A 56,942-nucleotide genomic window follows, 5' to 3' on the forward strand; every position below is an offset into this window, starting at 1 on the left:
TGCCGACGACGAGGACGCGGTAGCCGGCGGTGCCCGCGCCGCCCGCGCAGAGGACGACGACACCGGCGGCGGCGACGGCGCCGAGGGGGCCGAGCCACCAGTCGCCGACCATACCGGTGGTCGATCCGGCCGCGGCGGCGACGACCGCGGCGGTGGCGCCCTCGTTGACGCCGATCAGGTCGGGGGTGGCGAGGCGGTTGCCGGCGAGGGTCTGGGTGAGGCAGCCGGAGACGCCGAGCGCGGCGCCCACCATGAGGCCCACCAGGACGCGCGGCAGCCGGAAGTCCCGGACGACCATGACCGTCCCGGCGTCGCCGGTGCCGAGCAGCCCGCCGAGCGTCCGCGGCAGGCTCATCCCCGTCGAACTCGCCGTCACCGACAGGGCGATGAGCACGGCGAGCAGCGGGACGAGGAGCGCCGCCGCCAGCGCGCCGCGGCGCGGGAAGAGCCAGGAGAGGGTGCCGGTGCGCAGCACGGTGGTGTCCGGCAGCTCGATCCCGGGGCGCGGGGCTCCGGTGTGCGGGGCGCTCATGCGGACGCTCCGTCGGTGCTCAGGCGGGAGGAGCGGGCGATCCAGATGAGCAGCGGGCCGCCGACGAAGGCGAGCAGCACGCTGACCGGCGTCTCCCAGGGGCGGATGAGCACGCGGGCGAGGATGTCGGCGAGGAGCATGACGACGGCGGCGACCAGTGCGGAGAGGGCGAGTTGGGCGGCCAGGCGGGGCCCGGCGACGGCGCGCGCGGCGTACGGCGCGAGCAGCCCGAGGAAGGCGATCGGTCCGGCGACGGCGACCGCGCAGCCGACGAGGAGGGAGACGGCGGCGGCCACCGCGAGGCGGATGCGGCCCGGGTGGTGACCGAGCGAGCGGGCGCTGTCGTCGCCGAGGCCGAGCGCCGACAGCGGGCGGGCGCAACCGAACGCGACGAGCAGCCCGACGCCCGCCGGGGCGAGCAGCGGCAGCAGGTCGGCGCTCTCCACCCCGGCGAGCGAGCCGATCGTCCAGTAGCGGTAGGTGTCGAACGTCGCCTGGGTACCGAGCAGGACGTACGAGGTCAGGCCGTGGAAGGTGGCGCCGATGGCGGTGCCGGTGAGGACGAGGCGGAGCGGGGAGCCGGCGGTGCGGCCGGACGCGGCGAGCAGCAGCACCACGGCGCTGGCGGCCAGTCCGCCGGCGAGGGCCCAGCCCATCAGGGCGGTGGGTGAGGCGGCGCCGAAGAAGGTGAGGCCGAGGACGACGGCGAAGGCGGCGCCGGAGTTGACGCCCAGCAGTCCGGTTTCGGCCAGTGGGTTGCGGGTGACCGCCTGGAGCAGACAGCCGGAGACGCCGAGGCAGCCGCCGACGAAGACGGCGGCGAGGGTCCGCGGCAGCCGTACGTCCAGCACCGCCAGCCGGAGTTGGGCGTCGGCGCGGGCGGACGGGTCGCCGGTGAGGAAGTGCCAGGCGCCGGCGGCGGAGCTGTTGCCGGTGCCGATGACCAGGGAGAGGACGGCCAGGACCAGCAGGGCCGCGGTGAGGGCGAGTGCGGTGCGGCGAACGGGGCGGCGGTCCGGCTCCAGGGTCCGCCCCGGGCGGTTCCCGGTGCCGTCCGGCGGCCCCTCTTGCACGATCAACATAAGGTTAGCCTAACCTAAATAAGCCGCTCCGGGTTCTTTGCGGGGCGGTCCGCCGCATGCCCGAAAGCGGACGAACGTGCCGTACCCGTACGCCGCGTACCGCTCGGACCCAGCGCTTTTCCGCCACTGACGCACCCTTACGGAGACCCCAGGCCATGGCGCCCACCCCCACCCGCAGACCCCTCTCCGGCCCCGGCCGCACCACCGCCGCCGTCGCCGCGCTCGCCGCCTGTGCGCTCACCCTGACCGCCTGCGGCTCCTCGGACGCCAAGTCCGGCGCCGGTAAGGGCCGCAGCGTCGAGGTGACCGACGCGACCGGCACCGCCGTCTCCGTACCCGCCGCGCCGAAGCGCGTGGTGGCGCTCAGCGAGATGGACCTGGACGCGGCCCTCACCCTCGGCGCCCGGCCCGTCGGCCTGACCGCGGGCCGCGGCCAGCAGGGCGCCCCCGCCTACCTCGCCGCCAAGGCGAAGGGGATACCCGTCGTCGGCGCCGTGACCGGGCCCGACATCGAGAAGGTCGTCCAGGCGAAGCCGGACGTCATCCTCGCCGGGCAACTCGCCGACAAGCAGGTCCTGGGGCAACTGCGCACCATCGCCCCGACCGTCGTGACCATCGGCGCCGACAAGAACTGGCGCAAGGCACTGGAGCTGACCGGCAAGACCCTGGGCCGGACCAACCAGGCGGAGAAGTTCCTCGACGACTACGACGGCAAGGCGGCCGCCCTCAAGAAGGACCTCGGCGACCGCGCCGGCGCCTCCGTCTCGGTGGCCCGCTACTCCGCCAAGGGCACCGCCGTCATGCAGCAGGGCGTCTTCATCGGCGACGTCCTGAACGACCTCGGCTTCAAGCGGCCGGGCATCCAGGCGCAGCCGGGCAAGGGCCACTCCACCCCGCTCAGCGAGGAGAACCTCAAGGAGATCGACGCCGACTGGCTGTTCATCGGCACCCTGGACCCGGGCAGCTCCCAGGCGTCGCTGCTGACGAAGCTGACCGGCAAGCCCGCCTACCGCCAACTGAACGCGGTCCGCGACCACCACGCCACCGTCATCGACGGCTCCAAGTGGACCAGCCTGGGCGGACCGCAGGCCGCCGTCTCCGTCCTCGACGACATCCGCAAGGCGATGGTGAAGTGAGCCCCGCACCCGAAGCCCCCGCACCCGAACTCGACGGCCGCCTCGCCCTCGTGACGGGCGCCGGCCGGGGCATCGGCGCCGCCGTCACCACCGCCCTCGCGGCCCGCGGCGCCCGCGTCGTCGCCACCGACCTGACGCCCGGCGAACTCCCCGAGGAGGCCCGGCCGTACGCGGAGCGGATCATCCGCCGCGCGCTGGACGTCACCGACTCCGCCGCCGTCGACGCGCTGGTCGGCGAGGTCGAGGAGACCGTGGGGCCGCTCGACATCGCCGTCAACGTCGCGGGCGTGCTGCGCACCGCGCCCGTCACCTCGCTGACCGACGCGGAGTGGGCGGCGACGTTCGCCGTCAACACCGACGGCGTCCTGCACGTCTCGCGGGCCGCCGCCCGCCGGATGACCGTCCGTGGCCGCGGCAGCGTCGTCACCGTCGCCTCCAACGCGGCGGGCATCCCGCGCGCCGGGATGGCCGCGTACGCCGCGTCGAAGGCGGCCGCGGTGATGTTCACCAAGTGCCTGGGCCTGGAGGTCGCCGCGCACGGCGTGCGCTGCAACACCGTCTCCCCCGGCTCGACCCTCACCGATATGCAGCGCGCCATGTGGTCCGCGTCCGGTCAGGACGCCGAGACCGCCGCCCGCCACGTCATCGAGGGCGATCTCGCCGCGCACCGCACCGGTATCCCGCTGGGCCGGATCGCCGACCCGTCCGACATCGCCGAGGCCGTCGCCTTCCTGGTGTCCGACCGCGCCCGCCACATCACCCTGCACGACCTGTACGTGGACGGCGGCGCCACGCTCCGCGCCTGACCGCCGGGCCGGGGCCACCGCCGTCCCGGCCCGCGCCCCCTTCTCCTCCCCCTCCCCTCCTGGAGTCCGCCATGCCCGCTTCCCTGAGCGCGCCCCTCACCTCGCCCGTGGTCACCCCGGGCGAGGCCACCGCCCTGCTCGACGCCTACCGCGCCGGTACGGACCGCTTCCTCGGCACGCCCCGCCACACCCTGCTGGGGCGCGGCACCCTCGCCCACGTCCCCGACGGCTCCGGACCGGTGTATCTGCGGGTCCGCGAGACGTTGCGGGAGCGGCGGGCCGCGGGCGACGCGGCGCCGGTCGTCGTGGGCGCGCTGCCGTTCGCGCCGGACGGGCCGCCCGCGCTGGCCGTGCCCGCGTCCGTGGCGTGGGCGCCGCCGCTGCGCGAGGACCCGCTGATCGCACTGCCCGCACCCGACGCGGAGGAGGCCGGCGGCTGGGAGATACGGGAGGTGCCGGAGCCCGGGGCGTACGGCGCGGCCGTCGCCGCGGCGGTGGCGCGGATGCGGGCCGGGGAGTTCGACAAGGTCGTCCTGGCCCGGACCCTGGAGTTGACGTCCCGACAGCCCCTGGAGCTGCCCGCGATGGTGCGGCGGCTGGCGCGGCGCGACCCGTCGGGCTACACCTTCGCCGTCCCCAGCGGCCCCGGCCGCACCCTCGTCGGCGCCAGCCCCGAACTCCTCCTCGCCCGCACCGGCGGCCGGCTGACCGCCAACCCGCTGGCCGGGTCCGCACCGCGCAGCACCGACCTCGCCGAGGATGTGCAGCGCGCCGCCGCCTTGCTGGAATCCCCCAAGGACCTGCACGAACACGCCGTCGTGGTGGACGCGGTCCGCGCCGCGCTGGCGCCGTTCTGCACCCGCCTGGAGGTGCCCGAGCGGCCGACCCTGGTGCGGACGGCGGCGATGTGGCACCTGTCGACGACCGTCACCGGCGACCTCGCCGATCCGGAGGTGTGCGCTCTGGAGCTGGCGTCCGCGCTCCACCCGACGCCCGCGGTGTGCGGCACCCCGACACCGGTGGCGCGCGAGGTGATCGCCGCCTTCGAACCGTTCGACCGGGGTCCGTACACCGGCATGGTCGGCTGGCAGGACGCGGACGGTGACGGCGAGTGGGTGGTGACGATCCGCTGCGCGGAGGCCGAGGGCCGCGGCCTGCGGCTCTTCGCGGGCGCGGGCGTGGTCGCCGGCTCCTGCCCGGAGGCGGAGACCGCCGAGACCGGCGCGAAGTTCGCCACCTTCCTCAGCGCCGTGGGAGCCGCCCTGTGACCGCCCCGCTCGCCACCACCCCCGGACTCGACGCGCCGACCTGGCCGGAGGAGTTCGCGGCCCGCTACCGCGCGGCCGGCCACTGGCGCGGGGAGACCTTCGGCGCCGTGCTGCGTGAGCGCGCCGCCGCCCACCCGGACCGCACCGCGCTGATCGACCCGGCGCCCGAGCGCCGCATCTGGACCTACCGCGAACTGGACCAGGCCGCCGACCGGATGGCCGCCGGCTTCGCCGCCCGCGGCATCACCAAGGGCGACCGGGTCGTCGTCCAGCTCCCGAACACCGGGGAGTTCCTGGAGGTCGTCTTCGCGCTGTTCCGCATCGGCGCACTGCCGGTGTACGCGCTCCCGGCGCACCGGGACACCGAGATCGCCTACTTCTGCACTTTCACGGAAGCGGTCGCGTACGTCGTCCCCGACCGGCACGCGGGCTACGACCACCGGGCGCTCGCCTCGCGGGTCAAGGCGCAGGCGCCGGCGCTGCGGCACGTCTTCGTCGCCGGGGAGCCGGGCGAGCACACCGCGCTCGCCGACGTGCCGTGCGACCCGTCCGGTCCGCTCGACGGGCCCGAGCCGCACGAGCTGGCCTTCCTCCAGCTCTCCGGCGGCACCACCGGCGTCCCCAAGCTCATCCCGCGCACCCACGACGACTACGCCTACTCGCTGCGGGGCTCCAACGAGATCTGCGGCGTCGACGCGGACACCCGCTTCCTCGTCACGCTGCCCGCCGCGCACAACTTCCCGATGTCGTCGCCCGGTTGGCTGGGCGTGCTGTACGCGGGCGGCACGGTGGTGCTCTGCCCGCGGCCCGATCCGGCGACCGCGTTCCCGCTCATCGCGCGGGAGCGGATCACCATGACGGGGCTGGTACCGCCGCTGGCGCTGGTGTGGACGGAGGCGGGCCCGGAATCGGCGCACGATCTGTCCAGCCTGGAGCTGGTGCTGGTCGGCGGCGCGAAGTTCTCGGTGGCCGCCGCCCGGCGCCTGACGCCGGCGCTCGGCTGCCGGCTGATGCAGGTCTTCGGGATGGCCGAGGGGCTGGTCAACTACACCCGGCTGGACGACGACCCGGAGACCGTCGTCACCACCCAGGGCCGGCCGATCTCCCCGGACGACGAGATCCGGGTGGTGGACGACGCCGACGCGCCCGTCCCCGACGGCGGGTTCGGCCATCTGCTGACCCGCGGCCCGTACACCATCCGCGGCTACTGGCGCGCCCCGCAGCACAACGCGCGGGCCTTCACCGCGGACGGTTTCTACCGCACCGGCGACATCGTGCGCCGTACCCCGACCGGGCATCTCGTCGTCGAGGGCCGGGCGAAGGACCAGATCAACCGGGGCGGCGAGAAGATCGCGCCGGAGGAGATCGAGAACATCGTCCTGGGCCACCCGGACGTCCACGACGTGTCCGTGGTCGCCGTCCCCGACGCCTATCTCGGCGAGCGGACGCTGGCGTACGTGATCCCCCGCGCGGGCGCCGGGCCGCTGAAGCCGGTCGCGATCAAGCGGCACGTCCGGCAGGCGGGCGTCGCCGACCACAAGGTTCCCGACCTCGTGGAGTTCGTGGACGCCTTCCCGCAGACCGGCGTCGGCAAGGTCAGCAAGAACGGTCTGCGCTCCGCCGCGGCCCCCACCGAGCAGCACTGAAAGGCCCGCCCGCCATGGCACTTCCCGCCCTCTCCCCCTATCCGCTCCCGACCCCGGACGAGCTGCCCGAAAACCGCGTCGCCTGGCGCGTCGACCCGGCGCGCGCCGTGGTCCTCGTCCACGACCTCCAGCAGCACTTCCTCGGCGCGTACCCGGCCGGGCAGCAGCCGCTGACCGGGATGCTCGCCAACACCGCGCGGCTGCTGCCCGCCTTCCGCGAGCGCGGCGTGCCCGTCGTCTACTCCACCCAGCGCGGCGGGCAGACGCCCGAGGAGCGCGGGCTCCAACTGGACTTCTGGGGGCCGGGCGTCGCCGACGACCCGGCGAAGCTCGCCGTCCCGGACGAGGTCGCGCCCGAGCCCGGCGACACCGTTCTGACCAAGTGGAAGTACAGCGCCTTCGTCCGCACCGACCTGGAGCGGCTGCTGCGCGACTCCGGGCGCGATCAGTTGGTGATCGTCGGGGTGTACGCGCACATCGGCGTGGTGATGACGGCGTGCGACGCGTGGATGCGCGACATCCGGGCGTTCGTCGTCGCCGACGCCGTCGCGGACTTCTCCCGCGCCGACCACGACGCGGCCCTGCGCTGGGCCGCCGGCCGCTGCGCGGTCGTGACCCGCACCGACGCCCTTCTCGAGGAGATCTGAGCATGGCCCTGACCCTGGAAACACTCCGCGCCGACGTCGCCGACGCGCTCGGCGAGGACGTGGCGGACATCCCCGTCGACGAGAACCTTCTCGACTTCGGCCTCGACTCCGTCCGCATCATGGCGCTGCTGGAGCGCTGGCGCCGCGACCACGGTGTGGACGCGGGCTTCGCCGACCTCGCCGAAGCGCCCGCCATCGAGGCGTGGGCACCGCTGCTGGGGGTCGGATGACCACCCCGCCGACCGCCGCCGTGCCGCCGGACGCCGCCGAAGGGACCGGGCTGCCGCTGACCGCCGCCCAGTCGGGCATGTGGTACGCGCAGGCCCTCGACCCGCTCAGCCCGGCGCAGAACACCGCGGAGTGCCTGGAGATCGCCGGACCGCTCGACCCGGAGGTGTTCGCAGCCGCGCTGCGCCACGTCACCGCCGAGACCGACGCCCTGCGCGTCCGCGTCACCGACACCCCGGACGGGCCGCGCCAGCGCCTGCTGCCGCGGGTCGAACCGCCGCTGTCCGTCCACGATCTGCGCCAGGTGCCCGACGCCGACGCGGCGGCCGGGGCATGGATGCGCGCCGATCTGGCCGAGCCGTGCGATCTGGCGGCCGGACCGCCGTTCCGGCACGCCCTCTTCCGCACCGGCGAGGAGCGGTGGCTGTGGTACCAGCGCATCCACCATCTCGTCATGGACGGCTACGGCTACTCGCTGCTGGTGCGCCGCACCGCCGAGGTGTACTCCGCGCTGGCCCGGGGCGCGGAGCCGGGCCCGCGCGCCTTCGGGTCGCTCGCCGATCTCGTCGCGCAGGACGCGGAGTACCGCGCGTCCGAGGCGTACGCCGCCGACCGCGACCACTGGCTGACCGCGTTCGCCGACCGCCCGGAGGCGCCCCGGCTCGCCGGGCGCGGCGCGCTGCCCTCCCGCACCTTCCTGCGCACCACCGCGCACCTCTCCCCCGGGGCGACCGAGCGGCTGCGGGAGCTGGCCGCCGGGCTCCGCGCGACCTGGCCGGACGTGCTCGTCGCCGCACAGGCGCTGTACACCGCCCGCGCCTGCGACCGCACCGACGTGATCCTCGGTCTGCCGATGATGGGCCGCCTGGGCTCGGTGGCGCTGCGGGTGCCGGGCATGGTGATGAACGTGCTGCCGCTGCGGCTGACCGTCACCCCCGGGGCGACGTTCGCGCAGTTGGTGCGGCAGGTGGTCCTCGCCGTCCGCGAGGCCCGCCGCCACCAGCGCTACCGCTACGAGGACATCCGCCGCGACCTGGGGCTGCTCGGTGAGGCGCGGGGCCTGGTCGGGCCGCTGGTCAACGTCATGCCGTTCGACTACGGCGCCGAGTTCGCGGGTGCCCCGGCGCGGGCCCGGAACCTCTGTGCCGGTCCCGTCGACGATCTGACGGTCAACATCTACGACCGCGCCGACGGCCGTGGCCTGCGCATCGACCACGACGGCAACCCGGCGCTGTACGACGCCGACGCGCTCGCCGTCCATCAGGAACGCTTCCTGAAACTTCTGGAACGGCTCACCGCCACCGATCCGCACCGGCCGCTCGCCGCCCACACCATCGCCACGCCCGCCGAACACGCGCTGGTGACCGACGAGTTCAACCGCACGGACCACCCGGTGCCGCCGACCACCCTGATCGGGCCGATCGAGGCGCAGGCGGCCCGCACCCCGGACGCCACCGCGCTGCTCTTCGGCGGCACGGCCCTCACGTACGGACAGCTCGACGCCCGCGCCAACCGGCTCGCCCACCACCTCCAGAGCCTCGGCGCGGGCCCCGGGAAGCTGGTCGCGGTCTCCGTGCCGCGCTCGGCGGAGCTGGTGGTGGCGCTGCTCGCGGTCCTCAAGGCGGGCGCCGCGTATCTGCCGCTCGACCCGGACTACCCGCAGGAGCGGCTGGCGTACATGCTCCAGGACGCGGCGCCGGTGTGCGCCGTCACCGACCGCGCCGGGCGGCTGCCGTCCGGCGCCGGAACGCCGCCGGTCACCCTCGACACCCTCGACGTCTCCGGGTATCCGCCGGTCAACCCGGCGCGGGCGCTCACCCCGGCGCACCCGGCGTACGTCATCTACACCTCCGGCTCCACCGGCCGCCCCAAGGGCGTGGTGGTGTCGCACGGGGCGATCGACAACCGGCTGCGGTGGATGCAGCACGCCTGTCCGCTCGGCGCCGCCGACCGCGTCCTGCAGAAGACCCCGTCCTCCTTCGACGTGTCCGTCTGGGAGTTCTTCTGGCCGCTGCGCCAGGGCGCGGCGCTGGTCGTCGCGGAGCCCGGCGTGCACAAGGACCCGGTCCGGCTGGCCCGGCTGATCACCGAACGGTCCGTCACCACCTGCCATTTCGTCCCGTCGATGCTCCAGGTCTTCCTGGCGGCGCCGCGGGCGGCCGGCTGCGCGTCGCTGCGGCAGGTCTTCGCCAGCGGCGAGGCGCTGCCCCGCGAGACGGCGACGCTCTTCGCCCGCACCCTGCCGGGCGCCGCGCTCCACAACCTCTACGGGCCGACGGAGGCGGCGGTCGACGTCTCGTACCACGCGTGCGCGGCGGACGGGGACGGGCCGGTGCCGATCGGGCGGCCGGTGTGGAACACCCGGCTGTACGTCCTGGACGCGGCCCGGCAGCCCTGCCCGCCCGGCGTGCCCGGCGAACTCTTCCTCGCCGGACGGCAGTTGGCCGACGGCTATCTGCACCGTCCGGAGCTGACCGCGGAGCGCTTCGTCCCCGATCCGTTCGGGGCGCCCGGCGAGCGGATGTACCGCACCGGCGATCTGGCGCGCTGGAGCGCGGCGGGCGAGGTGGAGTACCTGGGCCGCACCGACCACCAGGTCAAGCTGCGCGGCCAGCGCATCGAACTGGGCGAGATCGAGGCGGCGCTGACGGCCCGCCCGGGGGTGGACGGCGCCTGTGCGCTGGTCCACCAGGACGCGGCGGGCGAGCAGCGGCTCATCGGCTACGTGACGGGCGCCGCGGACCCGGCGGCCGTCCGCGCGGAGCTGGCCGCGGCGCTGCCCGAGCACATGGTCCCGGCGGCGGTCGTCGCGCTCGACGCGTTCCCGCTGACCCCGAACGGCAAGCTGGACCGGACGGCGCTGCCCGCGCCGGTCTTCGGCGGCGGCACGGCGGCCCGCCGCCCGGCGAACGCCCGGGAGGCCACGGTGACCCGGCTGTTCGCCGAGGTCCTGGGCGTCCCGGACACCGGCCCCGACGACGCCTTCTTCGACCTCGGCGGCACCTCGCTGCTCGCGGTACGGCTGGTCACGCGGATCCGCGAGGAGTGCGGCACGGAGCTGACCATCGGCTCGCTCTTCGAGGCACCGACCCCGGCGGCCCTCGCCGCGCGGCTCGCGACGGCGGCGCCCGCCGCCGGGGACGCGCTCGGCACCGTCCTGCCGCTGCGCACCGAGGGCGACCGGCCGCCGCTCTTCGCCTTCCACCCGGCGGGCGGCCTGTCCTGGTGCTACGCGGGCCTGTCCGCGCGGCTCGGCCCCGGCCAGCCGCTGTACGGCGTCCAGGCCCCCGGGCTGCTGGACGACGGGCCGCTCCCGCCGGACCTGGAGACGCAGGCCGCCGGCTACGTCACCCGGCTGCGGGCGGTCCGGCCGCACGGCCCGTACCGGCTGCTGGGCTGGTCGGTCGGCGGGATCCTGGCGCACACCGTGGCGGTGCTGCTCCAGGAGGCGGGCGAGGAGGTCGAACTGCTGGCGCTGCTCGACGCGTTCCCGGCCGAGCAGTGGCGCGAGCGGCCCGCGCCGGAGGAGGGCGACGCGCTCACCGCCGTCCTGCGGATGGCCGGCTTCGACCGGACCGGCGAACGGAACCGCGAGGACGTGCTGGCCACGCTCCGCGAGGCGGGCAGCCCGCTGGCCGGGCTGGGCGACCGCACCCTGTCGCGGATCGTCGACATCGTGCCGCACCACGCCCGGCTGATGCGCGCCCACCGGCACCGCCGCTTCGACGGCGACGTGCTGTTCTTCACCGCGGCGGCGCCGCGCGCGGAGGACTGGCTGACCCGCGAGGCATGGCGCCCGCACGTCTCGGGCCGGATCGTCAACCACGATCTGGACTGCACCCACCCGCAGTTGATGCGGGACGAGCAGTTGGGCGCCGTCGCCGCCGCCCTCGCGCCGTATCTGACGGGCGCCGCCGGATGACAGCCGCCGGCCCCGCGCGGGATCTCGCACGCGGCGGGCCCGGCCCGGCGCGGGATCTCGTACACGGCGGGCCCGGCCCGGCGCCCGACCCGGTGGACGGCGGGCCCGGCCCGGCGCCCGGTCCCGTCCGCGGTCGGCCCGGCCCGGCGCCGGATCCCGTGCGCGGCGGGCCCGCCCCCGCCGCCGCGGATCTCGCGCGGGGCCCGTGGCTGCGCCTCGTCACGGCGGACGGCGACGACGGCACACCGCTCCTGGACGCCCGGGAGCGGCACCGGGCCGCGGCGCTGCGCCGCCCCGCCGACCGTGCGCTGTACATCGCCGTCCACGCGGAGCTGCGCCGGGCGCTGGGCGCGGTGCTGGGCACGGCGCCTCATGCGGTGGAGCTGGTCCGGCTGGCGTGCCCGGGGTGCGGCGGACCGCACGGGCGTCCGGCGGTGGCGGGCCCGGCCGGTGCGGCGGTGCACTTCTCCCTCTCCCACGGCGACGGCCTGGCGCTGCTGGCGCTGGCGTCCGCGCCCGTCGGGGTGGACATCGAACGCGTCCCCGCCGCCCGGACCGCCGCCGACGCGGCCGAAGCGCTCCACCCGGCCGAACGCGCGGAACTGGCACGGCTCCCCGCCGACGGCCGCCCGGCCGCCTTCGCACGGTGCTGGACCCGCAAGGAGGCGTACCTGAAGGCGACGGGCGAGGGCCTGTCCGGCACCGCGCTCCACGCCCGCTACCTGGGATGCGGACCGCGCCCGGCCCCCGTCGCGGGCTGGACGCTCACCGACGTACCCGCCCCCCTCGGCTGGGCGGCGGCGTGCGCGGTACGGGGCCCGGGGGCGGGGGCGGGCGTTATCCGAGGGGGAGGTGCGTCCTGTGCTCGTCCCCCGGGGCCGGGGACCACATACCGAACCACTGCTCGGCGCCGTACGCGTGGAACCGCTCCACCTCGGTGAATCCCAGCTTCGCCGCGAGGCGCATCGAGCGGGCGTTGGCGGTCCGGGTGGCGAGGACGACCGGTTCGCCGGGGAACGCGCCCGCGAACCAGCCGAGCACCGCCGCGCACGCCTCGGCGGCGTATCCGTACCCCCATGCCTGCGGCAGGAACAGGTAGCCGAGTTCGGCCCTCCCGGCGGCCTGAGGCAGATGGCCCGTCGCCTTGGTGAGCGTGACCTGGCCGATCATCGCCCCATCGTGCTCAACCACGAAGAGACCGGGTCGCCCTACGGGCACTTCGTGCTCCAGCTCAGCACGCGGCCGGGGGCCGCCGAGATAGGTGTGCACCTGCGGTGAGGCCAGCAGCTCGATGAAGGCCGTACGGTCCCGGGCCTCGGGCTCGCGGAGCACGAGGCGCTCGGTTCCGATCGGGGCGGGCGGCCAGGCGACGGGCCCGAGTGCAGTCATGGCGGGCAACTTATCTCACGCCCATGAGAACGGCCCGGGAGAGGGGTTTCTCACCCCTCACCCAGCAACTCCACGATCCCCCCACCGAGTTCGCTCCGCCAGCACAGGTAGTCGTGACCGCCGTTGAACTCCCGGTAGGTGGCGTCGTCGTACCCGGCGGTGGTGAGCGCGTCGCGCAGGCGGCGGGCGGCGGGCAGGGCCACCCACTCCTGTTCGCCGGAGGAGAGCCGGAAGCGCACCGGGAGCCGGGGGGCGGCGGCGAGGCGGGCGGTGAGCCACTCCGCGTCCGGGCCGACCGGCCACCAGAACGAGCCGGACTGGGCGAGGACGTTGCCGAACCGGTGCGGTGCGGTGAGCGCCGCGTACGCAGCGGTCAGCCCGCCCAGGCTCTGCCCGGCGATCACCGTACGGGCCGGATCGGCGGTGAGCGGCAGGTGCCCGGCGGCCCACGGCAGCAGCTCCTCCGTCAGGAAGGCGACGAACTCCGGGCGGCAGGTCAGCTCCCGCCAGCGGGTGGCCGCGTCGACGGATTCGGGGAGGAGGGCGGCGACCGGCGGGATGCGGCCGTCGGCGATGAGGTTGTCCAGGAGGTGCGCGAGGCCGAGGCGGGGCTGCCAGTGCTCACCGTCGAGCAGTACCAGCACGGGAAGTTCCGCGTCCGGCGCGGTGTGCGGGGGCCGGTAGAGCCGGACCCGGCGGGCGCCGCCGAGGCGGGCGCTCGGTACGTCGTGCGTGGTGACGGTGCCCCGGGCGACGCCAGGCCGCACCTCCCACTCCGTGTCGCGCGGCGCGCCGGGCAGCCGCGCGCAGGAGACCCCGGGGCCGCCCCAACGGCCGGGCAGCGTATGGGAGTTGAACGGATCGGGGTGGCCTCGGGTGCGGAGCCGGGCCGGGTATCCGTCATCGTCCGGTGCGGGCCCGTCACCCTCGTCGACGCGGAAGTCGTAGGTGCCGTACCAGTCGCGGCGCAACCGGAGCGTCCAGTGCCATACGTCGGTGCCGGGCAGATGCTCCATCAGGTTCGCGCCGGGGTCGCGGGGGTCGGTGAGTTTGTTGGGCAGTACCTGGACGGCGCGGGTGGCGGGGGTGCCGCGCCACAGGAAGGTGACGGCGGCGTGGTCCGGGTCGCCCTCCGGATCGGGTGCGACGAGCGGGGTGCCGGTGCGGGCGACCTCGTCCCAGAACTTTGCGGTGCGGTCGGGCGCGGGCAGGACGGGGCCGGTCGCGATCCGCGGGAGGGGGTGCGGGCGGGCCGTGCGGGGCGGGTGAGGGGCGGCGCCCTCGGGCGGCGCGGACGCGAGCATGCGGCGGGACTCCGGTGACGGGGGCGGGCGGTCGCGCGGACCGCGCACCCGGACGGCCTTCCGGGGCGCCTGACGACACCCCCGGAAACTTAGGGTCACCTTACCTTTGCAGCTCAAGCGCGCCCAAGAGAGGCCACCTCCACCTCACCTGTGACGGGAGCCACACGGTTTCCGGATCGAACTTAGGTAAGCCTAAGCTAACTTATTGCCAGCTCGCTTCTCCGCGAACACCCCAAAAGGCATCCCCGCCAAGGAGACTGACGCCGCATGTCCGCACTGACCCTCCGCATCCGACGGCTCGCCGCCACCGCCGTGGCCCTCGCCGCGGGCGGCACGCTCACCCTCACCGGCGCCGCCCACGCCGCCCCGGCGACGCCCGCCGCCCGCCCGGCGGCCGCCGAAGCCGCGCCCGCCACGTCGGCGCCGCTGGTCAAGGGCCTCTACCAGTCCGCGTACTCCGAGCGGAACCACGTCCTGTGGGCCACCTCCGCGGTGGGCCGCCCGCCGGTCACCCGATCCGCACTGGTGAAGGTCGACCCGCGGACGATGACCATCCGCGCCTCCTACACCCCGCCGGTCACCGACCGGGCCACCGGCACCGTCGAGGCGGTCTACGGCATCGACGTCGACGACCGGCACAACACCGTCTGGACCACCAACACCCGCGACAACTCCGTCGCCGTCTACAGCCAGCGCACCGGCAAACACCTCGCCACGCTGCCCGGCGTCGCCCACGCCCGCGAGGTCGTCGTCGACGAGCGCCACCGCACCGCGTGGGCCACCGGCTTCGGCGACGGCTCGCTCGTCGCGTTCGACACCCGTACGTACAAGGAGAAGAAGCGCGTCACCGTCGAGGGCGCCGGTCCCACCGGGCTCGCCGTCGACGAGCGCACCGGCACCGCCTACGCCGCCGATCTGAACGGCAACCAGATCATCGAGGCGGCCCCCGGCGCCGCGAAGCCCCGGCTGATCCCCACCGGCCAGGGCCCCATCTCGCTCGCCCTCTCGCGCGACGGCCGCACCGCCTACACCGCCGACCAGAAGGCCGGCACGGTCTCCGTCGTCGACCTGCGCAAGGGCTCCGTCGTCAAGACCGTGGCGACCGGCGAGGGCACCCTCGCCGTCGCGAGCGACCCGCGCACCGGCGCCGTCGCGGTCGCCGACCGCACCGCGGCCACCGTCTCCTTCCTCGACCCCCGCCAGGGCACCGTCGTCAAGACCGTCACCACCGGCGCCAACCCCAACCACATCGAGATCGCCCGCGGCACCGCCTACATCGTCGACAAGTCGGGCACCGGCCCGCAGGGCGAGGACCGGCTCAACCGGATCCGCGTCACCCGCTGAACCCGCTCCACTCCCCCATGCGCCGCGGCCCCGGTGCCCGCCCCTGAAGGGCGGGTGCCGGGGCCGCGGCGCTCCTCCCGCTACTCCCCGCCGCCCAGCGTCTCCTGGAGCAGCGGTGACAGATCGTCCAGCGCCGCCGCGCCCAGCTCCTCGAACGCGCCGGAGCGGCGGCCCAGCATGATGCCGATGACCGCGGCGACCACGATCTCGGCGCGCAACCGGGGCCGTGCCCGCCCCTCCTGGGTGAACCGGCGGTGCAGCGGCTCCACGAGCCGGGCGTGCAGCGCGGCGCGGGCCGCCTCGTCCGCCGCGGGATCGCTCAGCGGCTGGACACCCACCTGGAGGATGGGGACGAGACCCCGCAGGTCGGCGCGTTCGAGGATCTGCCGCAGCCGGTCCGGCGCGAGGAGGTCGCTGACCTGCGCTTCGCTCCGCTCGGCCTCCACCGTGGCGAGGTAGAGCTGCGTCTTGCCGCCGAAGTACCGGGCGATGAGCGCCGGATCGACGCCCGCGCGGCGGCCGATGTCCCGGGTCGTGGTGCGGTCGAAGCCGCGCTCCGAGAAGAGTTCGCCCGCCGCGCGCAGCAGCGCCTCGCGGCTGCGCGCGGAATCCCTGCGACGCGCCTCCTGAGTGCCGGTCACCGCCGTGCCTCCACATCCTCCCGCCCCGCGGGCTCACCCTCCGTCGCCGTCACCTTATGTGCCGAAGGGGCCGCCGCCGTCGCCGGGGAGCCGGGTGCCGTCCGCCCCGACCGGCCGCGTACCAGCAGATATCCGACGAGGGCGGTGAGCACCCAGACCGCGCACCCGGCGAGTCCGGCCGTCCGGTAGCCGCTCTCGGCGGGCAGGGAACCGGTCCCGGGGTGGGCGGCGAGCACCGCCGCGGTGAACGCGCTGCCGGAGGAGTAACCGATGTACTTCACCACCTGGTTGAAGCTCAGCGCGCTGCTGGTCTCGTGCGCCGGGACCGCGCCCACGATGAGCGCCGGCATCACGGACACGGTCACCCCGGCGCCCAGCCCGATGAGCCCCATGGCGACGAACGCCTCCCACAGTCCGCCCCGTACCCAGGTGAACAGCGCCGTACCGGCCAGGCAGACCAGACAGCCCAACGGCAGCATCCGGCCCGGGGAGACGGAGCGGGAGGCCAGCCGGACCAGCCGCCCGGACACCATGCTGGCCACCGAGAACGGCGTGAGGATCAGCCCGGCGATGACCACCGAGGCGCCGAAGCCGTACCCCGCCGACGGCGGCGTCTGCACGTACTGCGGCACCATCGACAACATCACGTACATCCCGATGCCGGAGAGCACCGCGGTGAGGTCGGCGGCGAGCACCGGCCGGTCCCGGACCAGGCGGATGTCGACGAGCGGGTGCGGGGTGCGCAGTTCGTGCACCGCCCACCAGGCGAGCAGCACCACGGATGTCCCGGCCAGCGCGATCAGCTTCGGCGAGGTCCAGCCCCAGCGCCCGCCCGCGGTGGTGGTCAGCAGCAGTCCGGCCATTCCGGCGGCGAGCAGCAGCGCCCCGGTGACGTCCAGCGGGTGCGCGGGTCTGCGTGGTGAGGCCGGGAGGACCACGGCGAGGGCCACCAGCGCCAGCGCCGAGGCGAGCGCGGCGAACCAGAATCCGGCGTGCAGCCCCAGGTAACGGGCGAGGACGCCGGTGAGCGGATAGCCGAGTCCGACCCCGGCGGCGGCGGTCAGGGAGAGCGTCGCCACCGTGTGCCGGGCCCGCTCGGGCGGCAGCGCGTCACGGGCGGTGGCCATGGTCAGCGGGGTCAGCGCGATGCCGACGCCCTGGAGCGCCCGCCCGGTCAGCAGTCCGGCGAAGCCCGTCGGCAGCGCCGCCAGCAGACTGCCGGTGAGCGTCAGCGCCAGTCCGCCGAGGATCACCCGGCGCCGGTGCGGCCCGTCCCCCAGCCGCCCCATGAGCGGGGTGACGACCGCGCCGACCAGCATCGTCACCGTCAGGGACCACTGGGCCACCTCCAGGGAGACGTGGTCGACGCGCGCGATGGTCGGGATCAGCGGCGCACCCAGGCTGCTGATGATCGCCACCAGCATCCCGACCGACAGCAGCACGGGCACCAGCGCCCGCTCCTTCCACGAGGGCATCCTCTCGGCGGCTTCCACGCGGCCCCTCCCGTCAACGACGTCATCAGACGATGACATCATACGGTGACAAGGCGGATTCCAGCCGCCGCGGACCCGCGGCGAGCGCCGGTGGACGGCCCGCGGAACGCGAAAAAGGGCGGAGGCGCACGGTGAGGAACCGTGCGCCTCCGCCCTCCCGACGAGCGGCCCGCCGCTACTCGGGCCGGATCGCCTGGATGTCCAGCTCCACGCGGATCGTCGCGCCGATCGCGGCGATGCCCTTGGCCAGCATCTTGCGCCAGTCCAGGGTGAAGTCCTCGCGGTGCAGCTCGGTGACCGCCTGGCAGGCGGTACGGGTCTCGCCCGCGATGCCGGTACCGATGCCGAGGTAGCGGGTGTCGAGCTGCACGGTGCGGCTGACGCCGTGCAGATGCAGGACGCCCTGCACCGCCCAGCGGCTGCCGCCCTTGTGCACGAACCGCTCCCCGGCGAACTGCAGATACGGGAAGCGCGCCACGTCCAGGAACTCCGCCGAGCGCAGATGCTCGTCACGCATCCGCACCCCGGTGTCGATACTGGCCGCCTCGATGGTCACCTCGACCCGCGAGTCCTCCATCCGTTCGCCGATCCACAGCCCGCCCTCGAAGCGGTTGAACCGGCCGTGGATCTCGGCCAGCCCGATGTGCCGGGCGGTGAAGCGGATGGCGCTGTGGTCGGGGTCGAGCCGCCACTGCCCGGCTTCGGGCAGCGGCAGCGCCGGGGCCAGTTCCAGGGCGATCGGGGACGGCGCGGTCCGCTCGCCCGCCACCACCTCGGCGTCGCACCGCACCGGCCGGAAACCGTCGGACGTCACCATGAGCCGGTAGGGGCCGGGGCGCAGCGTCACCGTGAGCCGGCCGTTGGGATCGGTCCGCCCCTGCGTCACCTCCTGGCCCCCGAGGTTGCGGACCGAGACGGCCACCCCCGCCATCGGCAGTCCGACGGGATCGTCCACCCGCAGATCCAACGCGCCCGCCCCGCCGGGCAGCGGCGAGGGAGGGCTGTGCGGCATTCGGTCACGCAGGCGGCTGAGGAAGGCGAGCGGCATGGCAGGACGGGCCTATCGGTAATGCGGTCCGGCGAGGACGGAAGCGGAAAGCGGGCAGGAACGCACAGAATTGGTGCGGATTCCCTGCGATTGCCCTTCTATCCTGTCATTGACGCTCCGGCGAAATGATCCTCAGCCGTCATGACCCACCCAAAGGTGACCTTTCTCGCACCTTGCCCCGGACGGGATCCCGATACGCCGTTCCACCGTCCCGTTCACCCGCCGACACACCCCGATGCACATGCCGGGCGCTTCCGCAAGACCCCCGCTCGGCCAGGTACTACACGATCATGCAGAGCGGTGGCGGCGCGCGCGGCGGGCAGCGGCGAGGCTGGGGAGGACCGCTGGAACCGCTCCCCGCGGACGGTTCCGGGCTCCTCTGCTTCACGGAAGGCGGTTCGTCCCATGTCCGCGCCAGCGCTCCCCCCGCACACCGACGGCCCCGGCGGCATCCCCGTCGTCGACGTCTCCCGCACCCCGGCCCGCACCCCGCTGCTGCGGAGCATGGCGCTGGCCCGGCGGCACGGTCCGGCCTTCATCCAGCGCCAGCACGGCCAGGACACGCTCTTCGTCAGCAGTCTGGAACTGGTCACCGAACTGTCCGACGAGCGGCGCTTCGGCAAGGCGATCGGACCGGCGCTGACGAACGTCCGGGAGTTCACCCACGACGGCCTGTTCACCGCCTACAACGACGAGCCCAACTGGGCCAAGGCGCACGACATCCTGATGCCCGCCTTCGCGCTCGGCTCGATGCGGACGTACCACCCGGTGATGCTGCGGGTCGCCCGCCGGCTGATCGAAGCCTGGGACCGGCGGTGCGCGGACGGCTCCCCCGTCGACGTGCCCGACGACATGACCCGGATGACCCTGGACACCATCGGGCTGGCCGGATTCGGCTTCGACTTCGGCTCCTTCGACCGGGACGAACTGCACCCCTTCGTCGGGGCGCTGGTGCGCTGCCTGCACTGGGCGATGACGAAGCTCAGCCGCGACCCGGCCCTCGACCACACCCGGACCGACGAGGCGTTCCGCGCCGACGCCGACTACCTCGCCTCCGTGGTGGACGAGGTCATCGCGGCACGCACCGCCCCCGGCGCGCCGGCGCCCGACGACGAGGACCTGCTCGGGCTGATGCTCGGCGCCACCCACCCCGCGGACGGCACCACCCTCGACCTGGCCAACATCCGCGACCAGGTCATCACCTTCCTCATCGCCGGCCACGAAACCACCTCGGGCACCCTGTCCTTCGCCCTGTACAACCTGCTCAAGCACCCGTCCGCGCTGCGTCTGATGCAGCGTGAGGTGGACGAGCTGTGGGGCGACACGCCCGACCCGGAGCCGACGTTCGAGGACATCGGCCGGCTGCACTTCACCCGGCAGGTGCTCAACGAGACGCTGCGGATGTACCCGCCCGCCCCCGGCTTCTCCCGCGAGGCGCTCACCGACACCGAACTGGGCGGCGTCCCGCTGCGGGCCGGACAGTGGGCGACGGTCCTGACGCCGATGCTGCACCTGGACCCGGTCTGGGGCGACAACCCCGAGCTGTTCGACCCCGCGCGGTTCTCCCCCGAGGCGGAGGCGGCCCGCTCCCCGCACGCCTTCAAACCGTTCGGCACCGGTGAACGCGCCTGCATCGGGCGGCAGTTCGCCCTGCACGAGGCCACCATGCTGCTCGCCATGCTGGTCCACCGCTACCGGCTGCTCGACCACGCCGGCTACACGATGGACCTCAAGCAGGCGCTCACCATCAAGCCCGACGGCTTCACCCTCTCGCTCGCCCCGCGCACCCCCGCCGACCGCGCCGCCAACCGCACCGCCCTGCCCGCCGGCGATACCGCGCACGAGGAGGCGGCATCCGCCGAATCCGGCGCCCTGTCCACCCGGGTACGGCAGGGCACCGGTGTCCTGCTGCTGCACGGCACCAACTACGGGACCTGCCGCGACTTCGCCACCCGGCTCGCGGACACCGCCGCCGGGACCGGCTGCGACACGGCGATCGCCCCGCTCGACGACCACACCGGCGCGCTCCCCACCGACCGGCCCGTCATCATCACCGCCGCCTCGTACAACGGCCGGCCCACGGACGACGCGGCGAAGTTCGTCCACTGGTTGGAGACCGCCGGGCCGGGCGCCGCCGACGGCGTCACGTACGCCGTCCTCGGCGTCGGCGACCGCAACTGGTCCGCCACCTACCAGCGCGTCCCCACCCTGATCGACGACCGGCTGGCCGCTCTCGGCGGCACCCGCCTCCTGGAGCGCGCCGCCGCCGACGCCGCCGGGGATCTCTCCGGCACGGTCACCGCGTTCACCGGCGCCCTGCGCACCGCCCTGCTCACCGGGTACGGCGACCCCGCCAGCGCCGGTGCCCCCGCCACCGCTCCGGAGGGCCCCGCCTACACCGTCACCGAGGTCACCGGCGGACCGCTGGACGCGCTGGCCGCCCGGCACGAGATGACCGCGATGACGGTCACCGAGACCGGCAGCCTCACCGACCCCGGCCACCCGCGCGCCAAGCGCTTCGTCCGCCTCGCCCTGCCCGAGGGGCGGTCGTACCGCACCGCGGACCATGTGGCGGTGCTCCCGGCCAACGCCCCGGAGCTGGTCGAACGCGCCCTCGGGATCCTGCGGGCCGACCCGGACACCGTCCTGCAGATCGCCGCCCACCGCCCGCGCCGCGACGGCATCGCGCTCGACCGGCCGGTCACCGTGCGCCACCTCCTCACCCACCACGTCGAGTTGCAGGGCCGCCCGACCGCCGCGCAACTGACGCTCCTCGCCGGGCTCAACCCCTGCCCGCCCGAGCGGCAGGCGCTGGAGGCGCTGGCGGCGGACGCCGAGGCGCGCGCCGCCGACCACCGCGGGCTGCTCGACGTCATCGAGGACAACCCGGCGCTGGCGGCGGAGCTGAGCTGGCCGGTCCTGCTGGAACTGCTGGAGCCGATCCGGCCGCGGCACTACTCCGTCTCGTCCTCCCCCGCCGTCGACCCGCACCACGTCGACCTGATGGTCTCGCTGCTCGAAGCGCCCGCGCGCTCGGGCCGGGGCACCTACCGCGGCACCGGCTCGGGCCATCTGCACACCGTGCGCCCCGGCGACACCGTGTACGCCCGGATCCAGCCGTGCCGGGAGGTCTTCCGGATCCGGCACGACGCGGACACCCCGCTGATCATGATCGCGGCCGGTACCGGCCTCGCGCCGTTCCGCGGCGCCGTCGCCGACCGGCTCGCCCTCGCGGCGGACGGCGCCGCGCTCGCCCCGGCGCTCTGCTACTTCGGCTGCGACGCCCCCGACGCCGACTATCTGCACGCCCGGGAACTGCGCGCCGCCGAACTGGCCGGCGTGGTCGACATGCGCCCGGCCTTCAGCGAGGCACCCGTCGACGGCCGGCGCTTCGTCCAGCACCGGATAGCCGCCGAGTCCGACGAGGTGTGGCGGCTCCTCGGCGCCGGGGCCCGGGTCTACGTCTGCGGCGACGGCGCCCGGATGGCCCCCGGCGTCCGCGACGCCTTCCGCGCCCTCCACCTCGCGCACACCCCCGGCGCGGCCGACGCGGACGCCACCGCCTGGCTCGACACACTGATCGCCGACGGCCGCTACGTCGAAGACGTCTACGCCGCCTCCTGACCACCGCCGGGCCACCGGCCACCACCCGGAAACCCGCCCACCGAACCCGGAGGTTCCCCATGAACACGATGCTCGCCGGACGTCTGCACGTCCCCAGCACGACGTTCCGCGTCGAGGAGGTTCCCGTGCCCGAACCCGGGCCGGGAGAGGTACTGATCGAGGTCAAGGCCGCCGGCGTCTGCCTGTCCGACGTGCACCTCATCGACGGCAGCCTGAAGCCGTTCGTCCCCGTCGACACCGTCACCCTCGGCCACGAGGTCGCCGGGGTGATCCACACCCTGGGCCCCGGCCTCCTCGGCGACTGGACGCCCGGCACCCGGGTCGCGCTCCAGGCGGGCCAGAGCTGCGGCCGGTGCGCGAGCTGCGCCATGCGCCGCACCCCGTGTCTGAGCCCGCAGACCCGCGGCGTCGACTACGACGGCGGCTGGGCCACCTACGCCCTCGCCCGCGAGGACACCCTCGTCCCGATCCCCGACCACCTCCCCTTCGACCAGGCGGCGATCATCCCCGACGCCGTCTCCACCCCGTACGCCGCGATCGTGGACACCGGCGCGGTCCGCCCCGCGCAGGCCGTGGGCATCTGGGGCGCGGGCGGTCTGGGCGCCCACGGCATCCGCCTCGCCCGGCTGGCCGGAGCCGCGCCGGTGCTCGCCGTCGACCCGCTGCCCAGCGCCCGCGAACGCGCCCTCGCCTTCGGCGCCGACCTCGCGCTGGACCCGGCCGACGCCGGTTTCGCCGCCGCCGTCCGGGAGGCGACCGGGGGCCGCGGACTGGACGTCGCGTACGACTTCGCCGGCGTCCCGGCCGTCCGTGAGCAGGCCGCGACCGTACTGCGCCGCGGCGGGGCCCTGGTCCTCGCCGGGCTCACCCCGCACCCGCTCACCGTCACCGACGGCACCCGCTTCAGTTGGAACCGCAACCAGATCCGCGGCCACTACGGTTCCTCGCCCGAGCACGTCGAACAGCTCGTCCGCCTGGCCGCCACCGGCCGCCTCGACCTGGCGCCCTCCATCACCGACCACCTCCCCCTGGCCGACGCCGCGGAGGCCGTGCACCGCCTGGAGCAGAAGATCGGCGACCCGATCCGGCTGATCCTGGTGCCGTAGGGGCGGGGAGCAGGGGCGTTCCCCCGGGCCCGGCTTTCAGGGGCCGGGGCCGGGCCACGGGGCCGGGCCCACGAGGTCCGGCTTCGAGGGGGGTGCCGGTTCCCCGGGCCCGGCCCGGCTCAGGGAAGCTCGTTCCCCGGGGCCGGGTCCCGGGACCGGCCCCGGCTCCCCTTCAGTCTTCGTCGGCCGCCGCGTCCCGTGCGGCGGCCGACGCGGCGTTCCGCCTCCGCCGCCGGTACACCACCACACCGAGCACCACGGCGAGCAGCGCCACCACCGCGGCCACCCCGAGCGCCGGCCGCTCGGCGAACAGCCGCGACAGCACCTCCAGCACCCCGATCCCGACCGTCGCGTAGACCAGCGCCCAGCACGCCCCGCCCACGAACAGCGCGGGCAGATAGCGGGGCAGCGGCATCCGCATGGTGCCCGCGAGGAAGTTGGCGGCCGTCTGGAAGCCGACGGTCAGGAAGGAGAGGGCCACCACCGGCGCGCCCCACCGCTGGATCGCCTGTTCCGTCCGCACGAACGGCGCCGACGACATCCGTTCCGCCAGCCGGCTGCGCCGCACCCCGGCACCGGCCAGCCACCCGACGGCGAAGGTCCCGCCGGCCCGCAGCAGGACGATGACGTACAGACCGGCGGCCGTGAGCACGACCTTCTCCACGACGCTCCGCCCTCACCGCCGGCTTCGTCCCGCATCCTGCCGCGGCGCCACCGGCTCCCGGCCCGACGCGGCGACCGCCACATCCGGGACTTCCCGATACGGCCCTGACCAGGGCCATCCGACACGCCCAGGGTACCGATCCGCCCCCACCGCTCCCCCCTCGCCTCGGCTACATCACGTCACCGGCCGCCAGAGCCCGCTCGGCGCTGTCGATCAGCTCCTTGTACGTGAGGATCTCGACGCGGTTCAGATGCGAGGTGTGAAGACGCAGCGCGTCGTTGATCTCCCTTTCGTCGATCTCCGGCTGGCTCAGCGGATGCCCGATGAGAACGAGGGCGTTCGCCCGGCGGGTGTCGATACCGAACTCCGCGGAAATACGCTCACGGTTCTCGTCGAGCCCCACCAGATAATTGATGGCCTGTCCCACGGCGTCGTGGACTTCCCGCCGCGGAACCCAGGCTCCCCGGTGCCCCTTGACCAATTTCACCGCCGCCGCCTGTTTCAACTCGACTATCTGGAGCGAGCCGTCCCCGCGGATCAACGGGATGTCGACCTCGTCCCCGGGGACCAGCCTGCGCCGCTGCGCCTCACCGATGAAACGTCCGCCGAACACCCAGTACATCCCCTTCAGCGCCTGCTGCAAGGCGTGCTCGGACGCGTGCGCGTCCTCGGCCACCCGGCGCAGTTCCCGCAGGTGAACGGCTCTGCGCTGCAATTCCGCCGCGCGCAGGACCGTCCGCCCGTCCTCATCGGCCGCCAGTACGGAGAGGGCTTCCGGCGAGGACACGATGCGGCGGGCGGCCTCCGCCGGATCCACGATCTCCACGCGGTTGCTCAGCACCCGCTCCGTCCACGCCGAGAGTTCGGCGGCACCGCGAGGAATGCGGTAGCGCGCCGGATCCTCCACCGGAGCCTGCGTGAACCGGGCGTCCTGTCCTATCCGGCGCATATGCGCCATGACCTCTTCGAAAGCGGCGCCGGGATGTTGAGCCAGATGGCTCTCGGCTTCCTGGCACCAGAATTCATTCATCGCGACCATGGTCCTCGCGAGGTAATCAAGCCCCGACCTGTCGCGCGGGGCGTGGTCCAGATGACGCAGCCGGTACTTCTCCTCGTAATCAGGTCTCAGCAGCCGCCCTTCCGTGTAGTGCAGGACGTCCTGCACGGACCGCACCACTTCCCATTCCTCCGCCCGCGCGGCCGATGCCCGCGCGGCGCCGAGGAGTTCGGTGAGCCGCTTTCCGCCTTTCCGTCTTCCCCCGGTGCCGGACCGCACATGGCGCAGGGCAGCGGTGAGCGCATCCGTCACCGTCTCCGCCGTCGCGGCGGAGCGGATCTTTTCGAGATGGATCTCCAGGGCCATGTCGGATCGTGTCTCCATGAACGGCAGTGTGGTCCATGGGTCTGACAACGCGGTCCGGCTCCCGGGCGGGCACACGGCGGCCAGGCTTCCGTCCCCCGCCGGCGGTCCACGCCGAACGGCGGCGTCCGGAAGAATTCGACAAGTCTTGGAGCGGGCGTGAGCATCGCTTGACTCTGTCTTGAAAGGCGCCTTTCTTCGCCTCCCTAGGGTGTCGCTGGACCGTATACGACCCGAGTTGGGGGGCTCGCACCATGAGCGGGAATTTCCGGACCGATCCCGACGCGCTGTTCCGCTACGCGTCCCACACCGATCGGCAGAAGGAAGAGGTGCCCCGTATCGGGCGGGCGCTGGAGCATGTGGAGATACCGTCGGGCGCCTTCGGCAAGCTGCCGGAATCCGACGAACTGCACTCCTCGTACAACGAACACGCCACCGCGGCGCAGCAGAACATCCACGATCTCGCCGAGCTGTTGCAGGGCATGGCCGAGGGCCTGCGCGCGACGGCGGGCGGCTATGCCCGGACCGAGTACGCCGAGCAGCAGAACTTCGGCGGCGGAGGTGCGGCCGGATGACCGTCACCGACGCGTACGCCTGGGTCAACAAGGAGATCGAGAAGCTCCCGGACATCGAGCAGATCCACAGCAACGAGGAGCACGGTCTCGACTCCGGGCTCGACGACGCCATCCGGTGGTTCCTGGACAAGGTCGGGCTGATGGACAAGCTCGAACAGGTCACCGGTATGCCGACGCAGCTCACCCACGCCGCCGAGGAGTGGAAGGCACAAGGCGAGGCGCTGCACCGGGTGTCGGCGGAGCTGCGGTCGGGGGCGCGGGGGCTGCCCGAGCAGTGGGAGGGCGCCGCCTCCGAGGGCTTCGGCCACAGCATGGGCAAGATCATCGACGCGCTGGACGACACCGGTAAGGACATGGGCAAGACCGCCCAGATCCTCAGCCAGGCGGCGAAGGAGTCGAAGTTCGCGGAGGACTCCATCGTCGCCATCATCCGCGAGGCGATCGAGTGGGCCGCGATGACGCTGGCCGCGATGGTGGTCACCGACATCCTCACGCTCGGTCTGGCCACGGTGGTCGACGGGCTGGTGGCCGAGGCGGAGGTCGCGGTCTTCCTCGCCCGGGTGGAGAAGGTGTCGGCGGAACTGGCCAAGACGCTGCGGGAGCTGATGAAGGCGGTCAAGGAGTTCAAGAGCGGCGCCAAATCCTTCAACGAGGCGCGCAAGGTCGCGGGCACACTGCGCAAACTGGGCGGCCCGACCGGCCCGGGAGCCTTCCGCAGCAAGGACTGGATGGCGCACCACCTCGTGACCGGGCAGATCGCCAAGCACGGTTCGAAGCCGCTGATCAACGAAGTGACCGGTCTCACCGGCGACTTCAAGACACCGGCCGAGGACGCCATCAAGCACTTCGGCGGTGAGGCGCTGGACGACAAGGGCCCGGAGGAGCCCGCGCCGTACCGCGTGCCCAAGGGCAGCATCGAGGACACCTTCGGCTGACCCCGCCGGGCGGGCCGCGCAGCGGGACCGAGTACCGTGCCGCGGCCCACCGGGGGCGCGGCGGACCGAAGAGAGGGACATGCACCCCACCCCCCTGACCCCGGAGCGGGACGGCTGGCTCCGCACGCACTCGGCGCCGTTCCTCGAACCCGGGGAGACGCTGCGCGGCGCGCTCCCCGTACGGCTCGATCCGCTGGCCCCGGACACCGTCCCGAAGCGTCACCGCCGGCCCGAGGCCGCGGCGGAGAAGAAGGCCCGGTTCACCGGGTGGCAGCGGATCTTCCTGCCGGTGTCCTTCGTGATGTGGCTGTGCTCCCTGCCCGCCGGTCTGCTGGAGGCCGGCGCCCGCCGCACCTGGCGCGGCATCCGGCGGATCTTCCGGGGCCGGGTGTGGGACGGCGGCTGGGAGAGCGCCGCGGGCCGCTTCGTCATCGACGCCCGCACCGGCACGGCGGACGTCGCCGGGTACGGCAACACCCGGCTGGCGCTGGCCGTCACCGACCGGCGGCTGTTGCTGCTGAGCGAACCGGCGGAGCCGGAGCGGGAGGCGGCGCGGCTCCTCGGCACGGTCCCGTACGGCGGCTACGGCCCGCGGGCCGACCCCCACCCGCGGCGCCACCGTGCCCGGGTGGACCTCGCCTTCACCGACGGCTCCTGGCTGGCGCTGGAGGTACCCGACCGCCGTCAGGTGACGTGGCTGGGCGAGCTGTTGGGGCCGGTTCGGCGGGGCTGAGGCACGTCCCCGGAGCCCCGCCCGGCGTGCGCCGTCCCCTCGGTGGGCGGTGGGGCTTCCGCGGACACGTCCCGGGGCCTCCGGCCGGTCATTCCTCCGCGTCGCGGACCAGGAGGGCGATCTGCACCCGGTTGGCGACCGCGAGTTTCGCGAAGAGGCTGCCCGTGTGCGCCTTGACGGTCGCGACGCTGATCCGCAGCCGCTCGGCGATCTCCGGGTTGCCCAGACCGTCCGCGATACCCCGGGCGGTCTCGCGCTCCCGTCCGGTCAGGGTGGCGAGCCGTTTCCGCGCGGCGTCGCGGGCCGCGTCGCGGGCGTCGGAGCGCTGCGGTCCGGTGGCCGCGGCGATCACCCGCGCCGTGGCCGCCGGGGACAGCGCCGGGCTCCCGTCCGCGACCGTCCGGACCGCGTCGATGATCCGCTGCGGCGGGGTGTCCTTGAGGACGAACCCGAGCGCACCGGCCCGCAGGGCGCCGAGCACCAGATCGTCGGAGTCGAAGGTGGTCAGCACGAGGACCCGCGGTGGCGCCGGCCTGGCGAGGAGTTCCCGGGTCGCGCTGAGACCGTCCCGGCCGGGCATCCGCACGTCCATCAGCACGATGTCCGGCCGCTGTTCCGCCACGACGGTGAGCGCGGCGTCCCCGTCGGCCGCCTCCGCGACGACCGTCAGGTCCGGTTCGCGGTCGAGGACGAGGCGCAGCGCCATCCGCACCAACTGATCGTCGTCGACGACGACGAGGCGTACCGGCTTCCGCTCGGACTCCACCGATGTCCTCATTCCGTCGTTCCACCGTCCCGCCGTGGCCAGGGCAGGTGTGCGGTGAGGAGATAGCCGTCTCCGGGCGCGGGGCGGTGGTCGAGCATGCCGCCGGCGAGAGTGACGCGTTCGGCGAGGCCGAGCAGGCCGAACCCGGAGGCGGGTGGCCGGGCGGCTGTCGCGGCGGGCGGGGAATTGCGGACGCTGACGTGCAGCCCGTCGCCGGCCGCTCCTTCGAGGACGACGTCCACACGGGTGCCCGGGGCGTGCTTCGCGGCGTTGGTCAGCCCTTCCTGGACGACCCGGTAGCAGGTGCGTCCGACGGCCCCCGCCGGGCCGCCCGCCACCGTGGTGGTCAGCCTGGCGTCCAGCCCGGCCGCGCGGGCGTCCGCCACCAGCCCGGGGAGGCCGTCGAGCGAGGGCGGTGGCGACTGCGGGCCGTCCGGGTCGGCCCGGAGCACGCCGAGGACGTCCCGCAGTTCCTCCAGCGCCTGCCGGGAGCCGTCGGCGATACCGCGGATCAGCACGCGGTTCTCCTCGGCGGTGAGGTCGCCGCGGTGGTCCAGCGCTCCTGCCTGCATGGCGACCAGCGAGATCCGGTGGGCGAGCACATCGTGCATCTCGCGGGCGATCCGGTTGCGCTCCAGGGCCCGTGCCTGCGCCGCCCGCGCGCGCTGTTCCCGTTCCGCGCTCTCCGCCCGGTCCCGCAGGGACCGCACCTCCGCCCGGCGCGCGCCGATCGCCGTGCCCACGGCCACCGCGATACCCGCGGTCAGCGCCGGGAACACGAGGAGCCACAGCGTGCCGGGCGGACTCCCGACCGGGTAGAGCCCGGCGGCGAACTGTGAGGCGATCACATAGGCCGGTACAACGGCCCCGGTCTCCGCCGGGCGGCGGCGGGTGGCGACCGAGCACAGTGCCAGCAGCGCGGCGCCGGTGGCGAGCGTCGACGCGGTCGAGGCGACCGCGACCGTCAGGGCGACGGCGCGGGGGAACCGCCGCCGCCACAGAAGCGCCGTCAGACAGCCGAGCGCCACCAGCGGATCGCCGGTGACGAACCAGGGCCCCGGCACGAGGGCCTGCCACCGCAGCAGCACACCGGTCTGGAGCCAGACCGTCAGTCCCAGTGCCGCGGCGGCCGCCAGCCGCCATGTCTGCTGCCATCCGCCGAGCGGCGGCGCGCCGTCCGTGTTCATCGGATCAGTATCACGGGCCGGCGCGACCGGTACCTCGGACCAGGGGCCGAGACGTCCTGGACCGGAGGAGGATCACCTCTTCGACTCAGGTCGTAGACGGTCCGGCCGCCGGGCCGATGTACCGGCGGCGCCGCGGGGACAGACTCGTCGGCGTACCGGAGCCACCGGCTCATCAGGCGCCGACAGGCAGGGTTTTCCCGCCTGTCCGGGCATGCCCACCCGTCTTCAGGAGGACAAAGATGCGCAGGAAGACCCTGTCCGTCGCCGTCGCCGCCACCGCCGTGGCCGCGACCACGATTCCGGGATCATCGGTGGCGGCGGTGGCGGAACCGCGGGCGGCGACGCCGGACACCGTGCGGTGGGCCCCGTGTCAGAAGAAGGCCGCCCCGTCCCCGTCCCGCCTGGAGTGCGCGACGCTCGACGTACCGCTGGACTACCGGGACCCCGGCGGCCGGCAGATCGAGATCGCGATCTCCCGGGTGGCGAGCGGGAAGCCGTCGCAGCGCCGCGGTGTGCTGCTGACCAACCCGGGCGGTCCCGGCGTCACAGGACTCGGCTACCCGGCCGTCCTCGCCGCCCTGGGCATGCCGCGGAAAGTGCTGGACTCCTACGACGTGATCGGCTTCGACCCTCGGGGCGTCGGCCGCAGCACACCGGTGACCTGCGATCTGACACCGCGGCAGCAGAGCCGCGGCAACCTCCCGCCGTACGCGCACACCGCGGCCGACGTCGTGCGGGAGGCGAGGAACGCACGGGCCGTCGCCCGGCAGTGCGCCACCTCGCGGACGGCGTCGCTGCTGCCGCACCTCACCACCGCGAACACCGCACGCGACATGGACCGCATCCGGGCGGCGCTGGGCGAGCCGGAACTCTCGTACCTCGGTGGCTCCTACGGCAGTTACCTCGGGGCGGTGTACACGACGATGTTCCCGGGGCGCAGCGACCGGATCGTGCTCGACAGCAACCTGGGCCCCGGCGGCTACGACGTGACGGCCATGCGGTTGTTCGGCCGCGGGATGGAGGACCGGTTCCCGGACTTCGCGGCGTTCGCGGCCGCGCACCCCGCGTACGGTCTGGGCACCACACCGCGGCAGGTGAGGGCGGAGTTCTTCGAGCTCGCCGAGCGGCTGGAGGCGAAACCGGTCCACGGCGTCGACGGGACGCTGTTCCGCGGGTACACGTTCGACCGGCTCTACAGCGACGCGAACATGCCACGGCTGGCCGAGATGTGGCAGGCGCTCGACACGGGCCGGAAGCCGCCGCTCGACCCGCCGATGGCGGACATGGAGAACCTCATGGCCGCGCGTCTTGCGGTGATATGCGGCGATGCGCGCTGGCCGAGGACGATCCGGCGGTACCAGCACGACGTCGCGGTCGACCGGCGGAAGTACCCGATGCTGGGCGGCTCCTCGGCCGGTATCGGCCCGTGCGCGTTCTGGCCGGGCGAGCAGGCCGAGCCGCCGGTGCGCATCGGCGACCGGGGCCCGTCGGACATCCTCATGGCCCAGAACGAACGCGACCCCGGCACGCCCTTGGCCGGCGCGCGGAAACTGCGGCAGGCGCTCGGGCGGCGGGCCACGATGGTGACGGCGGACCAGGGCGGCCACGGCGTCTATCCGTTCGGCGCCAACACATGCGCCAACGACGCGGTGACGGCGTTCTTGACCACCGGGAAGCGCCCCTCGCGGGACCTCGCCTGCCCGGCGGAACCGGGCAGGTAGCGGCGGCGCTCCCGGTACGTCACGGTCTTCCGGCGCGCCCCGACCGGGATCGCATCAGCGGCTGCACCCGCGTCCCGAAGTTCTCGATCCCTTCGAGGAAGTCGTCGAAGACCAGCATGATCCCGGTGGTGCCGGGCACCTCGGCGATCTCGTCCAGCATCCTCGCGACGGTCGCGAAGGAGCCGACGAGCGTGCCCATGTTGAAGTTCACGGCGCCCTCGGGCAGTGCGATCGTCCGGGCGGTGGCCGACGCGTCGTCCGTGGCGTCGGCGGCGGTCTCCCCCGACATGTAGGCCAGCGCCGCGTGGTCGGCGTGATCGTGGTAGTCCCGCCACTTCGCGCGCGCGGCCTCGTCGGTCTCGTCCGCGATGACCATGAACAGCGTCAGTGCGCCGACGTCGCGGCCGGTCCGCCGGGTCTCGTTCCGCAGCGCGGCGGTGGTGCCCGCGAGGGCGCGCGGGGTGTTGACGCCGCTCCCCAGGACGAAGTTGTGGTCGGCGTGCTCGGCGGCGAACCGCATGCCGGTGCTGCTCTGCCCCGCGGCGACGATGTCGAGGTGGCCGCCGGCCGGGCGCGGGGACAGCACACAGCCGTCCATCGTGTAGAACGCCCCCGTGAAGTCGCTGACGCCCTCGCGCCACAGTTCCTTCAGCACGGTGACGTACTCGGCGGCCCGGTCGTAACGGTTGCCGAAATGCGCGTCCCCGGGCCAGAGGCCCATCTGCGTGTACTCACCGGGCGCCCAGCCGGTGACGATGTTGAGCCCGAACCGTCCGGGGGCGATGGAGTCGACCGTGACCGCCATCCGGGCGGCGATCGCCGGCGGCAGGACGAGGATCGGCACCGAGGCGTACAGCTTGATCCGTTCCGTCACCGCCGCCAGACCGGCCGTCAACGTGAACGACTCCAGGGCGTGGTCCCAGAACTCCGTCTCCCCGCCGAACCCCTTGAGCTTGATCATCGACAGGGCGAAGTCGAACCCGTGCTCCTCGGCCTCCCGCACCACCGCCTTGTTCAACTCGAAGGTCGGCAGGTACTGCGGCGCACTCTTCGAGATGAGCCAGCCGTTGTTGCCGATGGGGAGGAAAACACCGATGTCCATGCCGCTCCTGAACGGGTCCGGGGTCGTGCGGAGGTCCTTCCCGGGCCGGAGGTGCGGACACCTGCCGGCAGGGCGGTGACCCTTGCGGGGCCTTCCTCCGGTACGGGGCGGAGCCGACCGGGCACGCGGGACCGGGGCCTCCCGAGCCGCCCTGTCCGGCAGCGGCGACCGGCTGGCCGGAGCGGACTGACTGCCCTGACCAGCCGGTACGGGGAACTCAGCCCAGCCCCCGGCACAGCAGCGCCGCCGGCCGCCCCTGCTGGACGGACTTCCAGGTCATGGCGACGCCGGCGAGGTATTCGTTGTCGGCGCACTGGCCCTTGTAGTCGTTCTCGGCCCAGTCGCTGCCCTGGGCGCCGCCGGTGGCGGGGCGGTTGTCGGACTTGTCGAACCAGAGGGTGCGGCCCTCGGTGGGCAGCGGGGCGGCGGAGGGGGCGCAGAGGAGGGCGGCCATGGCGGGGCCCTTCTTGGCGTAGCCGACCGCGAAGCTGTTGGCGGGGCACTGGAGTTTGTCGTAGCCGGTGGCCCAGTCCTGCTGCACGTAGCGGTCGTCGGTGACGCGTTCCCAGTCGCCCGCCGCCTTGCGCGGTGCGGCGGCGTCGGTGCACAGGCCGCGGCCGTGGTGGTGGCTGAGGCCGATCAGGCGCTCGGTGTCGGGGCAGTTGCCCTTGGAGTGGCCCGGGCTCCAGTCCGCCTTCGCGAGCATGGTGCGGGAGAGGTTCCAGTCGCCGTGATCGGTGTAGACGGTGTTCCAGTGGTTCACCGGGGCGATGGGGCCGCTCTTGGCGGGGGCGTTGACCAGCTTGTTCCAGTCGGTGGCCCGCCAGTCGCCGCCATCCTCGACGCCGAGCCGTTTTCCGGAGGAGTCGTACGACAGGAGTGCCCAGGTGTCGTTGGGGGTGCCCTTGTCGTCGCTCCAGCCGACCAGCGGCCACTGCGCGAAGTCGGTGTCGTTCTTCACCAGGATGTCGGTGAAGTTCTTGAACCAGGTCTGTTCCTCGGCGTCGGTGGAGCCGCGTCCGCCGGCGCCGAACTCGCTGACCCAGACCGGGGCGGTGAAGTGCTTGCCCTCCTCGGTGACGAACAGGCCCTCGTCGCGCACGACCTCGGCGAGCTTCTCGGGGGTGAAGTCCTGGTAGCGCGGGTCGTCGGTGGAGCCCGGCCCGCTGCCCGCACCGGAGTTGGCGGGTCCGGTGTAGCCGTAGAAGTGCACCGCGTAGACGAGTTTGCCCGAGTCGATCAGGGTGTGGGAGAGGGTGCGGACCGGTTTGAGGTCCGGGCGCTGGTGGGGGAAGCCGGCGGCGGGGATGCCCTGCCAGTTGATGCCCTCCATGATGATCAGCATGTCGGGGTCGGCCTGGAGGATCTTGTTCCCGGCCTGCTCGAAGGCGGTGTACTCGTCGTGGTCGTCGCCCATGCCCCAGTTGGCGTCGTCCCAGGTGTCGCGGCGGACCTCGTTGCGCAGGTCGGCGCCGACCACGCGTTTGTCGTCACGGTAGCGCTCGGTCATGAACACCCAGTCGTCGATCCACTGCTGGGTCGACTGGCCGCTGTTCCAGCGTTCGTTGCCGTCCAGACCGCAGCAGAAGCGGTAGCTGGTGGTGTGGTTGTTGAGGATCACCGCGAAGCCGTCGGCGGTCAGCGCCTCGACGACGGCGTCGAACACCTCCAGCGGCGTCTTCCCCTTGAGCCGCGGGTTGGCGGTGACGGCGGCGTCCGGTACGGCGCTCTTGTCGTGCACCATCGCGTTGGCGAACGGCAGCCGGACGCTGTTGATGCCGAGGCGGTGGAAGTCGGCGAGGATCCGGGCGATCGGGGTGCGGTCCAGACCGAGGGGGATGTTGTTCGACTTCTGGTGCGCCTGGTGGTTCGCCACGTCGTCGGCGTCGCCGCTGCCCGTGTACGTGCCCTGGGCGCCCGCCCAGTTACCGGCCTTGAGCTTGAAGCGGTCGCCGTCGGCGTCGACGATGTACCGGCCCCGGGTGCTGAGCGGGCCGGTCCACGAGGCGGCGAGGCCGTCGCCCGTCGAGGTGGCGGGGGACGTGGCGGATGCGGTGCCCGGAGCCGCGGCGGCTCCGGGGACGGCCGCGGTCACGGCCAGCAGTACGGCGGCGAGCAGCGCCGGTATGCCTCGCGCGGCGGACCTGACGGTTCTCATGGAGCCCTCCGGTGGTGGGGGGTGTGAGGGGCAGGGCGGTACGGGCCCGGCCGCTTCACCTGCCGACCCGCGGGTCCTCGGCCGGCCGTGGACGACGGGAGGCGGCGGGAAGAAGGGCCAGGTGGGGCCCACCGTCCTTTCCTGGAGCGGCAGTTGGCGCATCACCGTACACGGCGGTCCGGCCGGCCGCACCACCTGACCGGCGGCCCGTCCCCCCGCGAGGGCCCGCGGCTCCGGCCCCGCCGGTCCGTGCGGCGCGGGCCGGGCGCCGGGACGCTCCGGCCTCTTGGCAGCCGTGGTGCCAGGTGCGCCGTGCGCCGGGCCGCCGACGGCGCCCACGCGGTGGCCACCGACCGCACCCCGGCCACCTCGGTACCGTCCGTCCGGGCGGCCGGCGAGAGCCGCGGCATCGGTGGCGCGGCGGTGCCCCTGGCCGAGGGCGAACCGGCCGGGCTCACGGCCGCGGGCCCGGCTCGGCGGTGCGGCGGCGGCGACACCTTGACGCCTCGCCACGGCGCCGCGGTCCGGCGGCCTCGCGTTCCCCGCCACGTCGGCCTGTCAACCCACCCCCGAGCCAGGGAGTTTGACGAGCAGTCACCACCACACACCGATGCGAGCCCTCCGGAAGAAGCCCTGCTCTCCTACAGCCCGGGCGCGAAGCTACGGCGTACGCCGAGACCGCCGCGACAAGCGGCATCGGCCGTCACGTACCGGCCCCCGGAACGCACTCGCCTGGGGCGCCGCCGATGCCGTCATGGCGGTGGGCGGCGGCCGACGTGTCCGCGCCGACAACGCGTCGGGGGCTGCGGCAGGCCCTGCTGCGCCGGGACGGTGCTGCCGTGTCCTGCCGGGCGGCTGTGCGGCGCCGTCAGTCCGCCGCGGTGCGGCGGGCGTAGGCGCGGGCGGCGCGGGCGCGGTCGCCACAGCGGGTGGAGCACCACTGGCGGCGGCCGTACTTGAGCAGGAAGCGGTTGCAGGGCGGGGAGGCGCAGGCGGTCAGGCGGGCGGCGTCGGGGGCGGTGAGCAGGTCGGCGGCGTCGGCCGCGATGACCGCCAGGGCGTGCTCGACGATCGCGGTGGTCGGGTGGGGTGCGGCGCGGTAGGGGCCGGTCTTCTCGTCCCACAGCAGCAGGGATGCGGTGGGCACGCGGGTCATCGCGTCGTTGACCGCCGTGACGGCGGCGGGCAGGGCGGGCTGCCGGGCGACCCGGGAGGCCAGTAGCGACCTGACCTGTTCGCGCAGAGAACGGAGCTGCGTGGCACAGACCTCCGCCAGACCGGCGTCGTCCGGGGCGAGGTCGCGCCGCGCCAGCCACCGCTCGGCCTGTGCCGGGGTTCCCAGGAGGTCGGCCGTGTGCCCGCCGGGCAGCGCGACGGCACTGTTGGCCAGGGCCAGGGCGGGGTGCTCCGCCTCACCCGGCGCCGACGGCAGGGCGGCTTCTTCCGTCACGAACTCTTCCACGCTTCTCATGGTACAGGTTGCATCTTTCCGTGAGGCATGAGTACAGTCGATTCACGGTTAACGAGCAATCTATCCGTGAGGAAATCTCATCATGTCTTCTCCGACCCCGCAGACCACCCCATTCCCCGTCCGCGTCTTCGGTGGCCCGACCGCCCTCTTCGAGTACGGCGGTCTGCGCTTTCTCACCGACCCGACCTTCGACGGCCCCGGCGACTACTCCAGGCCCGGTCGCCCGACCCTGACCAAGACCACCTCCTCCTCCACCACCACCTCTGCCGAGCTCGGCCCCATCGACGTGGTCCTGCTCTCGCACGACGAGCACGCCGACAACCTCGACACCTCCGGCCGGGCCCTCCTCCCCGGCGTCCCGCTGACCCTGACCACCCCCGGCGGCGGGGAGCGCCTGGGCGAGACGCTGGGGGAGCGGGCCAAGGGCCTGGCCGACTGGGAGTCCGTCGAGCTCGAGCGCCAGGACGGCGGACCCGGCACGGTCACCGTGACCGGCGTGCCCGCCATCCACGGTCCCGGCCCGCGCGAGGAGGTCGAAGCGAACACCGGCCAGGTCGTCGGCTTCGTCCTGACCGGCGAGGGCCTGCCCACCGTCTACGTCAGCGGCGACAACGCCTCCCTCGACGCGGTGCGGGAGATCGCCGAGCGCTTCGCCCCGGTCAGCACCGCGCTCCTCTTCGCCGGAGCGCCCCGCTTCCCCGAGGTCTTCGACGGTGAGTGCATTGTCCTGGACAGCGCCCAGGCGGCAGAGGCCGCGAAGATCCTCGACGCCGGCCGCGTGGTCCCCGTCCACTACGACAGCTGGGCCCACTTCACCGAGGGCCGCGATGACCTGGTCGCCGCCTTCGCCGCCGCCGGTCTCACCGACCGCGTCGACTTCGGCGTCCGCGGCTGATCCGACGTACGCCGGGTACGCGGGGCGGGCGCCGGCCGGCGGAGGCCCACCGCGGCTGCCGGCCGGCGCCCCTCCCCGCGCACCGCGCACCTCGAAACCGAAGGACGAAGGACCGCACGACCATGACCGACCCCATCCGCGGCACCCGCCACGGCTCCGCCCCCGCCCCACTGTCCGTACTGGACTCCGCCATGACCGGCACCGGCCGGACCGCCGCAGAGTCGCTGGCCGGCAGCATCGCACTCGCCCGCCTCGCCGACCGGCGCGGCTTCACCCGCTACTGGATGAACGAGCACCACGCCATGCCCGGCGTCTCCACCTCCAGCCCGCCCGTCCTGCTCGCCCGGCTCACCGCGGAGACCAGCAGGCTGCGGCTCGGCGCGGGCGGAATCATGCTGCCCAACCACCCGCCGCTGGCCGTCGCCGAACAGTTCGGCATGCTGGGCGCCCTCGCCCCCGGCCGCATCGACCTGGGCCTGGGCCGCGCCCCCGGCACCGACCACGCCACGGCCGCCGCCCTGCGCCGCGGCGCGAGCGGCGCCGAGGACTTCCCCCAGCAGGTCGCCGAACTGCTGCACTTCCTCGGCGACGACTTCCCGGCCGACCACCCCTACGCCGACCGCGTCTACGCCGTCCCGGGCCCCGCCCAGGACCGGCACAACGGCCTCACCCCGCCCGCCGGCCGCCTGCCGGTGTGGCTGCTCGGCTCCTCCGGCTACTCGGCGCAGCTCGCCGCCCGGCTCGGCCTGCCGTTCGCCTTCGCCGCGCACTTCAACCCGCGCGATGTGGTGGCCGCCCTGCGGCTGTACCGCGAGCGGTTCACGCCGTCCGAGGCCCTGGCCGAGCCGTACGCGCTGGTCAGCTTCACCGTCGCGGCAGCCGAGGACGCACGGGAGGCCCGCCGGCAGGCCGGCACCCTCGCGCACGCCATGCTCCGCATGTTCCAGCGCAAGTCCTACCTGCTGCCGTCCCCCGAGGAAGTGGACGCCTACACCTACGACGCCCAGGAACGCCAGGCCGTCGAAAGCTGGCTGGACCACGTCCCGCACGGCACCCCCGAGCAGGTCACCGCCCACCTCAACCAGGTCCAGCGGGACTCCGGCGCCGACGAGCTCATGATCGGCAGCGTCGGCCACTCCGTCCGGGCCAGGCTGCGCTCCACCGAGCTGATCGCCGACGCCTACGACATGCCCGGCAGCCCGCACTGATCCGGGACGGGCGGCGGCCCCCGCCCGGCAACCCACCGGCCCGGCCCGGAAGAACGGCCCCCATGGCCCACCCGCACCCACCCGTGGGACTGCCTGGCCGTGCGCTGTCCGCTCCAGTCCCCTCCCCGGGAGGTGACCACCCTGCTCGGCCACCACCGCGAGGGCGACCGGACCGCCGCCCGCACGCTGCTCACCGAGACCACCGGCAGCCGTGACGACGCCGGCTTCGCCAACCGGCCGACCGCCTGCGCGGCGGGGAACCGCGACGCCGCCACGCGCGCGCAGCACCACCCCGGGGACCGGCCACCACCCTCGCCGACCGGCCCCCGGACAGGACCCGATGGCCGAACCACCGCCCTTGCGCGAACGCCCCCAAGCCGCTCTCTCCCCGTATTTGTGAGAATACTGTGAGTGACGACGGGTAAGCCTTCCGGCCCCCGGACGCCCTCTCTACGCTCCGGTACCCATGACAACGGAACACGCGCACGCGCAGCAGTCCGAGGGACGCGACGGACACAGCCGCAGACGCTTCCTGGCGGCGACCGGAGGAGCCGTCGCCACCCTCGTCGGCGGAGCGGCGGTCGGCACCGCGGGAGCCGCCGGCAGCGCGGCCGCCGCCCCCGCCGGCAAGCGCGTCGCCGTCCTCGGCGGCGGGGTCTCCGGCCTCAGCGCCGCCCACGAACTCGCCGAACGCGGCTACGCCGTCACGGTCTACGAGTACTACGACACCCTCGGCGGCAAGGCCCGCTCGATGGACGTCCCCGGGACCGCGGCCGGCGGCCGCGAACCGCTCCCCGGCGAACACGGCTTCCGCTTCTTCCCCGGCTTCTACCGGAACCTGCCGGACACCCTGCGCCGCATCCCCTTCCCCGGCAACGCCAACGGCGTCCACGACAATCTCCGCAGCGGCACGGAGGCGCTGTTCGCCCGCGGCGCGGGCCGCCCGGACCTGCACTTCCCGCTGCGCCGGATCACCACACCGCCCGCCCTCGGCGACCTCACCCCGTCCTGGCTGCGCGATCAGATCCTCTCCGTGCTGGACCTCGCCACCCACCTGCCCGCCCACGAGGCCGCCTACTTCGCGGGCCGCCTCCTGGTCCACCTGACCAGTTGCGACGCCCGCCGCGAGGGCCAGTGGGAGGACGTCACCTGGTGGAACTTCATCCGGGCCGGCGAGATGAGCCGCGAGTACCAGGTGCTCCTCGGCATCGGCCAGACCCGCAACCTCGTCGCCACCCGCGCCGAGATCGCCTCCACCCGCACCGTCGGCCGCGTCATCATCGAAGCGCTCCTCCTGTGGGGCCTGCTCGGCCGCGGCATGGACGACGGCGCGGACATCGACCGGGTCCTGAACGCCCCGACCAGCGAGGCGTGGATCGACCCCTGGGAGACCCATCTGCGCTCCCTGGGCGTCGAGTTCGCCCTGGGCACCGAGGTCCGGGAGGTGCTGTACGACGGCGGCCGGGTCACCGGCGTACGGGTGGCGCCGCGCGACGGCGGCCGCCCGCGCACCGTCACCGCCGACCATTACGTGTCCGCCCTCCCCGTCGAGCACGCCCGCGCCACCTGGGGCCCGGCCCTGCGCGCCGCCGACCCGCAGCTCGGGCGGTGCGACGCGCTGAAGACGGACTGGATGACCGGCGTGATGTTCTACCTCCGCACCCCCACCCCCGTCGTCCGCGGACACATCAACTGCCTCGACTCCCCCTGGGCGGTCACCGCGATCGGCCAGGCACAGTTCTGGGACGGCCGGGACTTCGCCCGGGACTACGGGGACGGCCGGGCCCGCGAATGCCTGTCCACGATCATCTCCGAGTGGGACAAGCCCGGCATCCTGTACGGCAAGACGGCCCGCGAGTGCACCAAGGACGAGATCGTCGCCGAACTGTGGGCCCAACTGAAGGACGGGCTGAACGACTCCGGCAAGACCACGCTCAGGGACGAGGACCGCCTCGGCTGGTTCATGGACCCGGCCGTGACAGGTCTCGGCGGCCCCCGCCCGCACAACCGCGAACAGCTCCTCATCCACCCCACCGGCACCCTCCGCCACCGCCCGTCGGCGAGAACCGCGGTCCCGAACTTCTTCCTCGCGGGCGATTACGTCCGCACCGACGTCGACCTGGCGACCATGGAAGGCGCCAACGAATCCGCCCGGCGCGCCGTCAACGCGCTGCTGGACGCGGACGGTTCGGGCGCCGAGCGGTGTCACATCCACGAGCTGTACCGGCCACCGGAGCTGGAGCCCCTGAAGCGGGTCGACGAGGCGCGCTACCGCCTGGGGCTGCCCAACACCTTCGATCTCGGATAGGCCCGGACCCTCGCTCCCGGCAGGGCCCGGTGTCCGGGGGGGCGCCGGGCCCGGACGACCGGAGCGGCGGGCCGCGGCCGTCGCTCCGCCCGGCGCCCGGCGCACCCCGTGCGTGTCCGCGACGGCGCTCGGGCCGGAATCCGAATCCCGGCACGAGACCGGGCGTGACCAGGGCGCGACGACCGCGACGCAGCGGTCGTCGCGCCCGTCGCCGCTACGCGGCCGGGGTGAGTTCGGCGCGGCCGAACAGCAGGGCGTAGCCGGTGGGGAGCTGGCGGAGGATGCGGGTGATCAGGTCGGGGCCGGCGTAGGCGGCGACGGCGGAGAAGACGGAGCCGGTGTCCCAGCGCGTGGTGGCCAGGGTGGCGCCGGTGCGGGTGGCGAGGTCTTTGACGAAGGCCCAGCCGGTCAGCGGTCGGGTGTCGGGGATCTGCGCGGTCAGCACGCGTGCGGCTTCGAAGGGCAGGCAGCCGGCCAGGTCGACGCGTTCGTCGCCGGTCAGTTGGCGCCCCAGTCCGGCGAGAACCAGACGGACGGCTCCGTCGGCTTTCTCGCGGGTGGGGTAGGCGCCGTCGTAGCGGACCTTCTCCAGCATCTGCTCGTATGCCGTTCCGTACGGCTGCCGGGGCGGTGCGGGCCGGTCGGAGATCACTGGGGTGGTTGCCTTTCTTGCTGGGGCCGGTGTCCGGGCACCGGCGTGCGGGATGGTCAGACGGGCTGGGGGCGGCCGAACAGCAGGTCGTAACCGGCGGGGAGCTGGATCAGGATCTGGCTCAGCAGATCCTCGCCGGCGGCGTCGGCGGCGGTGGACAGCACGGCGCTGACGTCCCAGGCCGCGGTCCGCTCGGTGGCGCCCTCGATCCACGCGGCGGTCGCGCGGACGAACCGCTCCGGGGACAGCGGCTCGGCGCTCTGCAGCGGGTTGAGCAGAATCAGGGCGAACGCCTCGGGCAGGCGCGCCGCCAGCTCGGCCCGGACCTCGCCGACCAGGTGTGCGCCGAGGAGGGCGAGCACCACACGGGCCGCGCGCTCGGCTTCCTCCACGGTGTCGTACTCACCGCGTTCCTTCACATGACCGAGGAACGCTTCGCGTCGCAGAGTCATCTCGACCGCCACCCCTTCTTCTTCGGATCGCCCACGGGGTGCGGGAGGCGGGGGTGAGGGGGAGATCAGGAGCCCCGCCCTCCGCACCCGTCCGGCCGGTGTCAGCCGGAGATCTCCTTGCGGCCGGAGCCGACGCCGATGGAGATCTTGCGGGGCTTGGCGCGCTCGGCGATCGGGATGCGCAGGGTGAGCACGCCCGCGTCGTAGTCGGCCTGGATGTGCTCGGTGTCGAGGGTGTCGGCGAGCACGATCTGGCGGGAGAAGACGCCCAGCGGCCGCTCGGACAGCTCCATCTGCACGTCGTCGGCCTTCGCCGCCGGCCGCCGCTCGGCCTTGACGGTCAGCATGTTCCGCTCGACGTCGATGTCGATCGCGTCCGCGGGGACGCCCGGAAGGTCGAAGGCCACCACATACTCGTCGCCCTCGCGGTAGGCGTCCATCGGCATCGCCGACGGCCGGGACCAGGTGCCCGGGCCCATCAGTTGCTGCGCCAGCCGGTCCAGCTCACGGAAGGGATCAGTGCGCATCAACATCGTGAAAACACCTCCAGCGGGTTCAGGCAGTTGCTGCCAATGCGCCTCACTGAGACCGTTGTAACATGTCATCCGATGGATGACAAACGCGATGTCATCCATGCGACGACAGTACGAAGGAGGTGCCCGTGACCACAGCCGACCAACCGCCCACGACCAGCACGAACGCCCACAGTCCGGCCTCATTCCTCGCCGCCGCGGCGGCCCTCGACGCCATAGACGACGCCCTGCGCGACGCCCAGCAGAAGTCCCCGGACACCCCGAATACGCCCGGCCCCGGCGCCGAACAGGCGCTGGCCTCCCTGATGCTGCTGCGGCAGGTGCGCGAGCGGCTCGCCGGATGGGAGACCGGCCTGATCGAAACGGCCCGGGACGCGGGAGCCAGTTGGGCGGATCTCGCCCCTCCCCTCGGCGTCGCCAGCCGCCAGGCCGCCGAACGCCGCTATCTGCGCGGCCGTCCCGGCCCGGCCGGGACCACCGGCGAGCAACGCGTCACGGCCACCCGCCAGGCCCGGGCCGCCGAACGCACCACCGCCACCTGGGCCCGCGCCAACGCCGCCGACCTGCGCCGCCTCGCCGGTCAGATCACCGCTCTCACCGACCTTCCCCCGGCCGCCCGCCGCCCGCTCGGTGAGCTCCACGCGGCCCTCGCCCACGACGACCCCGCCGACCTCATCGCCCCCCTGACCGCCGCCCGTCCCCACCTGGCCGCCGCCCACCCCGACCTCGCCGCCCGGCTCGACACCCTCACACCCCCCTGAACCCGCCCGCTGCCCCGGCCTTCCGCCTGCGCCGTGCCCTCCCCTCGTACCGGGCCGCATCCGTCACCTCGTCCGGCGCGGCACGCAGCAAGGCGGCCAGCCGCAGCCGGATCGCCGGGGCCGGTCCATTCAGGCCACACGGAGCCGCACCACGTCCGCCTTCAGGAATCCGGCCGCCGGGGCGCCGCTCGCCCGCCCCTGGCAGACCCGCTCACGCCTTGTCAGAAGTCTTGACGGCCGCACCGGTTCTCCGTTCCGTTCCTGCCGGCCCCGGCCTGCTGGGAACCTGGAGCCATGAGTGATGATCCGATGACGGACCCGGCCTCGCTACGGGACCCCTATCCGGCGTACGCCGCGCTGCGCGCGGAGTGTCCGGTGCGGCGGGTGCCGGCCGGGCCGGGTGGGCGCGGCAGTTATCTGGTGACGGGTTTCGAGGAGGCGCGGGAGGCTCTCGCCGATCCGCGGCTGTCGAAGGACACCGCGGCGTTCTTCGCGGGGAAGGAGTCGCCGCGCCGCCTCCACCCGGCCGTCGCGCGGAGCATGCTGGCCACCGACCCGCCGGCCCACACCCGGCTGCGCAAGCTGGTGACGGGCTCGTTCACCACGCGCGCGGTGGAGGAGCTGCGGCCGTTCATCGCCAGGACCACCGACGCGCTGCTGGACCGGTGGCCCGCCGAAGGCCCGGTCGACCTCGTCGCGGAGCTGGCGGTGCCGCTCCCCGTCATCGTGATCTGCGAGCTGCTCGGGGTTCCGGAGCCGGACCGCGCGGAGGTCCGCAGGTGGTCCGGTGAGCTGTTCGCCTCCGGGGCGCCCGCCGTCATCGACGCCGCCTCGCACTCCCTGGCCGGCTACATGACGGAACTGATCGCCGCCAAGCGCTCCCGGCCGGGGAACGCACTGCTCGACCGCCTCGTCTCGGCCCGCGACGGGGACGACCGGCTCTCCGAGGAGGAGCTGGTCTCCCTGGGCGTACTCCTGCTGGTCGCCGGCCACGAGACGACGGCGAACTTCCTCGGCAACGCCGTCCTGGCCCTGCTCCGCAACCCGTCGGCCCTGCGCCACCTGCGCCGCGCCCCCGACGGGATCGCCGCGGCGCTGGATGAGTTGCTCCGGTACGACTCGCCCGTCGGCACCGCCACGTTCCGGTTCACCACCGAAGCCGTCACGCTCGGCGGCGTCCGCATCCCCGCGGGCGAGCCGGTGCTGGTCGCCCTCGGTGCCGCCAACCGCGATCCGGAGCGCTGGCCCGCGCCGGACGAGCTGGATCTCGGCCGGAGCGCCGCCGGTCATCTGGGCTTCGGGCACGGCGTCCACCGGTGCGTCGGGGCGCCCCTCGCCGGGGCGGAGGCGGACATCGCGCTCCGGAAGCTCCTCACCCGGTTCCCCGGCATCCGGCTCGCGGTCCCGGACGCGCAGCTCACCTGGCGAAAAACCCGCCTGGTGAGGGGGCTGGCGGCGCTGCCGGTCCTGCTGTCTCCCGCCTGACGACCGCGGCGCGGCAGGCACGCCGAGGCCGGGCCGCGTACGGTCCTGGCCGCCGCGCCGCACGGACCGGCAGCGCGCCCCGGCGCCGCCCCGTGGCTGCGGAGTCCGACCGGGCTCCGGCATCGGGAGTCTCGGTGGTCTCCGCGGAACGGGGGGCACCGGGGCGCCGCCGGCGGGTCAGATGGTGAGGAAGGGCTTCTCCCCGGCGATGTTCATGCGGTGCATCAGCCGCTCGTGCGGGAAGTAATCGGCCACCGCGAGGTGCTGGGTGCAGCGGTTGTCCCAGACCAGGAGGTCACCGGTGGCCCAGCGGTGGCGGTAGATGATCTCGTTGGTCTCGATGTGCCGGTACAGGAGTTCCAGGATCGCCCGGCTCTCGGCGTCGGTCACCCCGTTGATCCGCGTCACGTACGGGTGGGAGAGGTAGAGAGCCTTCTTCCCGGTGACCGGATGGGTCCGTACCAGGGGGTGGTCCATGGGCGGGTGGTCGGCGAACTGCTTGTCCGGGTCGATGCCCTGCTTCCGGAGCGAGCGCTGGAGGTTGGCGTAGTCCGGACCGAACGCCTTGCGTACGTCGTGGACCGCGGTGAGCTGGAGCACCAGCTCCTGCACGGGCGCGGAGAGCGTCTCGAAGGCGAGGTACATGTTGGAGTACAGGGTGTCGCCGCCGACCTCGGGGGTCGTTTTGGCGTACAGCACGGTGCCGAGCGGGGGCTCCGCCCAGCCGCTGTTGTCGGTGTGCCAGTCGTTGAGCCCCGGCGGCTTCTGCTCGTTGTTGTGGAGCACCATGCACTCGGGGTGGCCGGGCAGCGTCATGTTCAGCAGATGGCTGTGCTCAAGCAGGTCACCGAACCGGCCGGCGAAGCGTTTCTGCTGCTCAACGGTGAGATCCTGGCCCGGTAAAACCAGCACGTTGTACCGGTGGAAGGCGTCGTGGATGATCTGCCACGCCTCGTCGGTGAGATCCTGCGACAGATCGACGTCGAGGACCCGCGCGCCGATGGCCGGGCTGACCGGCACGACGGTCGGAAGGGAACGGCTCATATCTCTTCGAACCTTGCCTTTCTGGAGAGTTGCGTCTCGGTCCGGACGGACGGGACCCGGCCGTTCGCCGGGCCCGGAACCGCGGGAGTCGCCCCAGGGGCCTGGGTGCTATCCCGCGGGGAGGGCGGCCGCCGCCTCCCGGGGCGCGGCGGGCGCGAGCCCCGGCTCCGTGGAGGTGGTGAAGGTGCGCAGCAGCACGGCGGGATCGATCACACCGCCGCTGACGATGGCGCACGGCCGGCTCCAGCCGTGCGCCGGGGCGTACTTCCGCAGGGCGGCGTACGCGGCCGCACCCGCCCCCTCGCAGACGATCTTGTCGGTGAACGCCAGGGACGACAGCGCGTCCCCGATCTCCTGCGGCGTCACGGTGAAGACCCCGGCCAGCATGGACTTGACCCGGTGGAACTGGAAGGGAAGGACGAAGCTGGCGCCGATGCCGTCGACGAAACTGTGCTCGTACGGCACATCCGTGGGGTGGCCCGCCCGCAGGGACGCGGTCAGAGGGGCGCCCGTGCTGACCTCCACGGCGTATACCGGCACGGTGCTGCCGGCCTCGCGCAGGAACGAGGCGAGGCTGTAGACGAGGTTGCCGCCGCCGTACGGGACCAGGAGCGCGTCGATGGACGGCTGGTCCTCCAGGATCTCCCGCGCGATGGTGGCGATACCCAGCGAGGCGTAGGCGTTGCTCTCGGAGGAGAGGAAGAAGCCGGGGTGCCCGGGGTAGCGCGAGCTGACCATCGTCTGCCGCCAGGTGGGGTACGGGACCTCGACGATCTGCGATTTGGGGTTGTAGTGGTAGATCTGCCGGCGCTTGGCGGCCGCGATGGACTCCGGCACCACGACGGTGTATTCGAGGCCCAGTTCCGCGGTGGCGTGGGCGAGCCCCTGCGCGAAGTTTCCCGAGCTGCAGGTCACCACTCCGTGGTCTTGGATGTGGCGCCACACCTCGGGCCGGAACCTGCGGTAGCCGTGGAGCGCGCTCAGCGCCCCTCTGACCTTGAAGGAGTCGGTGACCTGGAGGTTCTCGCACTTGAGGTACACCTCGGCCGAGCTGGGCGCCTTGGAGCGCAGCAGGGGTGTGTGCCGGATGTGCGGGCCGATGAGCTGGTGGATCTCCCTGACGGCCTCGGGGGAAAAGGTGACCTCGGGAGCCGGGGAGTCCGTCACGGCAACTCCACCGTCGGGTAGCTGAATTCCTCGGTCAGGCCGAGGCGGCGGGCTATCGCCTTGCTCGCCTGCTTGTGCTCGGAGAAGGTCATGACGGACCGCAGCCCCCTCTCCGTACCCCAGCGGCTGACGTGCGCCGCCAGCGCCGTGGCCAGTCCCCGGCCGCGGTGGTCCGGGTGGGTGTGGAAGCCCAGTTCGATCAGGTCCCCGCCGATGACGCCGTGGGCGTCCGCCGCGATCCGCCCGTCGCGGTGGAGGGCGAACCCGATGCCGTGCGCGGCGTAGTCGGCCGCGGAGCCGAAGATGCTGCGGGCCATCGGCGAGTCGAGCCGGTCGAAGGTCGCACCGTCGACAGCGGCGAGTTCGTACCCGTCCGGGAATTCCACCGGGGGCGCGATCCAGTTCGGCGAGGACGGCTGCCCCCATTGCAGACGCCGGGCCGGTGTGAAGCCGGCGTCCACCGCCCGCGCGTCGGCGCCGGGCTCGGGCGGATGGATGAGTTGGACCGCTCCATCCCCCTGGAGCAGGTCGTACGCGGTACGGAAGAAGTCCGGGGAGAGCGTTCCGGCCGCGAAGCAGAAGGGCGATGCGGTGGCGATCAAGCACGCCACGGGGGTGCCCTGACCGGGATCCGCCCAGACGCGGCCCGGTATCTTCCCGTGCAGGACAGCACGCACAAAAGCCAGATTCGGGTACGAAGGCCCGAATAACGGCTCGACGCGCGCGCGGTCCCGCCTCTCTAACTTGACCAGCACTGCGTGGTCCGCCTTTCTCAAAAAAACTAGACAGATTCCGTATATCGCTTTTAGCGCCACAAAGGCTCTGATAGCCGGTTGGCGAGATCGAGCGTGACTCACGAAGGCGGGCCACGACAGGACGTATCCAGCCACAGTCATCGCACACTGCCCGAATCGCCGTCTTCCGGCTGTGATCCCCCACACCACCCGGAAGCCCCGGGGCACACCGGCGAGCGCCCCGAAGCTCCGTCCCCCGCAAGGCGGTTGACCGCCGCCCCGTCCGCCCCACAAGGTCGGCCAATCCCCATGAAGGAACACGTACAGCAGGGGCGCCAGGTTCCCGCTTTCACCGAAAGCTTTGGCCTTACCTTGTACTTCGAGTGAGATTCTGCGGGTGAGCGTCAACCTGCGGGTGTCCGGGCGGTGTCGGGCCGGAGAGCGTCAACCGGCCGGGCGGCTACGGAAGGACGCGGGCCCGCCGTCATCTCGCGGGCCCGCCGTTATCTCGCGGGCCCGCCGTTATCTCGCGGGCCCGCCGTGACCACGCGGAGAGCGCCGACGACGGTTCCGGCCACCTGTCCCGCGCACGCATCGTGACGGTGGGCGCGGGACAGGGCGGGGCCGCAAGCCTCACGGGGACACAGCGTCAGGATTCCGCGGCCCCGGAGGCAGCGCCCTCAGTGGCCGCGTCGGACCCGGGCCGCCTTGCGGGCCTCGGCGAGCTTGCGGGCCTCGTTCGCCTTACGGGACGACTTGCCGCCGGCGCCGCGGGAGCCGCTCTTTCCGGTGCCCAGGCCGCGGAAGGGCACGTTGGTGTTCTTGGGGCGGGGAGCGGCGGGCCCGCCGTCGAGCGGGGTGCCGGAGGGGGTCTTGGCGCCGGTGATCCGGCTCAGCTCCGCCTCGCCCGAGCGCACCTTGGTGACCGCCGGTTCGATACCGGCCTCGGTCATCAGCCGGATCGTCTCCCGGCGCTGCCCCGGGAGCACCAGCGTGACGACGCTGCCGGACTCACCGGCCCGGGCGGTGCGGCCCGCGCGGTGGACGTAGTCCTTGGGGTCGGTGGGCGGATCGACGTTCACCACGAGATCGAGGGCGTCGACGTGCAGACCACGGGCGGCGACATTGGTCGCCACCAGGACGGTGACCTGGCCGTTCTTGAACTGTGCGAGGGTCCGTGTGCGCTGCGGCTGGGACTTTCCGCTGTGCAGGGCCGCGGCGTGCACCCCGCTGGCCCGCAGATGCCGGGTGAGCTGGTCGACGGCGTGCTTGGTGTCGAGGAACAGCAGGACGCGGCCGTCGCGGGCGGCGATCTCCGTGGTGACGGCATAGCGGTCGGGACCGTGGACGACCAGCACATGGTGGTCGAGCGTCGTGACCGCGCCCGCGGACGGGTCGACGGAGTGGACGACCGGGTCGTGGAGGTGGTCGCGGACCAGCCGGTCGACGTCGCCGTCCAAGGTGGCCGAGAACAGCATCCGCTGCCCGTCGGGGCGCACCTGGTCGAGCACCTCGGTGACCTGCGGCAGGAAGCCCATGTCACACATCTGGTCGGCCTCGTCGAGGACGGTGATCCGCACCCGTCCCAGGCGGCAGGCCCGGCGCTCGATGAGGTCGTGCAGGCGGCCGGGCGTGGCGACGACGACCTCGGCGCCGTCCCGCATCGCGGCGACCTGCCGGCCGATCGACATCCCGCCGACGACCGTGGCCATCCGCAGGCGGAGCGCGTCGGCGTACGGCGCGAGCGCCTCGGTCACCTGCTGGGCCAGCTCCCGGGTGGGCACCAGGACCAGGGCGAGGGGCTGCTTCGGCTCCGCGCGCCGCCCCGCCGTCCGGACGAGCAGCGGCAGGCCGAAGGCGAGCGTCTTGCCCGATCCCGTGCGCCCGCGTCCCAGGACGTCGCGTCCCGCGAGGCCGCTGGGCAGTGTGGCCGCCTGGATCGGGAACGGCCGGCGTACGCCGCGTCCGGTGAGTGTGCGCAGCACCTCGGCCGGAAGTTCCAGGTCGGCGAAGGTGGCCGGGGGCGCCGCCGGGGCGGGGCCGTCGCCGGTCGGAGCGCCGAGGTGGTCCGGGTGGTTCATGAAGAGCCTTCCGCAGAGGGACATACCGAGGAAGGCCCGGCAGGAGTGAGGTCCGCCGGTGAACGGGGCGAACCACGCGCACGCGGTCGCCGGCCGTCACGGCCGTCCAAATATTTGAGACTAACACAAAGCGACAATTCGCCCCGGGGCGGTGGTCACGCCGCACCCGTCCCCGTACCACCTCCCGGCGGCGCGCGAAGCGCCGCGCGCCCCGGACCGGGGGCCGGTGTTCCCCGGAAGGCCTCCGGCGACACCTGGAAATCCCGCAATGTGTCCGCAATAAATATCCATCTGCCGAGACGACGATTGACCCGTTCCGGAAAGCGCGGATACGTTCGGCGACATGTTGACGCCAGCCTTGCTCACGACGCGTGGTCACATCGACCTGCTGCGAGTGACCTCTGCCGCGTGTCGTCGCGGCGGCATGCGGGGCTGTGCGATGCGGTGTTGCCGCGGTGGCGGATTCGCCCCCGGTTACGCCTTCTGACGCCCCGTCGGCGCCGTACGTGAACTGACCGCCGGAAAGCGTCACAAGAATCCACCCGCATTCCTTCTCCGCTCCTCCCCTTTCTGCTTTCTTCGCCTCGTCTCGGTTCGCGACGCCGCGGGATTTCTCGCCCTGCGGCTCGGAGTTCACGCCCGGAATGCAGTGCCGGTGCGGCGTACAGAAATTCACCGTCGCGTACGGATCGCTCTCCCGCGATCACCGATGACAGCGGAGAGCGGCTTCCCCCCTTTTTTCTCAGGCGGGCCTTTCCGCAGGATCGGCGCCCGCCTCCCCCTCCCCTGGAGTTTTCGATGAGTCTCGACCTCGATCAGGCCGCCGCCGGACCGGCGCCACCCCGTGGAAACGGTGCGCCCGGGAGCGGAAAGGAGGCGGCGGCAGGGGCGGAACCCGCCGCACGGCAGGTCGAGTTGGAGCCGGTCGTGGCGGTGTCCGCGCGGCGGCTCGGGGTCCCGCGGTGGCTGCGGCGGGCGGTGGGACCGGTAACGCTGCTGGTCGTGTGGCAGGTGCTCAGTGCCACGGGGGCGCTCCAGGAGGATGTTCTCGCCTCGCCCGGCACCATCGCACGGACCGCCGCGGGGCTCGTGGCGGACGGGACGCTGCCGTCGGCGATGGCGGTGTCGTTGCAGCGGGTCGCGGTCGGACTGCTGATCGGCGGGGTCGCCGGAATCGTGCTGGCGCTGCTTTCCGGGCTCTCGCGGTTCGGGGAGGATCTGATCGACGCCACGGTGCAGATGCTGCGGTCCATTCCGTGGGTCGGTGTCATTCCGCTCTTCATCATCTGGCTGGGTATCGGCGAGGCGCCGAAGATCGCACTGATCGCGTTGGGCGTCGCCTTCCATCTGTATCTGAATGTGTACGCCGGAATCCGCGGCGTGGACGCGCAATTGGTGGAGGCGGGAACGTCGTTGGGGCTCGGGCGGTGGGGGCTCGTACGGCATGTGGTGCTGCCGGGGGCGTTGCCCGGCGCGATGACCGGGCTGCGGTATTCCCTGGCGACCGCCTGGCTGGCGCTGGTCTTCGGTGAGCAGGTGAACGCCGATGACGGTCTCGGATTTCTGATGAATCAGGCCCGGGAGTTCTTCCGCACCGATGTGATCGTGGTGTGCCTGGTGGTGTACGCGCTTCTCGGTCTGCTCGCCGACTTCCTCGTCCGCACTCTGGAAAGGCTGTTGCTGCAATGGCGACCGACATTCACCGGAAAGTGAGCCCCGGGAAAGGGGAGAACGGGCATCCGGCGGCCGTACGCGCCCGGGGACTGGTGCGGGAGTTCGGCGGACGGCGGGTCATCGACGAGCTGGAACTGACGCTGGAGCCGGGCGAGTTCGTGGCGCTGCTGGGCCGCAGCGGATGCGGGAAGTCCACGCTGCTGCGGGTGCTGGCGGGGCTCGACCGGGAGATCGGCGGCGAGGTGTGGGTGCCGCGCCGTAAGGCGGTGGCGTTCCAGGCGCCGCGGCTGATGCCGTGGAAGAAGGTGTGGCGCAATGTGCTGCTGGGGCTGGAGGGACGTCCGGAACGCGCCGTGGCGGAGCGGGCGTTGACGGAGGTCGGGCTCGGCCACCGGTCCGACGCCTGGCCGCGGACGCTCTCCGGCGGTGAGGCGCAGCGCGCCTCGCTGGCGCGGGCGCTGGTGCGGGAGCCGGATCTGCTGCTGCTCGACGAGCCGTTCGGCGCGCTGGACGCGCTGACCCGGATCACGGCGCAGCGGCTGGTCGCGGACGTGTGGCGGCAGCGGGGCTGCGCGGTGTTGCTGGTCACCCATGACGTGGACGAGGCGCTGCTGCTCGCGGACCGGGCGCTGGTGATGGACGGCGGCCGGATCGCGTACGAGACGCCGGTGGCGCTGCCCCGGCCGCGTACGCCCGCCGATCCCGCGTTCGCGGAGCTGCGCGCCCGGTTGCTGGACCGCCTCGGCGTGGCGGAGCAGGCCCGCGGCGGCGGGGACACGGCGCCCGTGGCCGCCGGGAAGGAGCCCGTCGCGGCGGGCGGGGCGGAGCGATGACGGTGGCGAGAGAACGGAACGGACGGATGAGAGCACGTGTACGGCGACTGGCCGCGCCCGCCCTGCTGGTGCCGCTCGCGGCGTTGCTGGCCGCCTGCGGCGGTGCGTCGCGGGCGGACGGCGCGGCGGGCGGGGCAGGCGGCGATGTCGACGGCAAGGGGTCGCTGACCCTCAACGTGGGTGATCAGAAAGGGGGTTCGGAGGCGATTCTGCGGGCCGCCGGAGAGCTGGACGACCTCACGTACAAGATCAAGTGGTCGACGTTCACGTCCGGGCCGCCGCTGCTGGAGGCGGTGAACGCCGGTGCCGTGGACATCGGCGGGGTGGGCAACACTCCCCCGGTGTTCGCCGCGGCGGCCAAGTCGAAGATCAAGGTCGTGGCCGGGGCGCACAGCCGTGCCGAGGGCGATGCGCTGCTGGTGCGGAAGGACTCGCCGCTGACGCGGACCACGCAGCTCAAGGGCGCGTCGATCGCGGTGGCGCAGGGCAGTTCGGCCCACTACCAACTGCTCGCGCAGCTACGGAAGGCCGGCCTCACGCCGAAGGACGTCACGCTGAACTACCTCCAGCCGGCCGACGCGCTGGCCGCGTTCACCCGCGGCAAGGTGGACGCCTGGGCGATCTGGGACCCGTACACCTCGCAGGCGCTGGATCAGGCCGGTGCGCGGGTACTCGCCACCGGGCAGGGCGTGGTCAACGGGCTGAGCTTCCAGGTGGCCGCGCCCGCCGCACTCGGCGACGCGAAGAAGGCGGCGGCGCTGAAGGACTACGTCGAGCGACTGCGCCGGGCGCAGGACTGGGTGTACGCGCACCCGGACGCCTGGGCGAAGGTGTGGGCGCGGGAGACCGGGATGCCGCGGAAGGTGGCGCTGGACGCGGTCAGGCGCACCCGGGGCACGGCCGTGCAGGTCGCCCTGGACAAGGCGGCCGTCGCCTCCGAGCAGCGGATCGTCGACGCCTTCGCCCGCGCGGGGCTGATCCCCCGCTCCTTCGACTTCGGGGAGTTCGTCGACCCCCGTTTCAACCGCGATCTGCCGCCTTCGGGTACGGCGCCGCGCTCCTACGGAAAGGCCCACTGACATGTCCGTACATCTGCACTGGTTCCTGCCGACCGGCGGCGACGGGCGCACCCTGGTCGACCGGCACGCCTACACCGACGGCGGTATCAAGCGTGACCGGATCACGCCGGTCAGCGGGGTGCGCGCGCCCGATATCGAGTATCTGGCGCAGATCGCCAAGGCGGCCGAGCAGCTCGGTTTCGAGGCGGTGCTCACGCCGACCGGCACCTGGTGCGAGGACGCCTGGCTGACGACGACGGCGCTGACGCAGGTCACCGACCGGCTGAAGTTCCTGGTGGCGTTCCGGCCCGGGGTGATCTCGCCGGTGCTGGCCGCGCAGATGGCCGCGACGTACCAGCGGCTCTCGCGCGGGCGGCTGCTGCTGAACGTGGTGACCGGCGGCGACTCCACCGAGCAGAAGCGCTTCGGCGACCACCTCGACCACGACCGGCGCTACGCCCGAACCGATGAGTTCCTCCAGGTCGTACGGGGTGTGTGGAGCGGGCAGCCGTTCGACTTCCGCGGGGAGCACTACCAGGTGGAGGGCGGGCTGACGGCGCTGCCGCCGGACCCGCTGCCGCAGATCTTCTTCGGCGGTTCGTCGGCGGCGGCGGGTCCGGTCGCCGCGCGGAACGTCGATGTGTACCTGACCTGGGGTGAGCCGCCGGAGCAGGTGCGGCAGAAGATCGAGTGGATCCGGGGGCTGGCCGAGAAGGAGGGCCGTACGGTCCGCTTCGGCATCCGGCTGCACACCATCTCCCGTGATTCGTCCAAGGAGGCGTGGGCGACCGCCGACCGGCTGCTCGGGGATCTGGATCCGGACACCGTGGCCGCCGCCCAGCAGGCCCTGGGCAAGAGCGAATCGGTGGGCCAGCAGCGGATGCTGGCGCTGCACGGCGGCTCCCGCGACAAGCTGGAGATCGCGCCGAACCTGTGGGCCGGCGTCGGTCTGGTCCGCGGTGGCGCCGGAACGGCGCTGGTCGGCAGCCATGCGGAGGTCGCCGACCGGATCGAGGAGTACCACGCGCTGGGCATCGAGCACTTCGTGCTCTCCGGCTACCCGCATCTGGAGGAGGCGTACTGGTTCGGCGAGGGCGTCCGCCCGGAGCTGGCGGCGCGCGGACTGCTCGCCCGGATCCCCTCGCCGCTGGAGGGCGTCCCGGCGGCCAACGGCCGTCCGGCGTCCGCACCCGGCGGGGCGCCGCTGCTGGTCGCGGGCGGGCGCTGAGCCGTCGCTCCCCCGGGGGCGGCCGGATCCGTTCCGTCACACCGGTGGCGGTACGGGAAGATCCGGCCGCCCCCGGCCGTTGGTGCGGGCATGGACGACAGCGGTGGGCCGGGCGCGGTGCGCGAGGTCGAGGTGGCGGTGATCGGCGCGGGTCAGGCAGGATTGTCCGCCGCCTTCCACCTGCGCCGGGCGGGCTATGCGCCCGACCGCGACACGGTGCTGCTCGACCACGCGCCGCACCCCGGCGGCGCCTGGCAGTTCCGCTGGCCCACGCTGACGTACGCGAAGGTGCACGGCATGCACGCGCTGCCCGGCATGGAGCTGACCGGCGCCGATCCGGCGCGTCCGTCGGCGGAGGTGATCGGCGGCTACTTCGCCCGTTACGAGGAGCGCTTCGGGCTGCGTCCGCACCGCCCGGTGGAGGTGGTGGCGGTGCGGCCGGGGCCCGGCGGGCGGCTGCTGGTGGAGACGTCGGAGGGGACGTACGCGGCGCGCGGGCTGATCAACGCGACGGGCACCTGGGACCGGCCGTTCCTGCCGCGCCTGCCCGGCCAGGAACTCTTCCGCGGACGGCAACTGCACAGCTCGCGGTATCCGGGGCCGGAGGCGTTCCGGGGGCGGCGGGTGGTGGTGATCGGCGGCGGGACGTCGGCGGTGCAGCAGTTGCTGGAGATCGCGCCGGGCGCGGCGGCCACGGTCTGGGTGACGCGGCGGCCGCCGGTCTTCCGGGACGGCCCGTTCGGCGAGGCGGAGGGCCGGGCGGCGGTCGCCGCGGTGGCGGACCGGGTCCGCGAGGGGCTGCCGCCGCGCAGTGTGGTGAGCGTGACGGGCCTGCCGATGACGGAGGCGATGCGCCGGGCCCGCGAGGACGGTGTGCTGCGCCGGCTGCCGATGTTCGAGCGGATCACCGAGGACGGCGTGGTCTGGGCGGACGGCCGGACCACCGCCGCCGACACGCTGCTGTACGCGACGGGGTTCCGCGCCGCGATCGGCCATCTCGCACCGCTGCGGCTGCGGGAGGCGGGCGGCGGCATCCGCCTGGCGGGGACGCGGGCGGTGCGCGATCCGCGGGTGCATCTGGTGGGGTACGGGCCGTCGGCGAGCACCATCGGGGCGAACCGCGCGGGGCGGGCGGCGGTCCGCGATCTGACGCGGCTGCTGGGCGGTCCGCCGCGGCCGGCCGACAGGCGCGGGGCGGACGGACACGGTGACGGCGCGCAGGCCGGCGCCCCTACGGAAAGGGAACACACGAACGCGGGAGCGAGTGTTCGCCAGAAGGCGTGATCGATCCCGAAAGTGGTTACCCGGACATCTCGCGCCGGGTGATGATTACGGGGCGCGAGTGAGGGGCTGCAGACCGTCACAGCGCCTCCGGTCGACATCCCTTGCTGGACCGGAGAGTTGGTCCCACATACGCACAAGGAGAAACACTCAGATGAACATCCTCACCAGCCTGCTCGCCGGCGTCGTCCACCTCGTGGGCTGGCTCGTCTGACGGACCGCACCACGGCGCCGCCCCTCCCCGTCCCAGGGAGGGGCGGCGCCTCCGTGTGTGCGCCTCAAGCGGCGCGCCCTGCGCCCGCGGGGCCGCCGTGCGCTCCGGCATCGGCTCCGTACGTCCGGCGGGTGCCGCGCCGTCTCCGGCAGCGCCGGGTGGACGACGAAGGACACCGGAGCACGGGTTCGGGGCGTTCAACGGGTGAGGTCCCGCCACCACCAGGCGACCGCGGGGAGCCGGCCGCGTTCGCCGCGCCGCCGCCACGATCCTTGAGGACGGAGCCTAGGGCCTGTCGTGAGAGTGCTGGTGCAGCGCGATACCTCCCGAGCGTGGCGGTACGGCGTCCAGGGCGGCGAGCGTGGCCGGGCTGAGCGTGACGTCCGCGGCCGCCACGTTCGCCTCCAGGTGCGCGGGGTCCGCCGTGCCGGGAATCAGCAGCACGTTCGGCGCGTGGTGGAGCAGCCAGGCAAGGCCGATCTGGGCCGGGGTCGCACCCGACTCCCGTGCGGCGGCGATCACGGCGGGCTCGTCCGTGACCTTCGGCATTCCGTCGAAGGCGCTGCCGAGCGGGAAGTACGGAACCCAGGCGATCCCCTCCTCCCGGCACAGGCCCAGCATGTCCTCGTCGTCGCGGCTCAGCAGGCTGTACGCGTTCTGCACACAGGCGATGCCCGCGGGCAGGGCGCGGCGCAGCACGTCCGCGGAGACGCCGCTGAGACCGAGCGCGCCGATCTTGCCCGCGTCCCGCAGGGCGATCAGCTCGGCGAGCTGGTCGTCGAGGGGGACGAGCTGGTCCCCCTCGGCGCGCAGGCCGGGACCCGTGTCCGTACGACGGAGGTTGACCAGAGGGATCTGCTCGGCCTTCAGGGTGGCCAGGTTGTCCTCGACCGCGGCGCGCAGTTGCTCGGGGCGCTGGGCGAGGCGGAGCGGAAGCGGACCTTCGCGGTCGGGCTCGGCGCCGACCTTGCTGACCACCAGGACGTCGTCCTCGGGCCGGACGGCCTCACGGATCACCTCGTTCACGAAGCCGTGTCCGTAGAACTGCGCCGTGTCGATGTGATCGACACCCAGCTCGATGCAGCGGCGCAGCAGTGCGACGGCCGCCGGGCGGTCGCCCTGAAGGCGCTCAAGCTGCATCGCGCCGAAGCCGACCCGGGAAACGGTCCGGTGCGCGAGCCGCCCGGCTCCACCGGGTCGCGGCGCGCCGGACGCCGTGACGTGATCGGACCTGACGGGGGAGGTCATGGGCTGTCTCCTTCGCAGCGGGGCGTGGGAGGATAGGCAAAACGGAGTAACTCCGTTTCACCTGAACATAACACTGACCGGAGGTTCTCCGTTTTGCCTGGGACCGAGTCCACGGCCGACGGCCGCGCCGCGGGGACACCCGCCCGTCCGGCCCGATCCGACGCGCGGCGCAACCGCGAGCGGCTCCTCGACGCCGCC

Annotated in this window: 48 protein-coding genes (2 of these 48 running past the window's edge); 26 read left to right on the forward strand and 22 right to left on the reverse strand. The window is 73.5% G+C overall.

Annotated features, from left to right (window positions below; translation table 11 throughout):
* Both ACGH2B_RS01210 and ACGH2B_RS01215 read right to left on the reverse strand, forming a co-directional pair.
* Positions 1-532, reverse strand: partial view of a FecCD family ABC transporter permease gene (locus ACGH2B_RS01210; RefSeq protein WP_399082608.1) — the start only. It extends 545 nt beyond the left edge of the window; 532 of the gene's 1,077 nt are visible here — the first part of the coding sequence; its start codon is at positions 530-532; the stop codon falls past the left edge of the window.
* Positions 529-1,614 (reverse strand): FecCD family ABC transporter permease, encoded by a 1,086-nt coding sequence (locus tag ACGH2B_RS01215; protein ID WP_399082611.1) that lies wholly within the window; start codon positions 1,612-1,614, stop codon positions 529-531. The genes ACGH2B_RS01210 and ACGH2B_RS01215 overlap by 4 nt, the downstream gene beginning before the upstream one ends.
* A gap of 155 nt (positions 1,615-1,769) precedes the next feature.
* Between ACGH2B_RS01215 and ACGH2B_RS01220 the strand changes: the two genes are divergently transcribed.
* The 8 genes from ACGH2B_RS01220 to ACGH2B_RS01255 all read left to right on the forward strand — a co-directional run bounded on the left by ACGH2B_RS01220 (position 1,770) and on the right by ACGH2B_RS01255 (position 12,208).
* Positions 1,770-2,750: an ABC transporter substrate-binding protein gene (locus ACGH2B_RS01220; protein ID WP_399082614.1), complete on the forward strand. Its 981-nt coding sequence runs from the start codon at positions 1,770-1,772 to the stop codon at positions 2,748-2,750.
* The gene (locus ACGH2B_RS01225) at positions 2,747-3,556 is read left to right on the forward strand and encodes a 2,3-dihydro-2,3-dihydroxybenzoate dehydrogenase (protein WP_399082617.1); all 810 of its coding nucleotides are present in this window, start codon (positions 2,747-2,749) and stop codon (positions 3,554-3,556) included. The genes ACGH2B_RS01220 and ACGH2B_RS01225 overlap by 4 nt, the downstream gene beginning before the upstream one ends.
* Positions 3,557-3,627: 71 nt before the next feature.
* The gene (locus ACGH2B_RS01230) at positions 3,628-4,824 is read left to right on the forward strand and encodes an isochorismate synthase (protein WP_399082620.1); all 1,197 of its coding nucleotides are present in this window, start codon (positions 3,628-3,630) and stop codon (positions 4,822-4,824) included.
* Positions 4,821-6,470, forward strand: coding sequence for a (2,3-dihydroxybenzoyl)adenylate synthase (locus ACGH2B_RS01235; RefSeq protein ID WP_399082623.1), 1,650 nt, complete (start codon positions 4,821-4,823; stop codon positions 6,468-6,470). The genes ACGH2B_RS01230 and ACGH2B_RS01235 overlap by 4 nt, the downstream gene beginning before the upstream one ends.
* A 14-nt stretch (positions 6,471-6,484) precedes the next feature.
* Positions 6,485-7,117 carry an isochorismatase family protein gene (locus ACGH2B_RS01240; protein WP_399082626.1) on the forward strand — a complete coding sequence of 211 codons (633 nt, stop codon included), beginning with the start codon at positions 6,485-6,487 and terminating at the stop codon, positions 7,115-7,117.
* A 2-nt stretch (positions 7,118-7,119) separates the two neighbouring features.
* Positions 7,120-7,347 (forward strand): phosphopantetheine-binding protein, encoded by a 228-nt coding sequence (locus ACGH2B_RS01245; RefSeq protein ID WP_399082629.1) that lies wholly within the window; start codon positions 7,120-7,122, stop codon positions 7,345-7,347.
* A complete protein-coding gene (locus ACGH2B_RS01250) occupies positions 7,344-11,267 on the forward strand; it encodes an amino acid adenylation domain-containing protein (protein ID WP_399082632.1) in 3,924 nt (1,307 codons plus the stop codon). The genes ACGH2B_RS01245 and ACGH2B_RS01250 overlap by 4 nt, the downstream gene beginning before the upstream one ends.
* A 158-nt stretch (positions 11,268-11,425) precedes the next feature.
* Complete coding sequence (locus ACGH2B_RS01255; protein ID WP_399082635.1) at positions 11,426-12,208, forward strand: 4'-phosphopantetheinyl transferase family protein; 783 nt, start codon at positions 11,426-11,428, stop codon at positions 12,206-12,208.
* Here ACGH2B_RS01255 and ACGH2B_RS01260 read toward each other — a convergent pair.
* Positions 12,105-12,656, reverse strand: a complete 552-nt coding sequence (locus tag ACGH2B_RS01260; RefSeq protein ID WP_399082637.1) for a GNAT family N-acetyltransferase — start codon at positions 12,654-12,656, stop codon at positions 12,105-12,107. The genes ACGH2B_RS01255 and ACGH2B_RS01260 overlap by 104 nt on opposite strands.
* Before the next feature lie 50 nt (positions 12,657-12,706).
* A complete protein-coding gene (fes, locus tag ACGH2B_RS01265) occupies positions 12,707-13,960 on the reverse strand; it encodes an enterochelin esterase (RefSeq protein ID WP_399082640.1) in 1,254 nt (417 codons plus the stop codon).
* A 267-nt stretch (positions 13,961-14,227) separates the two neighbouring features.
* On the opposite strand from fes, the gene ACGH2B_RS01270 reads away from it, so the two are divergent.
* Positions 14,228-15,304 carry a YncE family protein gene (locus tag ACGH2B_RS01270; protein WP_399082643.1) on the forward strand — a complete coding sequence of 359 codons (1,077 nt, stop codon included), beginning with the start codon at positions 14,228-14,230 and terminating at the stop codon, positions 15,302-15,304.
* An 80-nt stretch (positions 15,305-15,384) separates the two neighbouring features.
* On the opposite strand, the gene ACGH2B_RS01275 is transcribed toward ACGH2B_RS01270, so the two are convergent.
* From ACGH2B_RS01275 to ACGH2B_RS01285, 3 genes are all read right to left on the reverse strand, one after another.
* The gene (locus ACGH2B_RS01275) at positions 15,385-15,945 is read right to left on the reverse strand and encodes a TetR family transcriptional regulator (protein WP_399082646.1); all 561 of its coding nucleotides are present in this window, start codon (positions 15,943-15,945) and stop codon (positions 15,385-15,387) included.
* Positions 15,942-17,438, reverse strand: a complete 1,497-nt coding sequence (locus tag ACGH2B_RS01280) for an MFS transporter (protein WP_399082649.1) — start codon at positions 17,436-17,438, stop codon at positions 15,942-15,944. Before ACGH2B_RS01280 ends, ACGH2B_RS01275 begins: the two co-directional genes overlap by 4 nt.
* Before the next feature lie 175 nt (positions 17,439-17,613).
* Positions 17,614-18,486, reverse strand: coding sequence for a YceI family protein (locus ACGH2B_RS01285; RefSeq protein WP_399082652.1), 873 nt, complete (start codon positions 18,484-18,486; stop codon positions 17,614-17,616).
* Positions 18,487-18,891: 405 nt separating this feature from the next.
* Between ACGH2B_RS01285 and ACGH2B_RS01290 the strand changes: the two genes are divergently transcribed.
* Both ACGH2B_RS01290 and ACGH2B_RS01295 read left to right on the forward strand, forming a co-directional pair.
* Entirely contained in the window at positions 18,892-22,110 is a 3,219-nt protein-coding gene (locus ACGH2B_RS01290; protein ID WP_399082655.1) for a bifunctional cytochrome P450/NADPH--P450 reductase, read from the forward strand.
* Positions 22,111-22,169: 59 nt separating this feature from the next.
* Positions 22,170-23,216, forward strand: a complete 1,047-nt coding sequence (locus tag ACGH2B_RS01295) for a zinc-binding dehydrogenase (protein WP_399082658.1) — start codon at positions 22,170-22,172, stop codon at positions 23,214-23,216.
* A gap of 172 nt (positions 23,217-23,388) precedes the next feature.
* Here the strand turns inward: ACGH2B_RS01295 and ACGH2B_RS01300 are convergent, their stop codons facing one another.
* Both ACGH2B_RS01300 and ACGH2B_RS01305 read right to left on the reverse strand, forming a co-directional pair.
* Entirely contained in the window at positions 23,389-23,880 is a 492-nt protein-coding gene (locus ACGH2B_RS01300; RefSeq protein WP_399082661.1) for a DedA family protein, read from the reverse strand.
* Positions 23,881-24,049: 169 nt separating this feature from the next.
* Positions 24,050-25,261, reverse strand: a complete 1,212-nt coding sequence (locus ACGH2B_RS01305) for a Shedu anti-phage system protein SduA domain-containing protein (protein ID WP_399082663.1) — start codon at positions 25,259-25,261, stop codon at positions 24,050-24,052.
* A 233-nt stretch (positions 25,262-25,494) separates the two neighbouring features.
* On the opposite strand from ACGH2B_RS01305, the gene ACGH2B_RS01310 reads away from it, so the two are divergent.
* From ACGH2B_RS01310 to ACGH2B_RS01320, 3 genes are all read left to right on the forward strand, one after another.
* Positions 25,495-25,815, forward strand: a complete 321-nt coding sequence (locus ACGH2B_RS01310) for a hypothetical protein (protein WP_399082667.1) — start codon at positions 25,495-25,497, stop codon at positions 25,813-25,815.
* On the forward strand, positions 25,812-26,750 hold the full coding sequence (locus tag ACGH2B_RS01315; RefSeq protein ID WP_399082670.1) for a WXG100 family type VII secretion target: 939 nt from the start codon (positions 25,812-25,814) through the stop codon (positions 26,748-26,750). The genes ACGH2B_RS01310 and ACGH2B_RS01315 overlap by 4 nt, the downstream gene beginning before the upstream one ends.
* A gap of 79 nt (positions 26,751-26,829) precedes the next feature.
* The gene (locus ACGH2B_RS01320) at positions 26,830-27,483 is read left to right on the forward strand and encodes a hypothetical protein (protein WP_399082673.1); all 654 of its coding nucleotides are present in this window, start codon (positions 26,830-26,832) and stop codon (positions 27,481-27,483) included.
* Between the two features lie 88 nt (positions 27,484-27,571).
* On the opposite strand, the gene ACGH2B_RS01325 is transcribed toward ACGH2B_RS01320, so the two are convergent.
* Both ACGH2B_RS01325 and ACGH2B_RS01330 read right to left on the reverse strand, forming a co-directional pair.
* Positions 27,572-28,249, reverse strand: coding sequence for a response regulator (locus tag ACGH2B_RS01325; protein WP_399082676.1), 678 nt, complete (start codon positions 28,247-28,249; stop codon positions 27,572-27,574).
* An 8-nt stretch (positions 28,250-28,257) separates the two neighbouring features.
* Complete coding sequence (locus ACGH2B_RS01330; protein WP_399082679.1) at positions 28,258-29,436, reverse strand: sensor histidine kinase; 1,179 nt, start codon at positions 29,434-29,436, stop codon at positions 28,258-28,260.
* 239 nt (positions 29,437-29,675) lie between these two features.
* Between ACGH2B_RS01330 and ACGH2B_RS01335 the strand changes: the two genes are divergently transcribed.
* Positions 29,676-31,157 (forward strand): alpha/beta hydrolase, encoded by a 1,482-nt coding sequence (locus tag ACGH2B_RS01335; RefSeq protein WP_399082682.1) that lies wholly within the window; start codon positions 29,676-29,678, stop codon positions 31,155-31,157.
* A 19-nt stretch (positions 31,158-31,176) separates the two neighbouring features.
* On the opposite strand, the gene rutA is transcribed toward ACGH2B_RS01335, so the two are convergent.
* The 3 genes from rutA to ACGH2B_RS01350 all read right to left on the reverse strand — a co-directional run bounded on the left by rutA (position 31,177) and on the right by ACGH2B_RS01350 (position 35,888).
* A complete protein-coding gene (rutA, locus tag ACGH2B_RS01340; protein WP_399082685.1) occupies positions 31,177-32,259 on the reverse strand; it encodes a pyrimidine utilization protein A in 1,083 nt (360 codons plus the stop codon).
* Between the two features lie 217 nt (positions 32,260-32,476).
* Positions 32,477-34,417, reverse strand: a complete 1,941-nt coding sequence (locus tag ACGH2B_RS01345; protein ID WP_399082688.1) for a glycoside hydrolase family 5 protein — start codon at positions 34,415-34,417, stop codon at positions 32,477-32,479.
* Between the two features lie 868 nt (positions 34,418-35,285).
* Entirely contained in the window at positions 35,286-35,888 is a 603-nt protein-coding gene (locus tag ACGH2B_RS01350; protein WP_399082691.1) for an ABATE domain-containing protein, read from the reverse strand.
* An 82-nt stretch (positions 35,889-35,970) separates the two neighbouring features.
* Here ACGH2B_RS01350 and ACGH2B_RS01355 point away from each other — a divergent pair, with 82 nt between their 5' ends.
* The 3 genes from ACGH2B_RS01355 to ACGH2B_RS01365 all read left to right on the forward strand — a co-directional run bounded on the left by ACGH2B_RS01355 (position 35,971) and on the right by ACGH2B_RS01365 (position 40,299).
* Complete coding sequence (locus ACGH2B_RS01355; RefSeq protein ID WP_399082694.1) at positions 35,971-36,783, forward strand: MBL fold metallo-hydrolase; 813 nt, start codon at positions 35,971-35,973, stop codon at positions 36,781-36,783.
* 122 nt (positions 36,784-36,905) lie between these two features.
* The gene (locus ACGH2B_RS01360) at positions 36,906-37,991 is read left to right on the forward strand and encodes an LLM class flavin-dependent oxidoreductase (RefSeq protein ID WP_399082697.1); all 1,086 of its coding nucleotides are present in this window, start codon (positions 36,906-36,908) and stop codon (positions 37,989-37,991) included.
* Positions 37,992-38,457: 466 nt separating this feature from the next.
* Positions 38,458-40,299, forward strand: a complete 1,842-nt coding sequence (locus ACGH2B_RS01365) for an FAD-dependent oxidoreductase (protein ID WP_399082700.1) — start codon at positions 38,458-38,460, stop codon at positions 40,297-40,299.
* 214 nt (positions 40,300-40,513) lie between these two features.
* Here ACGH2B_RS01365 and ACGH2B_RS01370 read toward each other — a convergent pair whose 3' ends face one another.
* From ACGH2B_RS01370 to ACGH2B_RS01380, 3 genes are all read right to left on the reverse strand, one after another.
* Positions 40,514-40,951 (reverse strand): DUF2267 domain-containing protein, encoded by a 438-nt coding sequence (locus ACGH2B_RS01370; protein ID WP_399082703.1) that lies wholly within the window; start codon positions 40,949-40,951, stop codon positions 40,514-40,516.
* Positions 40,952-41,007: 56 nt separating this feature from the next.
* Complete coding sequence (locus tag ACGH2B_RS01375) at positions 41,008-41,403, reverse strand: DUF2267 domain-containing protein (protein ID WP_399082705.1); 396 nt, start codon at positions 41,401-41,403, stop codon at positions 41,008-41,010.
* Positions 41,404-41,504: 101 nt separating this feature from the next.
* Complete coding sequence (locus ACGH2B_RS01380; RefSeq protein ID WP_399082708.1) at positions 41,505-41,936, reverse strand: Hsp20/alpha crystallin family protein; 432 nt, start codon at positions 41,934-41,936, stop codon at positions 41,505-41,507.
* A gap of 128 nt (positions 41,937-42,064) precedes the next feature.
* Here ACGH2B_RS01380 and ACGH2B_RS01385 point away from each other — a divergent pair, with 128 nt between their 5' ends.
* Together ACGH2B_RS01385 and ACGH2B_RS01390 are read left to right on the forward strand one after the other, a co-directional pair.
* Entirely contained in the window at positions 42,065-42,697 is a 633-nt protein-coding gene (locus ACGH2B_RS01385; protein WP_399082711.1) for a type III effector protein, read from the forward strand.
* Between the two features lie 294 nt (positions 42,698-42,991).
* Entirely contained in the window at positions 42,992-44,182 is a 1,191-nt protein-coding gene (locus ACGH2B_RS01390; RefSeq protein WP_399082714.1) for a cytochrome P450, read from the forward strand.
* Positions 44,183-44,359: 177 nt separating this feature from the next.
* Here ACGH2B_RS01390 and ACGH2B_RS01395 read toward each other — a convergent pair whose 3' ends face one another.
* From ACGH2B_RS01395 to ACGH2B_RS01410, 4 genes are all read right to left on the reverse strand, one after another.
* Positions 44,360-45,226, reverse strand: a complete 867-nt coding sequence (locus ACGH2B_RS01395; protein WP_399082717.1) for a TauD/TfdA dioxygenase family protein — start codon at positions 45,224-45,226, stop codon at positions 44,360-44,362.
* A 108-nt stretch (positions 45,227-45,334) separates the two neighbouring features.
* Positions 45,335-46,393 (reverse strand): pyridoxal-phosphate dependent enzyme, encoded by a 1,059-nt coding sequence (locus ACGH2B_RS01400; protein WP_399082719.1) that lies wholly within the window; start codon positions 46,391-46,393, stop codon positions 45,335-45,337.
* On the reverse strand, positions 46,390-46,995 hold the full coding sequence (locus ACGH2B_RS01405; RefSeq protein ID WP_399082722.1) for a GNAT family N-acetyltransferase: 606 nt from the start codon (positions 46,993-46,995) through the stop codon (positions 46,390-46,392). Before ACGH2B_RS01405 ends, ACGH2B_RS01400 begins: the two co-directional genes overlap by 4 nt.
* 812 nt (positions 46,996-47,807) lie before the next feature.
* Positions 47,808-49,208, reverse strand: a complete 1,401-nt coding sequence (locus ACGH2B_RS01410; protein ID WP_399082725.1) for a DEAD/DEAH box helicase — start codon at positions 49,206-49,208, stop codon at positions 47,808-47,810.
* Between the two features lie 798 nt (positions 49,209-50,006).
* Between ACGH2B_RS01410 and ACGH2B_RS01415 the strand changes: the two genes are divergently transcribed.
* The 5 genes from ACGH2B_RS01415 (at position 50,007) to ACGH2B_RS01435 (ending at position 55,285) form a co-directional block, all read left to right on the forward strand.
* On the forward strand, positions 50,007-50,921 hold the full coding sequence (locus ACGH2B_RS01415) for an ABC transporter permease (RefSeq protein ID WP_399082728.1): 915 nt from the start codon (positions 50,007-50,009) through the stop codon (positions 50,919-50,921).
* On the forward strand, positions 50,894-51,715 hold the full coding sequence (locus tag ACGH2B_RS01420; RefSeq protein WP_399082731.1) for an ABC transporter ATP-binding protein: 822 nt from the start codon (positions 50,894-50,896) through the stop codon (positions 51,713-51,715). The genes ACGH2B_RS01415 and ACGH2B_RS01420 overlap by 28 nt, the downstream gene beginning before the upstream one ends.
* 26 nt (positions 51,716-51,741) lie before the next feature.
* Positions 51,742-52,794: an ABC transporter substrate-binding protein gene (locus ACGH2B_RS01425; RefSeq protein WP_399082735.1), complete on the forward strand. Its 1,053-nt coding sequence runs from the start codon at positions 51,742-51,744 to the stop codon at positions 52,792-52,794.
* A gap of 1 nt (position 52,795) precedes the next feature.
* Positions 52,796-54,001, forward strand: coding sequence for an LLM class flavin-dependent oxidoreductase (locus tag ACGH2B_RS01430; protein ID WP_399082738.1), 1,206 nt, complete (start codon positions 52,796-52,798; stop codon positions 53,999-54,001).
* A gap of 90 nt (positions 54,002-54,091) precedes the next feature.
* Positions 54,092-55,285, forward strand: a complete 1,194-nt coding sequence (locus ACGH2B_RS01435) for an NAD(P)-binding domain-containing protein (protein ID WP_399082741.1) — start codon at positions 54,092-54,094, stop codon at positions 55,283-55,285.
* Positions 55,286-55,781: 496 nt separating this feature from the next.
* On the opposite strand, the gene ACGH2B_RS01440 is transcribed toward ACGH2B_RS01435, so the two are convergent.
* Positions 55,782-56,744, reverse strand: coding sequence for an aldo/keto reductase (locus tag ACGH2B_RS01440; protein ID WP_399082744.1), 963 nt, complete (start codon positions 56,742-56,744; stop codon positions 55,782-55,784).
* 93 nt (positions 56,745-56,837) lie between these two features.
* Between ACGH2B_RS01440 and ACGH2B_RS01445 the strand changes: the two genes are divergently transcribed.
* On the forward strand, positions 56,838-56,942 hold the 5' end (the start) of the coding sequence (locus ACGH2B_RS01445; protein ID WP_399082747.1) for a TetR/AcrR family transcriptional regulator. 531 nt of this gene lie beyond the right edge of the window; only the first 105 of its 636 coding nucleotides appear in the window; its start codon is at positions 56,838-56,840; the stop codon falls past the right edge of the window.

The organism is Streptomyces sp. BBFR2 (assembly GCF_044497305.1).
Lineage (GTDB): Bacteria > Actinomycetota > Actinomycetes > Streptomycetales > Streptomycetaceae > Streptomyces.

What these genes read in the sequence shown, in the direction of transcription:
- ACGH2B_RS01215 (WP_399082611.1), bottom strand. Translation starts at nt 1,614, where the DNA reads ATGTTGATCGTGCAAGAGGGGCCGCCGGACGGCACCGGGAACCGCCCG.
- ACGH2B_RS01220 (WP_399082614.1), top strand. Translation starts at nt 1,770, where the DNA reads ATGGCGCCCACCCCCACCCGCAGACCCCTCTCCGGCCCCGGCCGCACC.
- ACGH2B_RS01230 (WP_399082620.1), top strand. Translation starts at nt 3,628, where the DNA reads ATGCCCGCTTCCCTGAGCGCGCCCCTCACCTCGCCCGTGGTCACCCCG.
- ACGH2B_RS01240 (WP_399082626.1), top strand. Translation starts at nt 6,485, where the DNA reads ATGGCACTTCCCGCCCTCTCCCCCTATCCGCTCCCGACCCCGGACGAG.
- ACGH2B_RS01245 (WP_399082629.1), top strand. Translation starts at nt 7,120, where the DNA reads ATGGCCCTGACCCTGGAAACACTCCGCGCCGACGTCGCCGACGCGCTC.
- ACGH2B_RS01250 (WP_399082632.1), top strand. Translation starts at nt 7,344, where the DNA reads ATGACCACCCCGCCGACCGCCGCCGTGCCGCCGGACGCCGCCGAAGGG.
- ACGH2B_RS01260 (WP_399082637.1), bottom strand. Translation starts at nt 12,656, where the DNA reads ATGACTGCACTCGGGCCCGTCGCCTGGCCGCCCGCCCCGATCGGAACC.
- fes (WP_399082640.1), bottom strand. Translation starts at nt 13,960, where the DNA reads ATGCTCGCGTCCGCGCCGCCCGAGGGCGCCGCCCCTCACCCGCCCCGC.
- ACGH2B_RS01270 (WP_399082643.1), top strand. Translation starts at nt 14,228, where the DNA reads ATGTCCGCACTGACCCTCCGCATCCGACGGCTCGCCGCCACCGCCGTG.
- ACGH2B_RS01285 (WP_399082652.1), bottom strand. Translation starts at nt 18,486, where the DNA reads ATGCCGCTCGCCTTCCTCAGCCGCCTGCGTGACCGAATGCCGCACAGC.
- ACGH2B_RS01290 (WP_399082655.1), top strand. Translation starts at nt 18,892, where the DNA reads ATGTCCGCGCCAGCGCTCCCCCCGCACACCGACGGCCCCGGCGGCATC.
- ACGH2B_RS01295 (WP_399082658.1), top strand. Translation starts at nt 22,170, where the DNA reads ATGAACACGATGCTCGCCGGACGTCTGCACGTCCCCAGCACGACGTTC.
- ACGH2B_RS01305 (WP_399082663.1), bottom strand. Translation starts at nt 25,261, where the DNA reads ATGGAGACACGATCCGACATGGCCCTGGAGATCCATCTCGAAAAGATC.
- ACGH2B_RS01310 (WP_399082667.1), top strand. Translation starts at nt 25,495, where the DNA reads ATGAGCGGGAATTTCCGGACCGATCCCGACGCGCTGTTCCGCTACGCG.
- ACGH2B_RS01315 (WP_399082670.1), top strand. Translation starts at nt 25,812, where the DNA reads ATGACCGTCACCGACGCGTACGCCTGGGTCAACAAGGAGATCGAGAAG.
- ACGH2B_RS01320 (WP_399082673.1), top strand. Translation starts at nt 26,830, where the DNA reads ATGCACCCCACCCCCCTGACCCCGGAGCGGGACGGCTGGCTCCGCACG.
- ACGH2B_RS01330 (WP_399082679.1), bottom strand. Translation starts at nt 29,436, where the DNA reads ATGAACACGGACGGCGCGCCGCCGCTCGGCGGATGGCAGCAGACATGG.
- ACGH2B_RS01335 (WP_399082682.1), top strand. Translation starts at nt 29,676, where the DNA reads ATGCGCAGGAAGACCCTGTCCGTCGCCGTCGCCGCCACCGCCGTGGCC.
- rutA (WP_399082685.1), bottom strand. Translation starts at nt 32,259, where the DNA reads ATGGACATCGGTGTTTTCCTCCCCATCGGCAACAACGGCTGGCTCATC.
- ACGH2B_RS01345 (WP_399082688.1), bottom strand. Translation starts at nt 34,417, where the DNA reads ATGAGAACCGTCAGGTCCGCCGCGCGAGGCATACCGGCGCTGCTCGCC.
- ACGH2B_RS01350 (WP_399082691.1), bottom strand. Translation starts at nt 35,888, where the DNA reads ATGAGAAGCGTGGAAGAGTTCGTGACGGAAGAAGCCGCCCTGCCGTCG.
- ACGH2B_RS01355 (WP_399082694.1), top strand. Translation starts at nt 35,971, where the DNA reads ATGTCTTCTCCGACCCCGCAGACCACCCCATTCCCCGTCCGCGTCTTC.
- ACGH2B_RS01360 (WP_399082697.1), top strand. Translation starts at nt 36,906, where the DNA reads ATGACCGACCCCATCCGCGGCACCCGCCACGGCTCCGCCCCCGCCCCA.
- ACGH2B_RS01365 (WP_399082700.1), top strand. Translation starts at nt 38,458, where the DNA reads ATGACAACGGAACACGCGCACGCGCAGCAGTCCGAGGGACGCGACGGA.
- ACGH2B_RS01375 (WP_399082705.1), bottom strand. Translation starts at nt 41,403, where the DNA reads ATGACTCTGCGACGCGAAGCGTTCCTCGGTCATGTGAAGGAACGCGGT.
- ACGH2B_RS01380 (WP_399082708.1), bottom strand. Translation starts at nt 41,936, where the DNA reads ATGTTGATGCGCACTGATCCCTTCCGTGAGCTGGACCGGCTGGCGCAG.
- ACGH2B_RS01390 (WP_399082714.1), top strand. Translation starts at nt 42,992, where the DNA reads ATGAGTGATGATCCGATGACGGACCCGGCCTCGCTACGGGACCCCTAT.
- ACGH2B_RS01395 (WP_399082717.1), bottom strand. Translation starts at nt 45,226, where the DNA reads ATGAGCCGTTCCCTTCCGACCGTCGTGCCGGTCAGCCCGGCCATCGGC.
- ACGH2B_RS01410 (WP_399082725.1), bottom strand. Translation starts at nt 49,208, where the DNA reads ATGAACCACCCGGACCACCTCGGCGCTCCGACCGGCGACGGCCCCGCC.
- ACGH2B_RS01415 (WP_399082728.1), top strand. Translation starts at nt 50,007, where the DNA reads ATGAGTCTCGACCTCGATCAGGCCGCCGCCGGACCGGCGCCACCCCGT.
- ACGH2B_RS01420 (WP_399082731.1), top strand. Translation starts at nt 50,894, where the DNA reads ATGGCGACCGACATTCACCGGAAAGTGAGCCCCGGGAAAGGGGAGAAC.
- ACGH2B_RS01425 (WP_399082735.1), top strand. Translation starts at nt 51,742, where the DNA reads ATGAGAGCACGTGTACGGCGACTGGCCGCGCCCGCCCTGCTGGTGCCG.
- ACGH2B_RS01430 (WP_399082738.1), top strand. Translation starts at nt 52,796, where the DNA reads ATGTCCGTACATCTGCACTGGTTCCTGCCGACCGGCGGCGACGGGCGC.
- ACGH2B_RS01435 (WP_399082741.1), top strand. Translation starts at nt 54,092, where the DNA reads ATGGACGACAGCGGTGGGCCGGGCGCGGTGCGCGAGGTCGAGGTGGCG.
- ACGH2B_RS01440 (WP_399082744.1), bottom strand. Translation starts at nt 56,744, where the DNA reads ATGACCTCCCCCGTCAGGTCCGATCACGTCACGGCGTCCGGCGCGCCG.